The 55,499-nt window shown below is 61.8% G+C and carries 58 protein-coding genes and 1 tRNA gene (1 of these 59 only partly in view); 22 read left to right on the top strand and 37 right to left on the bottom strand.

All coding sequences use genetic code 11. From position 1 onward, the window contains the following. Nucleotides 1-540 precede the first annotated feature (540 nt). Nucleotides 541-777 (bottom strand): hypothetical protein, encoded by a 237-nt coding sequence (locus JG739_RS19820; RefSeq protein ID WP_202363031.1) that lies wholly within the window; start codon nt 775-777, stop codon nt 541-543. 193 nt (nt 778-970) lie between these two features. Continuing rightward, nucleotides 971-1,222, bottom strand: coding sequence for a hypothetical protein (locus JG739_RS19815; protein WP_202363030.1), 252 nt, complete (start codon nt 1,220-1,222; stop codon nt 971-973). A gap of 349 nt (nt 1,223-1,571) precedes the next feature. On the opposite strand from JG739_RS19815, the gene JG739_RS19810 reads away from it, so the two are divergent. Next, entirely contained in the window at nt 1,572-1,748 is a 177-nt protein-coding gene (locus JG739_RS19810) for a hypothetical protein (RefSeq protein ID WP_202363029.1), read from the top strand. Nucleotides 1,749-1,917: 169 nt separating this feature from the next. Here the strand turns inward: JG739_RS19810 and JG739_RS19805 are convergent, their stop codons facing one another. Continuing rightward, nucleotides 1,918-2,226, bottom strand: coding sequence for a hypothetical protein (locus tag JG739_RS19805; RefSeq protein WP_244749485.1), 309 nt, complete (start codon nt 2,224-2,226; stop codon nt 1,918-1,920). 418 nt (nt 2,227-2,644) lie between these two features. On the opposite strand from JG739_RS19805, the gene JG739_RS19800 reads away from it, so the two are divergent. Beyond that, on the top strand, nt 2,645-3,205 hold the full coding sequence (locus JG739_RS19800) for a DUF1003 domain-containing protein (RefSeq protein ID WP_202363028.1): 561 nt from the start codon (nt 2,645-2,647) through the stop codon (nt 3,203-3,205). A gap of 333 nt (nt 3,206-3,538) precedes the next feature. On the opposite strand, the gene JG739_RS19795 is transcribed toward JG739_RS19800, so the two are convergent. After that, the gene (locus JG739_RS19795; protein WP_202363027.1) at nt 3,539-4,342 is read right to left on the bottom strand and encodes a hypothetical protein; all 804 of its coding nucleotides are present in this window, start codon (nt 4,340-4,342) and stop codon (nt 3,539-3,541) included. A 413-nt stretch (nt 4,343-4,755) separates the two neighbouring features. Here JG739_RS19795 and JG739_RS19790 point away from each other — a divergent pair, with 413 nt between their 5' ends. The 3 genes from JG739_RS19790 to JG739_RS19780 all read left to right on the top strand — a co-directional run bounded on the left by JG739_RS19790 (nt 4,756) and on the right by JG739_RS19780 (nt 5,599). Continuing rightward, on the top strand, nt 4,756-4,944 hold the full coding sequence (locus tag JG739_RS19790; protein WP_202363026.1) for a hypothetical protein: 189 nt from the start codon (nt 4,756-4,758) through the stop codon (nt 4,942-4,944). Nucleotides 4,945-5,080: 136 nt separating this feature from the next. Next, complete coding sequence (locus tag JG739_RS19785) at nt 5,081-5,260, top strand: hypothetical protein (protein WP_202363025.1); 180 nt, start codon at nt 5,081-5,083, stop codon at nt 5,258-5,260. Nucleotides 5,261-5,389: 129 nt separating this feature from the next. Next, entirely contained in the window at nt 5,390-5,599 is a 210-nt protein-coding gene (locus JG739_RS19780) for a hypothetical protein (protein WP_202363024.1), read from the top strand. 691 nt (nt 5,600-6,290) lie between these two features. On the opposite strand, the gene JG739_RS19775 is transcribed toward JG739_RS19780, so the two are convergent. Then, nucleotides 6,291-6,815, bottom strand: a complete 525-nt coding sequence (locus JG739_RS19775; protein WP_202363023.1) for a hypothetical protein — start codon at nt 6,813-6,815, stop codon at nt 6,291-6,293. 850 nt (nt 6,816-7,665) lie between these two features. Then, nucleotides 7,666-7,755: transfer RNA gene (locus JG739_RS19770), tRNA-Ser, on the bottom strand. Between the two features lie 409 nt (nt 7,756-8,164). Here JG739_RS19770 and JG739_RS19765 point away from each other — a divergent pair. From JG739_RS19765 to JG739_RS19730, 8 genes are all read left to right on the top strand, one after another. Then, on the top strand, nt 8,165-9,394 hold the full coding sequence (locus tag JG739_RS19765; RefSeq protein WP_202363022.1) for a septal ring lytic transglycosylase RlpA family protein: 1,230 nt from the start codon (nt 8,165-8,167) through the stop codon (nt 9,392-9,394). 113 nt (nt 9,395-9,507) lie between these two features. Beyond that, the gene (locus JG739_RS19760) at nt 9,508-10,674 is read left to right on the top strand and encodes a D-alanyl-D-alanine carboxypeptidase family protein (protein ID WP_202363021.1); all 1,167 of its coding nucleotides are present in this window, start codon (nt 9,508-9,510) and stop codon (nt 10,672-10,674) included. A 64-nt stretch (nt 10,675-10,738) separates the two neighbouring features. Beyond that, entirely contained in the window at nt 10,739-11,410 is a 672-nt protein-coding gene (tmk, locus tag JG739_RS19755; protein ID WP_202363020.1) for a dTMP kinase, read from the top strand. Next, a complete protein-coding gene (locus JG739_RS19750) occupies nt 11,407-12,462 on the top strand; it encodes a DNA polymerase III subunit delta' (protein WP_202363019.1) in 1,056 nt (351 codons plus the stop codon). The genes tmk and JG739_RS19750 overlap by 4 nt, the downstream gene beginning before the upstream one ends. Before the next feature lie 81 nt (nt 12,463-12,543). Further along, entirely contained in the window at nt 12,544-14,097 is a 1,554-nt protein-coding gene (gene metG / locus JG739_RS19745; protein WP_202363018.1) for a methionine--tRNA ligase, read from the top strand. After that, on the top strand, nt 14,097-14,891 hold the full coding sequence (locus JG739_RS19740) for a TatD family hydrolase (protein WP_202363017.1): 795 nt from the start codon (nt 14,097-14,099) through the stop codon (nt 14,889-14,891). The genes metG and JG739_RS19740 overlap by 1 nt, the downstream gene beginning before the upstream one ends. A 3-nt stretch (nt 14,892-14,894) precedes the next feature. After that, nucleotides 14,895-15,716 (top strand): MBL fold metallo-hydrolase, encoded by an 822-nt coding sequence (locus JG739_RS19735; RefSeq protein ID WP_202363016.1) that lies wholly within the window; start codon nt 14,895-14,897, stop codon nt 15,714-15,716. Nucleotides 15,717-15,728: 12 nt separating this feature from the next. Continuing rightward, nucleotides 15,729-16,199: a YbaK/EbsC family protein gene (locus tag JG739_RS19730; RefSeq protein ID WP_202363015.1), complete on the top strand. Its 471-nt coding sequence runs from the start codon at nt 15,729-15,731 to the stop codon at nt 16,197-16,199. Between the two features lie 53 nt (nt 16,200-16,252). On the opposite strand, the gene JG739_RS19725 is transcribed toward JG739_RS19730, so the two are convergent. Continuing rightward, on the bottom strand, nt 16,253-16,912 hold the full coding sequence (locus tag JG739_RS19725) for a TetR/AcrR family transcriptional regulator (RefSeq protein WP_202363014.1): 660 nt from the start codon (nt 16,910-16,912) through the stop codon (nt 16,253-16,255). A 243-nt stretch (nt 16,913-17,155) separates the two neighbouring features. Between JG739_RS19725 and JG739_RS19720 the strand changes: the two genes are divergently transcribed. Next, complete coding sequence (locus tag JG739_RS19720; protein ID WP_202363013.1) at nt 17,156-18,103, top strand: homocysteine S-methyltransferase family protein; 948 nt, start codon at nt 17,156-17,158, stop codon at nt 18,101-18,103. 325 nt (nt 18,104-18,428) lie between these two features. Here the strand turns inward: JG739_RS19720 and JG739_RS19715 are convergent, their stop codons facing one another. The 3 genes from JG739_RS19715 to JG739_RS19705 are packed head-to-tail and all read right to left on the bottom strand — an operon-like array spanning nt 18,429 to nt 20,467. Then, entirely contained in the window at nt 18,429-19,145 is a 717-nt protein-coding gene (locus tag JG739_RS19715; protein WP_077377724.1) for a Bax inhibitor-1/YccA family protein, read from the bottom strand. A gap of 21 nt (nt 19,146-19,166) precedes the next feature. After that, on the bottom strand, nt 19,167-19,940 hold the full coding sequence (locus tag JG739_RS19710; RefSeq protein ID WP_202367531.1) for an anti-sigma factor family protein: 774 nt from the start codon (nt 19,938-19,940) through the stop codon (nt 19,167-19,169). Between the two features lie 8 nt (nt 19,941-19,948). Then, nucleotides 19,949-20,467, bottom strand: a complete 519-nt coding sequence (locus JG739_RS19705) for a sigma-70 family RNA polymerase sigma factor (RefSeq protein WP_244749484.1) — start codon at nt 20,465-20,467, stop codon at nt 19,949-19,951. Between the two features lie 337 nt (nt 20,468-20,804). Here JG739_RS19705 and JG739_RS19700 point away from each other — a divergent pair, with 337 nt between their 5' ends. From JG739_RS19700 to mazG, 3 genes are all read left to right on the top strand, one after another. After that, the gene (locus tag JG739_RS19700) at nt 20,805-21,971 is read left to right on the top strand and encodes an OpgC family protein (RefSeq protein WP_244749483.1); all 1,167 of its coding nucleotides are present in this window, start codon (nt 20,805-20,807) and stop codon (nt 21,969-21,971) included. Nucleotides 21,972-22,155: 184 nt separating this feature from the next. Further along, a complete protein-coding gene (locus JG739_RS19695; RefSeq protein ID WP_202363011.1) occupies nt 22,156-23,340 on the top strand; it encodes an amino acid aminotransferase in 1,185 nt (394 codons plus the stop codon). A 188-nt stretch (nt 23,341-23,528) separates the two neighbouring features. Then, a complete protein-coding gene (gene mazG / locus JG739_RS19690) occupies nt 23,529-24,353 on the top strand; it encodes a nucleoside triphosphate pyrophosphohydrolase (RefSeq protein WP_202363010.1) in 825 nt (274 codons plus the stop codon). A 6-nt stretch (nt 24,354-24,359) separates the two neighbouring features. Here mazG and hflX read toward each other — a convergent pair whose 3' ends face one another. From hflX to dusB, 8 genes are all read right to left on the bottom strand, one after another. Beyond that, complete coding sequence (gene hflX, locus JG739_RS19685) at nt 24,360-25,751, bottom strand: GTPase HflX (protein WP_202363009.1); 1,392 nt, start codon at nt 25,749-25,751, stop codon at nt 24,360-24,362. Next, a complete protein-coding gene (hfq, locus tag JG739_RS19680) occupies nt 25,752-25,997 on the bottom strand; it encodes an RNA chaperone Hfq (protein WP_006202172.1) in 246 nt (81 codons plus the stop codon). It abuts the gene before it with no gap. A gap of 145 nt (nt 25,998-26,142) precedes the next feature. After that, nucleotides 26,143-27,003: a D-amino-acid transaminase gene (locus JG739_RS19675; protein ID WP_202363008.1), complete on the bottom strand. Its 861-nt coding sequence runs from the start codon at nt 27,001-27,003 to the stop codon at nt 26,143-26,145. A gap of 190 nt (nt 27,004-27,193) precedes the next feature. Next, complete coding sequence (gene ntrX / locus JG739_RS19670; protein ID WP_202363007.1) at nt 27,194-28,555, bottom strand: nitrogen assimilation response regulator NtrX; 1,362 nt, start codon at nt 28,553-28,555, stop codon at nt 27,194-27,196. Further along, a complete protein-coding gene (locus JG739_RS19665) occupies nt 28,545-30,830 on the bottom strand; it encodes a sensor histidine kinase NtrY-like (RefSeq protein WP_202363006.1) in 2,286 nt (761 codons plus the stop codon). Before JG739_RS19665 ends, ntrX begins: the two co-directional genes overlap by 11 nt. A gap of 169 nt (nt 30,831-30,999) precedes the next feature. Then, entirely contained in the window at nt 31,000-32,460 is a 1,461-nt protein-coding gene (gene ntrC / locus JG739_RS19660) for a nitrogen regulation protein NR(I) (protein ID WP_023799224.1), read from the bottom strand. After that, complete coding sequence (locus JG739_RS19655; protein ID WP_202363005.1) at nt 32,457-33,599, bottom strand: two-component system sensor histidine kinase NtrB; 1,143 nt, start codon at nt 33,597-33,599, stop codon at nt 32,457-32,459. Before JG739_RS19655 ends, ntrC begins: the two co-directional genes overlap by 4 nt. After that, nucleotides 33,596-34,624, bottom strand: coding sequence for a tRNA dihydrouridine synthase DusB (gene dusB / locus JG739_RS19650; RefSeq protein ID WP_202363004.1), 1,029 nt, complete (start codon nt 34,622-34,624; stop codon nt 33,596-33,598). The genes JG739_RS19655 and dusB overlap by 4 nt, the downstream gene beginning before the upstream one ends. Nucleotides 34,625-34,839: 215 nt before the next feature. On the opposite strand from dusB, the gene JG739_RS19645 reads away from it, so the two are divergent. Further along, nucleotides 34,840-36,069 (top strand): bifunctional 2-C-methyl-D-erythritol 4-phosphate cytidylyltransferase/2-C-methyl-D-erythritol 2,4-cyclodiphosphate synthase, encoded by a 1,230-nt coding sequence (locus JG739_RS19645; RefSeq protein WP_202363003.1) that lies wholly within the window; start codon nt 34,840-34,842, stop codon nt 36,067-36,069. Further along, nucleotides 36,066-36,575 (top strand): CinA family protein, encoded by a 510-nt coding sequence (locus JG739_RS19640; RefSeq protein ID WP_202363002.1) that lies wholly within the window; start codon nt 36,066-36,068, stop codon nt 36,573-36,575. Before JG739_RS19645 ends, JG739_RS19640 begins: the two co-directional genes overlap by 4 nt. Here JG739_RS19640 and JG739_RS19635 read toward each other — a convergent pair. The 16 genes from JG739_RS19635 to JG739_RS36055 form a co-directional block, all read right to left on the bottom strand. Further along, complete coding sequence (locus JG739_RS19635; RefSeq protein WP_202363001.1) at nt 36,551-37,009, bottom strand: type II toxin-antitoxin system RatA family toxin; 459 nt, start codon at nt 37,007-37,009, stop codon at nt 36,551-36,553. The two genes, JG739_RS19640 and JG739_RS19635, sit on opposite strands and share 25 nt — an antisense overlap. 12 nt (nt 37,010-37,021) lie before the next feature. Further along, nucleotides 37,022-37,987, bottom strand: a complete 966-nt coding sequence (gene lipA, locus JG739_RS19630) for a lipoyl synthase (RefSeq protein ID WP_077377690.1) — start codon at nt 37,985-37,987, stop codon at nt 37,022-37,024. Nucleotides 37,988-38,118: 131 nt separating this feature from the next. Then, nucleotides 38,119-38,376 carry a GlsB/YeaQ/YmgE family stress response membrane protein gene (locus JG739_RS19625; protein ID WP_202363000.1) on the bottom strand — a complete coding sequence of 86 codons (258 nt, stop codon included), beginning with the start codon at nt 38,374-38,376 and terminating at the stop codon, nt 38,119-38,121. A gap of 96 nt (nt 38,377-38,472) precedes the next feature. Beyond that, on the bottom strand, nt 38,473-39,933 hold the full coding sequence (gene lpdA / locus JG739_RS19620; RefSeq protein WP_202362999.1) for a dihydrolipoyl dehydrogenase: 1,461 nt from the start codon (nt 39,931-39,933) through the stop codon (nt 38,473-38,475). An 18-nt stretch (nt 39,934-39,951) separates the two neighbouring features. Beyond that, nucleotides 39,952-40,590 carry an SGNH/GDSL hydrolase family protein gene (locus JG739_RS19615; RefSeq protein ID WP_202362998.1) on the bottom strand — a complete coding sequence of 213 codons (639 nt, stop codon included), beginning with the start codon at nt 40,588-40,590 and terminating at the stop codon, nt 39,952-39,954. A 143-nt stretch (nt 40,591-40,733) separates the two neighbouring features. Further along, nucleotides 40,734-42,149, bottom strand: a complete 1,416-nt coding sequence (locus tag JG739_RS19610) for a pyruvate dehydrogenase complex dihydrolipoamide acetyltransferase (protein ID WP_202362997.1) — start codon at nt 42,147-42,149, stop codon at nt 40,734-40,736. An 18-nt stretch (nt 42,150-42,167) separates the two neighbouring features. Beyond that, the gene (locus JG739_RS19605; protein ID WP_202362996.1) at nt 42,168-43,553 is read right to left on the bottom strand and encodes a pyruvate dehydrogenase complex E1 component subunit beta; all 1,386 of its coding nucleotides are present in this window, start codon (nt 43,551-43,553) and stop codon (nt 42,168-42,170) included. A 15-nt stretch (nt 43,554-43,568) separates the two neighbouring features. After that, nucleotides 43,569-44,615: a pyruvate dehydrogenase (acetyl-transferring) E1 component subunit alpha gene (pdhA, locus tag JG739_RS19600; protein WP_202362995.1), complete on the bottom strand. Its 1,047-nt coding sequence runs from the start codon at nt 44,613-44,615 to the stop codon at nt 43,569-43,571. 172 nt (nt 44,616-44,787) lie between these two features. Then, nucleotides 44,788-45,111 carry an FtsB family cell division protein gene (locus JG739_RS19595; RefSeq protein ID WP_202362994.1) on the bottom strand — a complete coding sequence of 108 codons (324 nt, stop codon included), beginning with the start codon at nt 45,109-45,111 and terminating at the stop codon, nt 44,788-44,790. A 183-nt stretch (nt 45,112-45,294) separates the two neighbouring features. Beyond that, on the bottom strand, nt 45,295-46,569 hold the full coding sequence (eno, locus tag JG739_RS19590) for a phosphopyruvate hydratase (protein WP_202362993.1): 1,275 nt from the start codon (nt 46,567-46,569) through the stop codon (nt 45,295-45,297). Between the two features lie 404 nt (nt 46,570-46,973). After that, complete coding sequence (locus JG739_RS19585; protein ID WP_029352317.1) at nt 46,974-47,339, bottom strand: PRC-barrel domain-containing protein; 366 nt, start codon at nt 47,337-47,339, stop codon at nt 46,974-46,976. Between the two features lie 203 nt (nt 47,340-47,542). After that, nucleotides 47,543-47,746 carry a dodecin family protein gene (locus tag JG739_RS19580; protein WP_202362992.1) on the bottom strand — a complete coding sequence of 68 codons (204 nt, stop codon included), beginning with the start codon at nt 47,744-47,746 and terminating at the stop codon, nt 47,543-47,545. Nucleotides 47,747-47,846: 100 nt separating this feature from the next. After that, a complete protein-coding gene (gene kdsA, locus JG739_RS19575) occupies nt 47,847-48,677 on the bottom strand; it encodes a 3-deoxy-8-phosphooctulonate synthase (protein WP_202362991.1) in 831 nt (276 codons plus the stop codon). Further along, nucleotides 48,674-49,585, bottom strand: a complete 912-nt coding sequence (locus JG739_RS19570) for a VOC family protein (RefSeq protein WP_202362990.1) — start codon at nt 49,583-49,585, stop codon at nt 48,674-48,676. Before JG739_RS19570 ends, kdsA begins: the two co-directional genes overlap by 4 nt. Nucleotides 49,586-49,785: 200 nt before the next feature. After that, complete coding sequence (locus tag JG739_RS19565) at nt 49,786-50,076, bottom strand: Dabb family protein (RefSeq protein ID WP_202362989.1); 291 nt, start codon at nt 50,074-50,076, stop codon at nt 49,786-49,788. A gap of 125 nt (nt 50,077-50,201) precedes the next feature. Next, nucleotides 50,202-50,336, bottom strand: a complete 135-nt coding sequence (locus JG739_RS36055) for a hypothetical protein (protein WP_274609392.1) — start codon at nt 50,334-50,336, stop codon at nt 50,202-50,204. A 176-nt stretch (nt 50,337-50,512) separates the two neighbouring features. On the opposite strand from JG739_RS36055, the gene JG739_RS19555 reads away from it, so the two are divergent. Next, nucleotides 50,513-51,172, top strand: a complete 660-nt coding sequence (locus JG739_RS19555; RefSeq protein ID WP_202362988.1) for a 5-formyltetrahydrofolate cyclo-ligase — start codon at nt 50,513-50,515, stop codon at nt 51,170-51,172. Here JG739_RS19555 and JG739_RS19550 read toward each other — a convergent pair. After that, nucleotides 51,169-51,642 carry an Lrp/AsnC family transcriptional regulator gene (locus JG739_RS19550; protein ID WP_023799250.1) on the bottom strand — a complete coding sequence of 158 codons (474 nt, stop codon included), beginning with the start codon at nt 51,640-51,642 and terminating at the stop codon, nt 51,169-51,171. The genes JG739_RS19555 and JG739_RS19550 overlap by 4 nt on opposite strands. A 157-nt stretch (nt 51,643-51,799) precedes the next feature. On the opposite strand from JG739_RS19550, the gene ald reads away from it, so the two are divergent. Further along, nucleotides 51,800-52,915 carry an alanine dehydrogenase gene (gene ald / locus JG739_RS19545; RefSeq protein ID WP_202362987.1) on the top strand — a complete coding sequence of 372 codons (1,116 nt, stop codon included), beginning with the start codon at nt 51,800-51,802 and terminating at the stop codon, nt 52,913-52,915. Between the two features lie 201 nt (nt 52,916-53,116). Beyond that, complete coding sequence (locus JG739_RS19540) at nt 53,117-54,418, top strand: outer membrane protein (protein WP_202362986.1); 1,302 nt, start codon at nt 53,117-53,119, stop codon at nt 54,416-54,418. 214 nt (nt 54,419-54,632) lie between these two features. Here JG739_RS19540 and JG739_RS19535 read toward each other — a convergent pair whose 3' ends face one another. Further along, nucleotides 54,633-55,100, bottom strand: a complete 468-nt coding sequence (locus JG739_RS19535; RefSeq protein ID WP_202362985.1) for a DUF1203 domain-containing protein — start codon at nt 55,098-55,100, stop codon at nt 54,633-54,635. Nucleotides 55,101-55,177: 77 nt separating this feature from the next. Further along, nucleotides 55,178-55,499, bottom strand: the 3' end of a protein-coding gene (gene dapB / locus JG739_RS19530; protein WP_202362984.1) for a 4-hydroxy-tetrahydrodipicolinate reductase. 485 nt of this gene lie beyond the right edge of the window; 322 of the gene's 807 nt are visible here — the last part of the coding sequence; its start codon lies off the right edge, out of view — the gene reads right to left on this strand; its stop codon occupies nt 55,178-55,180.

The following is a 55,499-nucleotide window of genomic DNA, read 5'->3' as shown; positions in this document are numbered from 1 at the left end:
CCCGCCGTGCTGGAAGGTGCGGCGGGAAGTCAAGCACGAGGAATGTGATCACCATGTCGAACCGTGAGATTGGAGCGTCCAACGCGCCGCGAATGCGTGTGGCTGACCTCAACGAGAGGATGCGCGGCACCCGGGTTACCGAGAGCGAACTGACTACCTTTCGAAAGCTAGCAGCCGTCCTGGGGACGGCAAGGGCAGAATCGATGCCGACGACTTGATTGCCGCATCCTCCGTCGTCGAGACGCTGGACTAAGAAGCTGCTTTTAAAACTCTCCAGAATGCGAAGTGCTGCAATGTCCCTGTCTCCCAGCCTGTTCTCTGTTGGCCTGACTTTCCAATGCCCGCAGTGCAACTACAACCGTCATCAAGAACGGCGGCTGGTTTCAGGTCGTTTCCCATTACAAGTGCGAGGGATGCGGACGAGATCCGGATTACCTATCCCGACAAGATTGCGATCTTTCAGAAGTACGCGCACTTGGCGATGCCGCGACCGGGAATTAGCGCGTAATAATTGGGAGTTACCGGCGCTAATCGGGACCTCTAGATCCCATACATCAGGGCAATGAAGACTACCGGTGCAAAGATCAGGAAGATCGCCATTACTATAATCACGGCGAGGGCCAGGCGCTCTATTCGCCTGACGATTGCAACGACGTCGTCGTCGCTCGACGAAACAAGATCAACCGCCGAGAAATCTGTTGGGTCAGGAGTTTGATTGTCATTGGCGGGTCGGCTTGCGACCTCATCGACATTCTGTCTGCTCTGGATAAGGGTCACAGTTCTTTCCACCGTTAGGGTGCCACTTCGGGTGCCTGCCGCTGCGTATACAGCGAGGCACCCGGAACCACCGATGAAGGGACTTTGCTCGGCGGCCAAATACCAATCTTTTGCCAAGATCTTGGTTGCCAGCCTCAGCCCTCTGTCTTTAACGCACAGACTTCAGTCTTACTGCCTCTTGGACCATAGCCGATCAGGATGCTTCCTGCACTTCCTCGACTTGTGGAGTCACTGGTGCAGAGTTAACGACGTAGGTGTTCGAGGTCAGGTCGCTCGTAGATCGGATGATGATGCCGTCATCTCTTAACCGGGCAAATGTCGCCCTCGCGATACGCAGGGGCTTGCCTTTGGCATCTGAGGCGGTGACTTTGTTCGACCAGGGAACGTGAGTGATGGTGTCTACGCGCTTGAGAAAGCGCTTTTCCTTCTCAGTCAACTCGATCACGCCCGTTCCTCCATACCATTTGCTGCGTTTGGTTGGCCGGTAACGCCGATGATACGACTCCGTTCCAGTACCCACGGCACGAAGCCATGGTGGGGACCCAGCGGGTCCGCCGGGCTTGCTTATCCGCTGAAGCACCCTCCAACGGGGACGAGGAATTTACCATTTGCCCGCCAGGCACCTCTTCACCTTATGAGCCTCAGCGCCAGCTGCCGCCGGCAGCGGGATGCGCAAAGGCGGAAGCAGCTTGAAGATTTCGCGGGCATGTCCCGGAACCGCCTTCAACTGACGCATCTGGCACGGCAGAACGTCCTGCTGCATAGTCCCTCGATCGAAACCAGGACCCATCGAAATGAACTGGGGTATTGAGGATTTTACGGCTGCGGCCACGTTATTTGCCGCTGCATGGATCGGGATTGCGCTGGTTCGACGCAACGTCCATGGCAGGGTACTTCGCCCCATTTTGCTAGTCGGCGTGGTGCTTGTTGTGCTGATGATCTGGGCTCACTTGGCCGTGGGAATCGTCTGACCCGCAACCGCCAACGCTTGCCTCCTGTAAGGTCGTCGAGCCGGCCCATGGTTCATCACCTTCAGCCTGACTGGAGGGGTTTGAAACAGACGATCATCGGACTGGGCAAAGCGGCCCAATCCCATTTCGCCCGGTATTCGTCGGGATGCTTCCCAACGGGCCGAAAGGCTCAGCCCTCGTTGTCCGTGCTGTTCGGATCGATCTTCATCAGTCGCTCTCTGGCATCGATCACGCGCCTTTGCTCGGCCCTTATCCGGCCGCACAACGCAAGATTGAGGGCGACGCCACCGTCCTGGTCCAGCAACTCATTCGCGCGCTTCAGAGAGTTCTCGGCTCGTTTTACTCGCTGTCTCGCCTTGGCCAACTCGAGGCGATCAATTTCAAACATTTTTCCGCGTCCTTTGCGGTTGCGGTCCCTTCGATAGTAGTTAACCGGCGCCGATCCCGTTTGTTCCGGCAACTCCTGGAGGATGATCATGCCCTCGGCCTCGGCAAAGCGGCGACCGCGTCACGCTGGGCCTCGATGCCCAAGCCCGAGCGACCTTGCCGCTGTGTGGATACTCGATAGCAGGCGACCGCGCTAGTCATGCTGCTGTTTCCGGGGGACCCTAAATAGGCAAGTTATCTCAACACCCTAGACCCTGAAGTGACATTTTGGTTTTGCGGTGCGGCATCAACCAGGCTCCTCGACCATAACGAAGACGCTCAGCTGCCGGATCGCCCCGCCCCATCCTCAGCGGGAAACTCTGGCGGCGCCAAGCCTCAAGGCCCCGAAATGGCCCCGGTAAAATAGCGGAGCCAATGATTAGACGGCTCTAGTCGGGAACAAAGTCGAATACCCATGATTTGTACGTTGCCCAGAGTGGCAGGACCGATAGCTATCCAACGGGTGTTCCATGGATTCTCCAACGTTGCCTCCGCCGCCTCCGACTGAACTCAGCCAAGCACTGAAACGCAATATCCAAGCGATTGAGGAGCGCCGGGCGAAGGAAGCAAGCGAGGCAACTTTGGAAGAGAAAATCGCTGAGGCGATTACTTCTTTTACGGGCAGTATGCGTTTCGTGTACCTTCACTTGGCCGTGTATGGCGGCTGGATCGTCTCGAACTTAGGCTGGATACCGATCACTCCGCCATTTGATCCGACATTCGTGATATTGGCTATGGTAGCTTCCGTCGAGGCCATATTCCTCTCGACCTTTGTACTGATCAGCCAAAACCGGATGTCAGCTGCCGCAGACAAACGGGCGGATCTGGACCTTCAAGTGAGCCTGCTGACGGAGCACGAACTCACAAAGCTTACTGAACTTGTGGATGCGATGGCGGATCGGTTGAATGTAAAACCAGCCTTAAGCGATGTAGAAGTCGGCGAGATTAAGAGGGACATTGCGCCAGAAGCAGTGCTGGACGAGATCGAATCGAAGCAGCGGGAGGCTGCGGAGAAGCTAGACCCGCGCTGAATGGCGGCCTCGGAACCCTTCCGCTTGGGCTTGCACTCGGCAATGCTTCGGAACCCATCTTGAGATGGTGTTGTGGGTTACGCGCTCTTACGCAATCAGCGAAGTGCTCAACGAAGCGAATGCCTGCTATTTGCTTCTCGGCCGCCAAATTTGCCAGTCCGCTTTCGACCCCATAGATACCGGACAGCAATGCGCCCCGTGTGAGCCATAGACATCACCCTTGCAGCTACCTGAAAGAAGACGTCGGAAACGACCACGCAGTAGGTTGTGGTTTTCGCCAGAAGCGGACCCGCGATCGCTTGTTCTCCTACGCCGGCCCGTTCGGATTGGTCCTCATTCGAACCGGTTGTTACGTGCACGGTCTGCTTCTTGCTCGCTCCGCCGTTCAGCGTCGATTTTCGCTTGAAACCTCTTTCTTGCCTCGGCTAGCGGTTCGGCAAGGGCGGGAGCATCGGCCTCGGCCAGGCTGTTCAAGAGCTTTAGGCGGCCCTCGAGCTTGGACGCAAGTGAGCCGCTCCACCTTAACGGATAGAGACGATGAACGATTTCGTTCAGAACGAGGAGTGGTTCCGGTGCTTTCCCCAAGAGTCTCTTCGCGAGTGGTGCCCATTCGTGCGGTTCGCCCTTCTTCGGTCGGTTGAAGAGCAAGACCACGGATGCGGCGAGGGGATAGCGCATCGTGGGATCGCGGTCGCACCAAGTGATTGCGGTTACGTCCGGCAGCACATTCAGGACGTTTTTGTGGAAGTGTGCGAGATCGTTGAGAAGGCGCACGCTCGTCCGTTGCCACTTCAGATCGCCGGAAAACAGTTCATCAAGTGTGGCGAGGGACTGGACCTTCAGCAAGGCTTGCACAAGGTCATCGTAGTCGTACGTGCTGATATGATGGCTCTCGGCCGCAATCATGAGCTCGCGGCAAAGCGCTTTCGCGATCGGAACGCCTTCCTCTCCGGTTGGACAGGAAGTGACCACAATCCCTAGCTCGTGGTCCTCGCGCGGCGCGCGGTGGCGCGCGCGCGATCTGAATACTGAGGTGCGGGACGCGTCCTCACTCGTCTCTATTGCGGCAAACCAGTTCACGCCAACTGTAAACGGCTGGGTCGAGTGGTCAGCTCCAGCAAGCAAATAGGCATTCACCAGTCACGCCTTTACAACGTCACCGACAGCACGGTGGCGGACACCGGGACGGTTGAACGTTGCTCCGGCGCGGTGACACGTCGACCCGATCGTTTGGCGGGGCTGCCGTTGTTGGCGGGAAAGCATACCGCGTGGAACACCAATGCGTGACCACCCAAGCCGCCGGGTTCGGACTGGCTGGCAGCTATGATGCTGAGGTCTACACCCGCATCAATTTCTGGAGGACGGCATGAAATACGCCCGCATCATCGATGGCGTGGTGGATTCGATTTCGTACGATCTGCCCTATTTCGAAGGCCGCGGGATGGACAGAGGTTCCCGACGATGTTTTCGCCGGTTTTTCATTCGATGGTGAGAATTTCACCGGCCCAGAGCCAGCGCCGCCACCTCGTCAGACAGTTCGGAAATCGGTCGTGCAGGTAAGGATAATCGACGCCGGCATGATGGCTTCCGACTACGCCGCCTTGACGCAAAACCCGGTCTATTTCGCTCGCTGGTTTGCTCCCGATCGCCCCGAGGTCTACTGCGACGATCCGGACGCCATCCTGCTAGTCACGGCTCTTGGCCTCGACCCTGACGCGATCCTCGCGCCTATCGTTTGAGAGACGCGAAGACCTGCCGGTGGCTGCATGAACGTGCATCATCGCGAATTCAGAGCCCCACTGCTTCTCGTGCTTTCGGTCTGCCCCAACGAAACATTCGGCCTCGTTCGGAGTTCGACTCAGAAGGAGCTGCTCTATGGGCGAGGACAATAGCAAGGGAAGGTCGGGGTGCGGGTCGGTCGTCGAGCTTCTTGTCCGGCGACTGGCCGAGCAAACAGGCATCTCTGAGTCTGATGCTCGGCTGCTGATCGACCTGATCGGCACCAACTGGAATTCATTGGTGCGTGAGGCTCGGTTGCTGAAATCGCGGCGTTGACTCGCTGAGCCGATCGCGACAGAAATTCAGCGCGCGGCCCAGGTCAACGAACCCGCTCTCGTTCGCCTTGGGGGGCGGGTTTTTTCTGATTCTTGGGTTAGCTGGCGCGATCTGGTGAGGGTGGGTTGCATGCCAATTTATCAAAAAGCAAAAGAAGCCGGTGTCTTCAGTTCGTCCGAAGTCACCTTGCTAGGCCGTGTGTTCGACAGGCTGAAGGTTGAAGGTCAATCCTCGCTCGATCGTGAAGAGCTCGCGTCCCGCATCATCGCAAACTACGAGGCCGGGATCACAGACGAGGAAGAACTGGTTTTGGTCTCCAAACTGCCGCTCGGGGGCTAGGTGGCCGGCGGGGCATGCCTAGGCGTCCATTTCCAGCCGCTCATGCACCGGCTTGTCGTGCCACATCACTTGCCTGCGGTCCCGCATGTCGACCGGCTGCTCACAGATCGGGCAGATGTAAAATTGTCGCTTTCGTCCTTTGGCGGGGCCCCCTGGAGCCTGCCTGTGATCGGCGGGCCGAGGTCGGACAGTTTCGTCATGACCCATCCAACATTCAATTTAGCTAAAATGTTCCGGAACTGAATCGCCTTTCGTGATTTGAGTCGCGTTCGTGGGCGTGGCCCAGACATCTTCCCTGATATTCGCGTGGAGAGATTCCTTGGGCACACGTCGCGCGCCATGAGCAGTCTGGTTTGCCGGTTCTGCTGCCAGCTTTTTGGCCCGTCGGCTCAGTGTCATTATTGATTCGTTGTAACCGGCATGAGGAACCAACAGAGCGGCTCCGACCAACCAAGCCCAGCTTCGCGAAGTGCCTCCTCGATCGCGGGTTTGAACGCTCTGGGATACGTGCCTTCGCCGACTGGAGTCTGCGCCGGGGCTTGCGGATGGCCATTCACCAGAATCAGCAGTGTGCTGAGCTGCTTATGTTCGTGCCTTGGCCACCTGGCCAAAAACGGGAGAAGACGCAAGCCGAGCTCGTCAGCCTCAAAGGCGATAAGCGCTTCAGGGTCAGGGATGATTTCCGACAGCTTTAAAATGGGAGCATCCCCAGCGTCTCGCGAACCGATAGTCGCAGGAAGGCACAGGATTGCAAGGAACTCATTGAGATCAACCGGTTGCGTTGTCCGGCATTCTGAAACCCCACCGGAAGTGCGGTGTCGCGTGCGTTGTAAATACCCTTGCATTTAGGGCAAAGATTATGCCCTCCGAGGCCGTGCGAAATCTGGATTTGAAGCCCTTGGGTCTGTTCGCAAGTTGGACAGAAGGGTAGTGAAGACGGCTTGCCGTCCGGGGTAATCCCATAATTGTACTGGCCAACCCGGACCGTTCTCACCTTGCTATCCGCGAGCACCTTCAGGCGCTTTATCTCTGAGTCCCTTTCCTGGATGGCTTCACGTGCATCAGCCAACGCCATCTTGGTGTCGCTTAAGGCCGAATACAACTCGGTGATCTTCAGTTTGAACTCAGCGTCAGAGAACGATTTCTCAAACTCTCGAAGCTGCCTGGCGATATCGAACGCCTGTCCGACCGCAGCCAACCGGACGACGATATCCATTCACGCACCCCTTCTCTCCCACTGAAACGAGGCGCCAACGCGCCCCGAAAGTCCCCTGTCGCGTTCATGTCGCGTGGACCTGCCGATAGTCGCAGGAAGGCGCGGAAATGAAAGAAGGCTGCCTAAGTGAGGCCCTCCACGGTCGGTGGGTCCTCGTGCTAATTTCAGGACTCCACATTCTTACAGCTCTACGTATGCTCTGTGGATGGCGAGGGGACTTCGTTGGCTATTGCTATTCTGCGTAGCGCTGGTGCTTACGGCGCTTTTTCAGCCATTCCTCGACCACGCCTTAGAAAAGATAGGATTGTTCACTGCCCCAGGGGCGGCCGTCACAACAGCATTAAACTGGTTGGAACTGCTGGTCGGTGTTACTGCTTTCCCTTGGATCGCAGGCGGCGTTTTGGGGCGAGCAGCCGGTGCCTGGTTCGACGCGATCATGCGCCGACTAGATGGCCGCTATCCCGTGGGAAAGAAGGCCAGGGCAAAGGCACTGTTTGAGGATCTGGAGACCTTAGCGCTTCGTATAGACCATGCGACCCGAGAGCCATATTTGGACAGGCGAGTCTTCCCTAGCCTTTTCTCAGAGGTCGAGATCGCAACCACCACGCTTGACAGGCTGGGTTTTGAGCAACTGGTGGACCCGGAGCGGCTAACACACCCGTTTCAGCGCTCTTCAAGTTCATCGCGCCTCAGTTGCGGGTAGGAGATATCGAAAAGGCCAAGAAGCTTGCACAGCATGTGAAAGCAGGGCCGAGATTAAAACCAAATTAGGTATGCCCAACCGGGATATACGTTATTTTGTACGCAATTCATTGAAATAGAAAGATTCTATAAGTAAATCAACGGCATCTGGCGGAGGGAGTGGGATTCGAACCCACGGTGGGCTTGCACCCACGCCGGTTTTCAAGACCGGTGCCTTAAACCGCTCGGCCATCCCTCCATCGTGATTTTTCAACCACTTGGATGCTCGTCCTGATCGCAACGCGTACCCTGTGGGCACGCCTCGGAGATCGTTCGCGCTTCATTGCTCTAGTGCGGCCAACGAAGTCCTGTCAACCGGCTGTTGCCGGTTCCTGCCAGGGGCAGGGCACGGGCGCTTGACGGCGGGGCTTGAGCAGGACGTGCGAGCGCTGCGCCGAAGCTCGAAACGCCGTGATTTTTCACAGCGATCGGCCGGACGGCTTGTGCCACAATCTCGCCCGGTTCCGACCATAATCGGTTAATACGGTGATAAACAATTCCTGTGCACAAGGGATTGCGAATCAAGGTGGCGCTGGCATTGTCGGGTGGGTTTTGGCCCTGCCGACGGTCAAGTTGCGGTGCCTTTGTTGAGAGGGGACAATCGAAAAATGCCAGGCACGACGCGCCCGCGTCTTCGTCGCGCTTCCGCTTTCGCGTTGTGTGCCCTGTCGGCTGCCCTGTTGGCGGCTTGCGCGGCGCCGCCACAGCCGAAGGCAATGGTCAACAAGAAGCCTCGCCCCAAGGAATATTTTGCCGAATCCGAATATGGCGTAAAAGCCAGCCCGCGCGTTAGCTTCAAAATGTCGGGCCTGCAGCGTGGCGGCGGACGCGATCAGCTCGGCAAACCCTATCAAGTGCGCGGCAAGTGGTATTATCCGAAGGAAGACAAGCGCTACGCCAAGAAGGGTCTCGCCTCGTGGTATGGCGAAGCCTTCCACGGCAGGCTGACCGCCAACGGCGAAGTCTACGACATGACGCATCTGACCGGCGCGCATCCGACAATGCCGCTGCCGAGCTATGCGCGCGTCACCAATCTGAAGACCGGCAGCTCGGTCATCGTGCGCGTCAACGATCGCGGTCCTTATCATGACGGGCGCATCATCGACGTGTCGAAGCGCGCCGCCGAAATGCTCGACTATGCCAATATCGGCACGGCCAAGGTGAAGGTCGAATATGTCGGACGGGCGCCGCTTCACGGTAATGACGAACACTATCTGATGGCCTCTTACCATCCCGGCAACAGGGCGCCGGATCCGTCGGACGGCCTCCCCACCGGCGTCATGATCGCCATGAACGGACCATCGCCGAGCACGGCGTTGGCCGCTGCCGCTCCGTTTCCCGGTCAGTTGACGAATTCGCCATCAGCACAGCCTGTCATGGCGGCGCAGACTTCGGCCGCTGGCAGTGTGACGCTGCCCGATTTCGGGCCGATCGTGCCGGAACGGCCGCAGATCAATCTGCCGCCGCAATCGCCGTTCGCCGTAGCGACGCTGTCCTACGCCAGCGAACCCGTGCAACACGCCTCCACTGTCTTTGCCGCGCTGGATGGCGCCGGCATGTCGCCCGCCGAAATCCTTCAATCGTGGAAGCGGCAAGTTCCTTCGGCCGCTTCGCCCACGGACTATATCGCGGCGGGCTCGTTCGAGGATGCCGCCGAGGCGCAGCAGGTGGCAACCCAGCTTTCCGGCTTCGGCAAGACCGAAATCCAGCGCTCCGAATTCGAGGGCAAGGACTGGTATTCGGTCGATCTCTATCCGGATGGCCATGGCAGCCTGGACGAGATGCTGCTGGCGGCATGGGCGCATGGCGCGCCGGACGCACTCGTGGTTCGGAATTGACCGGCAAATCCTGAAGTTTTGCCGAGTTGTCCATCGCGCGGTTGCTCGGCCGGGACAAAGCCTGATAGCCTAGAGCTTGCCCCAAAAATGCCGGCTGACAGGTCGATCCTCTCATGAAATTTCGCTTCGCCGCGCCTCTCGCCGGGCTCCTGGGTTTTGGCTTCCTGCTGCTTTCGCTGGCTCCAGCCGCGGCGCAGCTTTTCGAAACCAAGGCCGCGCAGGCCTTCATGATCGATGCCGAAACCGGAACGGTGCTGTTTTCCAAAGATGCCGACAGGCCTATACAGCCGGCGTCGCTGGCCAAGCTGATGACGATGGAGGTGGTGTTCCACGCCATCAAATCGGGGCGCGTGACGCTCGACGATACATTCGTGGTGAGTGAGAACGCATGGCGCACCGGCGGCGCGCCATCCGGAACGTCGACGATGTTTGCCCAGCTCAAGTCGACGATCCGGCTTCAAGACCTGATCCAGGGCGTGACAGTCCAGGCAGCCAATGACGGCTGCATCATCATCGCCGAAGGGTTTGCCGGATCGGAGGCGAATTTCGCGACTGAGATGACCGAGCGCGCAAGGCAGATTGGCCTGGAGAAATCGACATTCGTCAATGCAACCGGTCTGCCGGCCGACGGCCAGCAGACGACGGTTCGCGAGCTTGCGCTCCTGGCCCTGCATATCTGGCGCGAGTATCCGGACCTCTATCGCTATTACGGCCAGAAGGATTTCACCTGGAACAAGATCACCCAGAGGAACCGCAACCCGCTGCTGGCGATGGATATCGGCGCCGACGGCCTGGCGATCGGCAGGAGCGACGCATCCGGCTTCGGCATCGTCGGTTCGGTCAGCCACAGTGGCAGGCGGGTCATTGCGGCGATGAGCGGCCTGGCAAGCGACCGCGAGCGCGCCGAAGAAGCGCGAAAACTCCTCGACTGGGGCCTTCGTTCCTTTGAGAAAACCGAGATTTTCGCCAAGGACGAGGTGGTCGGCGAGGCCCAGGTTTTCGGCGGTGCGAAATCCGGTGTGGCGCTGAAGGCAAAAGCGCCCGTGGTCATTTTCCTGCCGATCGCCAACCGCGACAAGCTGACCGCCAGGATCGTCTATGAGGGACCGGTTGCAGCGCCCGTCGAAGAGGGGCAGCCGGTGGGCGCGCTGCGGGTCTGGATCGGTGACACGCTGAGCCAGGAGACGCCGCTTTTCGCCGCCGAAACGGTTGGCGTCGGCTCGCTGCCGCAACGCGCGCTCGATGCCGCCAAGGAACTGGCGGTCGGCTGGCTGCGTTAGCAGCGACAGCGTGGACCTTTTCTCAAGTCAGGACTATTACGGTCCCGCAGCATGGTAAAAGGCTTTGGTGAGCGGATTCTTCATCACCTTCGAAGGCGGAGAAGGGGCAGGCAAGTCGACGCAGATCGAGCGGCTGGCCAGCAAGATGCGCGCCAAAAAATACGATGTCCTTGTCACGCGCGAGCCGGGCGGCTCGCCAGGCGCAGAGGCGGTCCGGCATGTCCTGCTGTCCGGTGCTGCCGAGCCATTCGGCCCCGGGATGGAGGCGCTGCTGTTCGCCGCCGCGCGTTCCGACCATGTCGAGCAGGTCATCCGGCCGGCGGTCGAGCGCGGCTCGATCGTGCTTTGTGATCGCTTCATGGACTCCTCGCGCGTCTACCAGGGTGTCACCGGCGGCCTCGACCCAGCCTTCATGGGCGCGCTGGAAAAGGTCGCCATCAACGGCATGGTGCCCGACATGACGCTGATCTTCGATATCGACCCGGCCGAAGGACTGCGGCGCGCCACGGTACGGCGGGGCACCGATGCCGGCGCCGACCGCTTCGAAAAGGAAACGCTTGATATCCACCAGCGCCGCCGCGAAGCCTTTCTGGCGATCGCCGCGGCAGAACCCGAGCGCTGCATCGTCATCGACGCGTCCGCCGACCCCGACACGGTGGAGAATGTCGTCGCCGGCGCCGTGTTCACGGCGCTGGAGACGATGACGCCGAGGCAGAGGAAGCAGGCGCCGGGATGATTTTCGAACGGATCGCACCAGAACAGCACGACACGCTTGACGGCGTACCGGAGCCATCCGAGACGCCGCGCCTGGTCGGACATGACCAGGCAGCGAACATGCTGGCGTCAGCCTATCGTTCCGGGAAGCTGCCGCATGCGCTGATCTTTGTCGGGCCGGTCGGCATCGGCAAGGCGACGCTGGCCTTTCATCTGGCGCATCATCTGTTGAAGCATCCGGCGTCCGAACAAGCGCCGGAGGTGCTTGCCGTTCCCGATCCGGCGTCATCGCTGTTTCGCCAGATCGCCACCGGCGCCCATCCTTCAGTGCTGCATCTGACCCGCCCGCCGAACGACAAGACCAAGAGTTTCAAGACGGTGGTCACTGTCGACGAGATCCGCAAGGTCAGCCGTTTCCTGTCGCTGACCTCGCATGACGGCAGCTACCGGGTGGTGATCGTCGACCCGGCCGACGACATGAATACCAATGCTGCCAACGCCTTGCTGAAGAATCTTGAAGAACCACCGGCACGCACCTTGTTCATCCTCATCGTCCACGCGCCGGGCAGCCTGTTGCCGACGATCCGCTCGCGCTGCCAGATGGTGCGGTTGACGCCGCTCGATGCCGAGAGCCTGATGACGGTCCTGGAAAGCGTCGAACCTCCGCCACCGGACGATCCCGCGGCGCGCGCGGCACTGGCCAAGCGGGCAGGGGGCAGCGCGCGCACCGCAATCCTGCTGACGCAGTATGGCGGGCTGGAAATCGCCGAGGCGCTCGACGCCCTGGCGACAGCGGCAAAGAGCGATGTTGCCGGCGCCTATCGCCTGGCGGAGGCGGTGGCCGGACGCGACCGGGCGATCCAGTTCGATATTTTCAACCGCCGTGCGCTCGACCTGCTCTCGACCGGTGCAGGCCAGGCCGCGCTGGCGGGCGATCTGGCTCGGGCCAAAACCCTGTCCGACACTTGGCACGAGGCTTTGAACGCTATATCTGAAACCGACACCTACAATCTCGACAAGAAGCAGCACGCCTTGATCATGATCGACCGCCTGAATTCTGCAATGCGAATGTGACGGCCCATCGGGATGGCAATCGCCGTTTCGATGCGATATCTCACCGGCATCTTTCATTCAGACATTCATGACGGCTCATCCATGGCACGCGAAAAATACTACCTCACGACGCCGATTTTCTATCCGAACGGCAAGCCGCATATCGGCCATGCCTACAATGTCATCGCCAGCGACACGCTGGCCCGCTTTCAGCGGCTCGACGGCAAGGACGTCTTCTTCGTCTCGGGAACCGATGAGCACGGTTTGAAGATGCAGCAGACGGCGGACGCCGAAGGCCTGACGCCGAAAGCGCTTGCCGATCGCAATTCGGCGATCTTCCGCTCGATGCTTGAAGCGACCGGCTGTTCGAATGATGTTTTCATCCGCACCACCGAGGAGCGCCACTACAAGGCCTGCCAGGCGATCTGGACACGCATGGCGGAAAATGGCGACATTTACCTCGACCGCTATAGCGGCTGGTATTCGGTGCGGCAGGAAGCCTATTTCGACGAGGCCGAAACCAAGGTCGGCGACGACGGCGTGCGTCGCGAACCGCTCGGCTCGCCCGTCGAATGGACCGAGGAAGAGAGCTATTTCTTCCGCCTGTCGGCCTATCAGGACAGGTTGCTCGCGCTCTATGAGAACAGCCCCGAATTTGTCGGACCGGCGGAGCGGCGCAACGAAATCGTCAGCTTCGTCAAATCCGGACTGAAGGACCTGTCGATCTCGCGCACCACGTTCAAATGGGGCGTGCCGGTGCCAGGCGACGACAAGCATGTGATGTATGTCTGGGTCGATGCACTGACCAACTACATCACGGCTGCCGGTTATCCGGATGCGGCCGATGACAGATGGTCCTTCTGGCCGGCGAACGTCCACGTCATCGGCAAGGACATCGTCCGCTTCCATGCCGTCTACTGGCCGGCCTTCCTGCTGTCGGCAGGGATCGAACTGCCGAAGCGCGTATTCGCGCATGGCTTTCTGTTCAACCGCGGCGAGAAGATGTCGAAGTCGGTCGGCAATGTCGTCGATCCGTTTGCGATGATCGAGCATTACGGTCTCGACCAGGTGCGTTATTTCTTTATGCGCGAGGTGCCGTTCGGCCAGGACGGCAGCTACAGCCACGAGGCCATCGTCAACCGCACCAATGCCGACCTCGCCAACGGCCTCGGCAATCTGGCGCAGCGCTCGCTGTCGATGATCGCAAAGAACTGCGGCGGCATGGTGCCGAAACGCAGCGAACTGGCGGAGGCCGACAGGGCGATTCTCGACCAGACGGTGGAGGCGCTTGCTACTGCACGCAAGATGATGGCGGAGCAGGGCATCCACCTGGCGCTGGCGGCGATTTTTGGCGTCGTGGCGGAGGCCGATCGCTACTTCGCCTCGCAGCAACCGTGGGCGCTCAGAAAGACCGATCCGGCGCGCATGGAAACGGTGCTGTGGACGACCGCGGAAGTCGTCCGACGCGTGGCGCTGCTGTGCCAGCCGTTCATTCCGGGATCGGCCGCCAAGCTGCTCGACCTGCTGGCTGTGTCACAGGACAGCCGCGATTTCGTCCATGTCCACGCGGACCATGCGCTGGTGTCAGGGGTTGCTTTGCCCGCGCCGGAAGGCGTGTTTCCGCGTTACGTCGAGCAGCCGGACGCGAACAGCTGATGTTGGTCGACAGTCACTGCCATCTCGACTTTCCGGATTTCGCAGAGGAGCGGGCGGCCATCGTCGCCCGCGCCTTGGCCGCCGGAATCGGTCGCATGGTGACGATCTCGGCGCGTGTGAAGAGATTCCAGCAAGTGCTTGAGATCGCTGAATCTTTCGACGAAGTCTATTGCTCGGTCGGCACCCATCCGCACAACGCCGCCGAGGAGCCGGACGTGACTGTTGAGGCGCTTGTCCGGCTGTCCGCTCATCGCAAGGTGGTGGCGATTGGCGAGGCCGGGCTCGACTATTTCTACGATCATGCGCCGCGCGATGCGCAGGCGCAGGGCTTTCGCACGCATATCGCCGCAGCGCGCGAGACAGGCCTGCCGCTGGTCATCCATGCGCGTGATGCCGACAGCGACATGGCTGATATCCTCGAGGACGAAACAGGGAAGGGCGCCTTCCCCTTCGTCCTGCACTGTTTTTCGTCCGGGCGCAGGCTGGCCGAGATCGGCGTGGCGCTCGGCGGCTATGTTTCCTTTTCCGGCATCGTGACCTTCAAGAATTCGGCCGAGCTGCGCGCCATCGCCGCCGATGTGCCACGCGACCGCCTGCTGGTCGAAACCGACGCGCCATATCTCGCGCCGGTGCCGTTTCGCGGCAAGCGCAACGAGCCTGCCTATGTCGCGCACACGGCCAAGGTGCTTGCCGAAACGATCGGCGTCAGCGAGGCCGAAATCGCCGCCATCACCACCGACAATTTCTTCCGGCTGTTCAGCAAGATGCCGCGCCCGACCGCGCTGAGCGCCTGACGCATGAGCAGCCGGCTGCGCCTCACCATTCTTGGCTGCGGCTCATCGCCGGGCACGCCGCGCATCACCGGCGACTGGGGCAATTGCGATCCGGCCAATCCGAGGAACCGGCGCATGCGCACCGCTGCGCTCATCGAGCGGATCGCGGCAAACGGCGACAGGACCACAGTCGTCATCGACACCGGGCCGGATTTCCGCGAGCAGATGCTGCTGGCAGCGGTCAAGCGCATCGATGCGGTCGTCTATACGCATCCGCATGCCGACCATATCCACGGTATCGACGATTTGCGCGGCTTCGTGCTCGAGCAGCGTCATCGGATCGATATCCACGCCGACCAACCCACCATGCTGCGGTTACGGGAAGCGTTCGGCTATTGTTTCGAAACACCGTTAGGCAGTTCCTATCCGCCCATTGTCGAGCCTCATATCATCGACCATGCCAGGCCGATCGTGATCGAAGGCGAGGGGGGTGCCCTCACCCTCGAGCCGCTGCCGCAGATCCATGGCGACATCATATCGCTTGGTTTTCGCATCGGCGGCCTCGCCTATTGCCCCGATGTCAGCGATTTCCCCGACGCCACCGCCGAACGGCTGCGCGATCTGGATGTGCTGGTCATCGACGCGCTGCAATACAGGCCACATCCGAGCCATCTGTCGCTCGCCCAGGCACTCGGCTGGATCGAGAAACTGGCGCCGAAAAAGGCCGTTCTGACGCACATGCATGTGCCGCTCGACTACGCTGCGGTGATGGCCGAGACGCCGGCCGACGTCGACCCGGCCTATGACGGCATGACGATCGAAATCCCTTTTGAATCTGCATGTTAGGTTCGGTTCTTCATGGCTGGAAGCATTGATCGTGTGACCAGGGCAGCAGCCGATGCCGGCCTCGACATCGAAATCAGGCGCATGGGCGCCTCGACACGCACCGCCGAGCAAGCCGCCGCGCAATGCGGCTGCACAGTCGCCCAAATCGTCAAATCCCTGGTGTTCCAGGGAGAATCCAGCGGAAAGCTGTTTCTCTTCCTGGTTTCCGGCTCCAATCAGCTCGATCCAGACAGGGCTGCCGCACTGACCGGCGAGCCGCTGAAGCGCGCCGACCCGCGGCAGATCCGCGATCAGACCGGCTTTGCCATCGGCGGCGTAGCGCCGATCGGCCATCTGATTGCAATCCCGGCGTTCGCCGACGAAACGCTGCTCGGTTTCGATCGCGTTTGGGCTGCGGCCGGCGCGCACGACGCGGTGTTCGCCGCCGAGCCACAGGCAATGATCAGGGCAGCGCAAGCTGTCGTAGCGACGCTGGCAGTCTGAAGCGAACGCGCCGGATATCGCAGCCTCGGGCTGCAGCGTGCGACCGGCGCACGCTACTCGGCGGCGACAGCGGTAGGCTCCGGCGGCAGCATGATTTCGGGCGCCGCCGGCGCGAACAACATCTTTACGACGTTGCGGAAGGCGAGGATCTGGCGTTCGAGGACACGCGGGTCGCCGAGCCCCCGCGACATGATGATGCCACCATCGATCACACAGGAGAACATCATGGCGACGTCTTCGAGGTCCATGCCCTTGCGGGCCGGATAAACGGCCGCGATCTCGTTCAGCGCATCGCGAAACCGCCCGTTCCAGGAACGGACGGCGGCGGCGGCGATGTCGCGAACGCTGCGGTCGAAGAGGCGCTCCTGATAGGTGAACGTCGCGATCAGGCAGCCGGGATGGCCGTTCGGCAGATCACCCATCAGTTCGGCAAGCAACTTGAGCGTGATCAGGAACGACTGCAAAGGATCATCGGACAATTGCCGGCCGCGGTGAAACACATCGTCGAAGATGCGATCGTTCTCCTCGACGTAGCGCTGCATCAAGGCGCGGGCGAGTTCGTTCTTGTCCTTGAAATGATAAAAGAAGCCGCTCTTGGTTATGCCGGCTTCGGCGATCACCTCCTCGATGGACGTCGCGCCGAACCCCTTGGCGAGCACCGAGGCCTCGGCGATCTCCAAAATGCGTTCGCGCGTTTCCGCATCCTTGCGCATGACCGAATGCCCTCAAATCTACTGTACCGGCGGTATGGTTTTCACACACGCCAACGTCGGCACCGGTAGCAATACGACCGACCCAGCGCGGCTATCCGTCTGTAATTGCTGCGGTTTCCGCTTCGGTTGAGTACCGGACCACAAGCCTTCTACCGCACCGGCGGCACGTGCTGCTAAAACTTGGCCATTGCGAACCGGCCGCCACCAGGGCGGCACAGTGTCATCTTACCACTGGAGACAAACATGGCCAAGTACCGCCAGAATCTGCCGCAACTCGCCAACAGAACATTCCTGAGCGATGGCGGCATGGAAACGACTTTCATCTTTCACGACGGCCTCGAGCTTCCGCATTTTGCTTCATTCACGCTGATGGCAACGCCTGAAGGCCGGCAGAAGCTGAGGGATTATTACGTCCGTTATCTGACCATCGCGCGCACAAGCGGGACCGGCTTCATCCTCGACACGCCGACGTGGCGGGCAAACCCGGATTGGGGAACCTTGCTCGGCTACGGGCCGGAAGCGCTACGCGCCGTCAACGAGGCCTCGATCGAGCTTCTTCTCGACCTGCGCAATGAATTCGAGACCGCCGAAACGCCTTGCGTCGTCAGCGGCACGATCGGGCCGCGCGGCGACGGCTACAAGGCCGGCAAGATGGACGCCAACGAGGCGGAGGCCTACCACGCAGCGCAGATCGAGAGCTTTGCGCGGACCGAGGCCGACATGGTGGCCGCCTATACGCTCACCAATTTCCACGAGGCAATTGGTATCGCGCGGGCGGCCAAGGCGCATGCCATGCCGTGCATGATCTCGTTCACGGTGGAGACGGACGGCAAGCTGGTGACCGGCATGACGCTCGGCGAGGCGATCGACAGGGTCGATGACGCGACCGACGGTGCGCCGGCCTACTATATGATCAACTGCGCCCATCCGACGCATTTCATGCAGGCGCTGAACAAGGGCGAGCGCTGGCTCGATCGCGTCTATGGCGTGAAGGCGAATGCCTCAGTCAAAAGCCATGCCGAACTGGACGAATCGGAAACGCTGGACGCGGGCGACCCGGACGATCTCGGGCGGCGCTACAGCAGGCTGACAGCCTCGTTTCCGACGATGCGCATCCTGGGCGGCTGCTGCGGCACCGACCACCGGCACATCGCGGCGATCTGCGAGGCCTGCGTGCCGCAGGCGGCGTAGGAAGCTGTGGGCGTCGCAGGAGCCGCAACGCAAACAACCGCAGTTCCGCTGCTTCCAAGGAAACAAGGAGCTGCGGTTGGGCCGCGATCCAAACGCGTGCCAGTTCCATAACCTATCTTATGCGACTTTCGGACGGGTGGAAATCCCAGCATGATTTTTGCATCGATTGGCTTGCCCTCGCCTGCGACGGGCCTCGATCCTGGCATCATGGCCAGGCGGCGCGTACAATCCAGGCGCGCCGCGATTTCGCGAGGCGCTTCAAGTCTCTGTTCATGCATGTCGCAGCTCCAAAAACGTTGCCGCGACATGCACGGATTTGACGCGGCTATTCGCGCTCGCCGGTGAAGTTCAACAGCAGCTGGAAGATGTTGATGAAGTTCAGATAGAGCGAGAATGCACCAAAGACGGCGAGCTTCTGCTGCGATTCCGCACCGAAGTTTTCAGCAAACTGCTCCTTGATCGTCTGGGTATCCCAGGCGGTGAGACCGATGAAGACGGCGATACCGATCACCGAGATGGCGAACTGGAGCGCAGTCGAGCCGAGGAAGATGTTGACGATGCTGGCGATCACCACGCCGATCAGACCCATGATCAGGAAGGACGAGAACTGGGTCAGGTCGCGTTTGGTCGTGTAGCCGTAAAGGCTGGTCGCGCCGAACATGGTTGCGGCGATGAAGAAGGTGCGCGCGATGCTGGTCCCGGTGAACACCAGGAACACGGACGCCAGCGACAGGCCCATGACCGCACAGAATGCCCAGAACATCGCCTGAGCGCCGGCCGCGGACATGGTCTGTATCCGGAACGAGAACAACAGCACGAAGGCGAGCGGCGCCAGCATCACCACCCACTTCAACGGAGTGGAAAAGATCGGCACGTAGAGGGCTGGCGTCGAAGCCACGACGAAGGCGATCACGCCGGTGACGACGAGGCCAACGCCCATGTAGTTGTAGACGCGCAGCATGTGTTGGCGCAGGCCTTCGTCATAGACGGCGCCGGTCTGGGCTCCGACGCCGGTCCGGTATCCTAGATTGGGGGTGTTCATGCGAGTTCTCCTTTGTGAAGGTCAGTAAAGCGTGTTGGCGAGCGTTTCTGCGGTGCGATCGAGATCGCGGACACCGCTTCGGGCGACGACTGCGTAAGCAACTTCGCCGATCTGGAAATAGGCCGAGGAAATTTCGCCCGACGGGGCGACGGTCGGCTGGACCACGTTGAACGTTCCGGGCCTGATCGCGAACAGCGAGACCAGTCCCAGGTCTCTTGTTTCGACAGCCATCTCGACGCTCGGGCCGAACTGCGATGGATAGATCTGGACGTCACGGACCTTCCAGTCCTTCGGCAGCGACGGCATGACGATCGCCGTGGCGGCGCGGATTTCGTCCGCATCGTAATCCGGCGCTTCGGGCTGGGATGACATGGCCTCGCGGAGGATCGTCGTCCTGTGTGCCCGGATCGCCTCCTCCAGATAGACGGGCGGCTGGGTCGAGGCGACGACTTTCGTCACCGATATCGGCCCGATGATGCCGTTGGCCAACCAGCCCGCAGCCACCAGGACTGCGACCGCCGCAGCCCGCTGCAACGTGCGCAAGGCGCGCCCTCGGGCCAGTCCCCGTTCGAGCCGCCGTGCCGCGTCAGCCGTCGCCGGCCGCGCCATGCCCTTGCATCCGGCAAGCGCCACGCGCAGTTCGTCGCGTGTCCTGAGGTCGGACATCACGCGGGCGGCAGCCTCGGGACGGGCGGAAAGAAACGCCTCGACCTCGATGCGGCGGGCAACGTCCAACTGGTCGTCGACATAGGCGTCGAGGTCGGCGTCGGTCACCGGGTCGCGCAGTTCGCTCATCATCGACATCACGGACCTCCCACGATCCTGAGGTGGCTTTTCGCATGTGCCGGCAATTTGTCCTCCATCTCGCGGAGCGCTGCGCGCGCCCTGCCGATGCGCGACATCAATGTTCCCAGCGGTACGCCGCTGGCCTCGGCCGCCTGGCTGTAGGTAAGTCCCTCGATGGCGACGAGATGCAGCGCCGAACGCTGCTCATCCGGCAATTTGAAAAAAGCTTCGCGCAGCTGTGCCAGGCGGACGGAATGCTCCTGGGGTGCCTGCATGCTGGCGTCGGCAAGATATCCCGCCTGCTCGATGCGCACCGCTTCGGATCTGCGCGACCGCAAGCCGTCAATGAAAGCGTTGTGGACGATCGACAGCAGCCATGCGCGCAGGTTTCCGCCGGATCGAAAGGTGCCGCGCCGCTCATAGGCACGCACCAGCGCGTCATGCACCAGATCCTCTGCTTCTGCGCTGTCGCGCGTCAGCGAACGCGCGTAGCGGCGCAAAGAACCAAGCTGTCCTATGATATCGAAGCGTGGCATCGACCCTCTCACGTCCTGTTTACGGAGCATGGCAGGCTTTTAATCCCGCTCGTTGAATTTTTTGCGATCCGGGATGTCCGGCGGTACAACGCCACCATCGCGTGTCCGCGAACGATCCCTCACCCGCCACAATTCGCCGCGCGGTTGTAGCGCCACGGCGATATCGATGTTTACAGCTGAATTAATTTGTGACGCGAAAAATCGCGTGGGTGTCATCATTTACGGGACACTTGCGAGTTATAGGCGGGAAACATTCACCGTCGAATCTTCCCTTCGCCGAGGCCCTGTGGGCCCGCTTTGTTCAACGAATTATCGACCCGACATGACAAGCCCCAACATGACTGGCCCCGACATGACAGGCAACGTGCCAGCCCAGCGGGATACCCGCATCGATGTCTTCCGCGCGCTAGCGCTGCTGACGATCTTCGTCAACCACGTGCCGGGGACGATCTTCGAGTATGTCACGCACAAGAATCTCGGCTTTTCCGATTCGGCCGAAGCCTTCGTGCTGATCTCGGGCATTGCCGTTGGGCTCGCCTACGGACTGAAGTTCCAGCCGGGGAATCGGTTGCTCATCAGCCTGAAGGCCTGGCGGCGCGCCGGTGTCCTCTATATCACCCACGTCATGACCACTGTCGCGACGCTGGCGATCTTCTCGGCGGCTGCGTTGCATTTTTCGCGGCCGGACCTTTTGAAGCTGATCAACATCCAGCTGATCATCGAGGACACGCCGGAGGCGCTGCTCGGCATCGCGGCGCTCGGGCATCAGATCGGCTATAACAACATCCTTTCCATGTATGCCGTCGTACTTCTGATGATGCCGCTTTTCCTGTGGCTCGGCACTTTCAGCCTGCGCCTGATGCTTGCTGCGTCCGCTCTTCTTTGGCTCATCGCCGGCATTTTTCAGATCGCGCCTTCGAATTTTCCCGGCGACGGCTTCTGGTTCCTGAACCCGCTCTCCTGGCAGTTCCTTTTCGTCATCGGCATCGCCGGCATGCTGCATATCAAGCGCGGCGGCGAAATCCGCTTCAACTGGATGATGGCGAGCGCGGCCGTCCTGTATCTGGTCGGCGCGCTGATTTGGGTGCGGCTGCCGCTGTGGGGCATCGAGACGGCCTCCGGCCTGCCTACCGTGCTGACCGGCTTCGACAAGACGTTCCTGTCGCTGTCGCGCCTCATGCACATTCTGGCGATCGCCTATCTGATCGTGGCAATCCCGGCGCTTTCCAACCTGGCGAGGACGAGGCCCGGACATCCGCTCGCGGTTCTCGGCAAGCATTCGCTGCCGATCTTCGTCGCCGGAACGATCCTCGCCATGATCGCGCAGGTCATGAAGGTCGTCAGCCCGGGCGGCCTCCTCTACGACGCGATCCTGATCTCGACAGGCATCGCGCTGCAGTTCGGCTTCGCCTATTACCTCGAATGGTTGCCGCGGATCGGTTGGGGCGGCAAGAAGCGGCAATCTGGAGCCGCCTTGCCATCTGCTGCTCTCAAGCCGGCATGATCGAACGGCGCGACGCGCCGTGCGATCAAGGCCTTTCGCCGGGTGCGAGCCTCGCCTCCAGGCGACGCCATGGATTTCTGTGTCCAGTCTCCCGGTTGGCGGTTTTCAGCCTGGCGCAACTGAAAACCGCTGGCGCAGCACAGCCGATTTGCGTATCACTCCGCCGCCAACGGAAACCGCGCCGATGTTTGAAAACCTCCAGCCTGCCCCAGCCGACAAGATCCTCGCCTTGATCGGCCTCTATCGTGCCGATCCCCGCCCCGGCAAGGTCGACCTCGGCGTTGGCGTCTACAAGGATCGCGATGGCAAGACGCCGGTGATGCGCGCCGTGCGCGAAGCCGAACAACGATTGCTGCAGAGCCAGGACACCAAGACCTATCTCGGCCTTGCCGGCGATACCGGCTTCAACTCAGCAATGGCGGGGCTGGCCTTTGGCCCTGCGGCCGAGTTTTCGCGCATCCGTGCGGCGCAGGCGCCCGGCGGTTCGGGCGCGCTGCGGCTGGCGGCCGAGCTGCTCAAGAGGACGCGATCCGACGCGACGATCTGGCTGTCGGACCCGACCTGGCCGAACCACATGCCGGTGATGCGCGCCGCCGGCCTGCAGATCCGCGAATATCCCTACTTCGACGCAGCCTCAGGTGCTGTTCGCTTCGCCGACATGATGAGCGCGCTGGCGACCGCAAGGAGCGGCGACGTGGTGCTGCTGCATGGTTGTTGCCACAATCCGACAGGCGCCAATCTGGACACCGCGCAATGGGCTGAAATAGCAGACCTCGTCGTCGAGCGCGGCCTGCTGCCCTTCGTCGACATTGCCTATCAGGGGTTTGGCGAAGGTCTTGACGCTGACGCCGCCGGCTTGCGCCTGCTGGCGGCAAAAGTCCCGGAAATGGTCGTTGCCTCGAGCTGCTCGAAGAACTTTGCCGTGTATCGTGACCGCGTCGGCGCGGCGATGATCCTGGCCAAAGACAGCGCCCAGGCGGATGTCGCAATGAGCCAGATGCTGTCGGCGGCACGCGCCATGTACTCGATGCCGCCGGACCACGGCGCGGCGGCGGTGCGCATCGTGCTTGAAGACGCCACGCTGCGCGCCGCCTGGGAAGCGGAGCTCGAGGAGATGCGCCTGCGCATGCTGCGGCTTCGGGTGCAGTTCGCCGAAGCGCTGCGGCGACAGTCCAATTCCGATCGCTTCGATTTCGTCGCCAGCCATCGCGGCATGTTTTCCCGGCTTGGCCTGTCCGAAGCGCAGGTCGAGCGGCTGCGCGCCGAGCACGGCGTCTATATGGTCGGCGACAGCCGCATCAACGTCGCCGGCCTGCCGGAGGACGGCATGGACGCGCTCGCCAAGGCGATCGTCTCCGTGCTCGACTGAGGCTTTGAGCAGCGCTGTGGACAATCGCCCCTCGCCTGCCGACGGCGTTGGCTGCACCGTCGGACGCAGGCTAAAGCGCGTCGCGTTCGACCAGCCTCATGCGACGCGCTTTAGGCTCTTGTTTTCATGCATGTCGGTATCGCAAAACCGCTGCACACTTTTGCGCGACATGCATTAGCATTCGAGCGATGAAACCCTCGAAAGATATTTCCCGGCTGATCGAGATCATGGCTGCGCTGCGGGCGCCGGAAACCGGCTGCCCGTGGGACATCGAGCAGGATTTCTCGACCATCGCGCCCTACACGATCGAGGAAGCCTACGAGGTGGCGGACGCCATCGCGCGTGGCAACCTGGACGATCTGCGCGACGAGCTCGGCGACCTGCTGCTGCAGGTCGTCTACCATGCGCAGATGGCCGAGGAGGCCGGTGAATTCGCCTTTGGCGACGTGGTCCAGGCCATCACCACAAAAATGATCCGCCGCCATCCGCATGTCTTCGGCGACGATGAGGCGCGCAGCGCCGGCATGGCCAAGGGCATGTGGGAGAAGATCAAGGCCGAGGAAAAAGCGGAAAAGCGAAATGCCCGCCTCGCCCGCGGGCACGATCCGGAGGATCATGGCAAGGGCTTTCTGGACAGCGTACCGGTTGCCCTGCCGGCTTTGACCCGGGCGCTCAAGCTGCAGGAAAAGGCGGCCCGCGTCGGCTTCGACTGGAGCGAGGCCACGCCGATCCTCGACAAGATCGACGAAGAGATCGGCGAGTTGCGCCACGCCCTTGCCAAGGGTGATACGGCTTCGATCAAGGACGAGTTCGGCGACATGCTGTTTGCCGTCGTCAATCTCGGGCGTCATCTCAAGGTCGATTCCGAAGCGGCGCTCAGCGGCACCAACGAGAAATTCCGCTCGCGGTTCCACTATGTCGAGCAAGCGCTGGAAAGGTCCGGAAACACGCTGGAAACGGCGACGCTCGACGAGATGGAGGCGCTTTGGCAGCAAGCCAAGAGCGCGAAGTAACAGAAATTACCCGTTGTTTTTACGTTGCAATCTGGTTTCTATCTCTTCGTGTGCGCTTCGCGTCGCTTTGAGCGACACGGTTATGCCGCCATCTTCATTGTCGGTGCGCGAGACGACGTCGCCATTGCGGTAGAGCCAGTCGACGAGCCCAAGCTGGTCAGGCTTGAGCCTGACGGTCAACGTTTCCAGTTCGCCTGACACTCGTGTCTCGATGATCGCCTTCAGCACGTCGATGCCCTCGCCGGTGGCCGCCGATATGGCAATCGGCGGTGCCTTGCTGCCGTCGATGCCGTCGGCGAGCAACCGCTCCCGGTTGCCCGCATCGAGCCGGTCGATCTTGTTCCACACTTCGATGACGCGCCTGCTGTCGCCGGCATCGACGCCGAGATCGGCGAGGATGCGCTCGACATCCTCGGCCTGGGCGGCCGTATCGGGGTCAGAAATGTCGCGCAAATGGATGACGAGATCGGCCTCGACCACCTCTTCGAGCGTTGCCCGGAAGGCCGCGATCAGATGCGTCGGCAGGTCCGAAATGAAACCGACCGTGTCCGAGAGGATGACCGGCGTGCCGTGCGGCAGCCGTACCCGACGCAGTGTCGGGTCGAGCGTGGCGAACAGCATGTCCTCGGCCAGCACCCCTGCTCCGGTCAGCCTGTTGAACAGCGTCGACTTGCCGGCGTTGGTATAGCCGACAATGGCCACGACCGGGAACGGTACCTTCTTGCGCTTGGCGCGGTGCAGGTCACGGGTGCGCCGCACTGTTTCCAGCTCGTGTTTCAGCTTCTTGATCTTGTCCTGCAGGGCACGGCGGTCCGATTCGATCTGCGTTTCGCCAGGGCCGCCGAGGAAACCGGCACCGCCGCGCTGGCGCTCGAGGTGAGTCCAGCTTCGCACCAGCCGGCCCTTCTGATAGTTGAGGTGCGCCAAATCGACCTGCAGCGTCCCTTCCTTGGTCCGAGCACGCTCGCCGAAAATTTCCAGGATCAAGCCGGTGCGATCCAGCACCTTGGCGTTCAATTCCTTTTCCAGGTTGCGCTGCTGCACCGGCGTCAGCGGATGGTCGACAATGACCAGTTCGGCACCGCCCTCTTTGACGATCTCGGCGAACTCCGCGACCTTGCCGCTGCCGAGCAGGGTTGCAGGCCGGGGATCGTTGACGGTCACAACAGCGGTATGGATCGGGTCGAGATTTATGGCTTGGGCAAGGCCAACCGCCTCGTCGTGGCGGGCCTCGGCAGATCGCGTCAGGCGCGGGCGATTCGTGTCTTCGTCGCCGCGCGGCTGGCGGGTAAGCACCGGCACGATGACCACGGCCCGGGTCGGGCCTTCGGCTTCCGTCCCCGGCTGATATGCTGGTTTTTCGCGAACGCTGCGGTCCGCATCTTTCTTACGTGCCAATCAGGCGCCCTGGCTTTCCTCGCCATCGAACATCTGAACCGGCTGGCTCGGCATGATCGTGGAAATGGCGTGCTTGTAGACGAGCTGGGAATGGCCGTCTCGGCGCAGCAGAACACAGAAATTGTCGAAGGAAGTGACCACGCCGGTCAGCTTCACGCCGTTGATGAGAAATATGGTGAGCGGGTTTTTGCTTTTGCGAACTGAATTCAGGAACAGGTCCTGAAGATTTTGCGATCGTTCCGCCATTGTTCTTGTCTTTCGCCGATCCCCTTCGGTTTGCAGGCCAATGCGCCAAATTACCTGGCACATGTCAAGCGCGCAAACACCGTCTTGCCATCAATAACGACAAGCAGAACGAGATATATTGATGTTCATTCCACCTGTGCGGTTATCAGGCTGGACTTTTTTCCGCAACGTCAAAAAAGGCGTGCCGCAAGGAAAGTGTTAACGAGCCCGGATGGCCGTTGGCGACCGGAGCACCGTCGATCGCCACGATCGGCATGGCGATTGTGGTCGCGGAGCTGATGAAAACCTCGCGCGCGGCCTTGGCTTCGGCGACCGAAAAGCCCCGCTCCTCGATCTTCAGGCCGAGTTTGGCGGCCACGTCGAACAGCGTGGTGCGGGTGATGCCGCGCAGGATGCCGTGCTCGGCCGGACGCGTCACCAGCACGCCGTCCCTGGTGATGATCCAGGCGTTCGATGATCCACCTTCCTTGACGATGCCGTCGGCATCGATGAACCAGGCTTCGTGGGCGCCGGCTTCCTTGGCCTTCTGCTTGGCGAGCACATTTGGCAGCAGGCCGATCGACTTGATATCGACCCGGTCCCAACGGTTCTCGGGCACGGTGATCACCTTGATTCCGCTTTCGGCCCTCCTGGCGGCAGCAGCGGCATCGGCTTTCCTGGCGGTAACCACCAGCGACGGCTTCGTGCTCGCCGGGAAAACAAAATCACGGCTGGCGACGCCACGCGTCACCTGAAGATAGACCAGGCCATCGGCGACATGGTTGCGGCGGACCACCTCGCGCAGGATGATCGGCAACACGCCCGGCGTGACCGGCCAGTCGATCGACAATTCGGTCAGCGAGCGGTTCAGCCGTCCGAGATGGCGAGGCATATCGACGATGAAGCCGCGCGCCACCTCGCAGACCTCGTAGACACCGTCGGCGAATTGATAGCCACGGTCCTCGATATGCACGAAGGCGGCGGCGTGAGCGACATAGCGCCCGTTCACATACGCAATGCGCGGCATGGGTCCCCCCTGAAGAAGTCAGCGCATGACCCCGAAAAATGAATCTATTTTCGGGAAGGATCATGCGAAAAAAAACAAAATGCTACAGCGTCCGTTGCGCGTCCCGAAAGACGCGCGGCGCTGCAGCGCTTCTATGCGATTCCGCCGCTGCCGTAACCGATAATTGCGTAGGCCACGACTGGATTGGCTGTCAGACGCCCAGCGACTTCAGCTTTCGGTGAAGCGCCGAGCGCTCCATGCCGATGAACTCGGCCGTCTTCGAGATGTTGCCGCCAAAACGGTTGATCTGGGCGATCAGATAGTCCTTCTCGAATTGTTCACGCGCTTCACGCAACGGCAGCGCCATGATGTGCTGATCGGATTGGTTCGGCGTGCGCGGCATGACATCGCCGATCTCGGCGGGCAAGAGATCGGCGGTGATCGGTGCGTCGATATCGTCGCCGCGCGCCAGGATCATCAGCCGCTCGACATTGTTGCGCAACTGGCGGACGTTGCCTGGCCAGTTGTGCGCCTGCAGCACCGCCAGCGCGTCGTCGCCGATGCGCCGCGGCCGGATGCCGGCCTGGCGGGCGATCTGCTTCATGAAATTGTCGACAAGATAGGGGATGTCCTCCCGCCGCTCGGCCAATCCCGGCACCATGACCGGAACCACCGCCAGGCGGTGATAGAGATCCTCGCGGAAACGACCGTCGGCGATCATCGCCTCCAGGTTCTGCGCCGTCGACGAAATGATGCGGACATCGACCTTGACCCGTTTGGTGCCCCCTACCCGCTCGAACTGCTGTTCGACCAGCACGCGCAAGATCTTGTTTTGCGTTTCGCGCGGCATGTCGGCCACTTCATCGATGTAGAGAATGCCGCGATGGGCTTCCTCAAGCGCGCCGACCTTGCGTTCGACACCGTTTGATTCGGTGCCGAACAGCTCGACCTCCATGCGTTCGGGCGTGATGTTGGCGGCGCTCAGCGTGACAAACGGTGCGTTCTTGCGCGCCGACAGCGTGTGGATGGCGCGTGCCGCGAGTTCCTTGCCCGAGCCGGACGGGCCGATGATCATGACGCGGCTGTTGGTCGGCGCGACGCGCTCGATGGTCTGGCGCAACTGGCTCATCGCCGACGACATGCCGATCAGGTCGAAGGTTTCGCCGCTGCGCAGCTTGAGATCCGAAACCTCGCGTCTCAGCTTCGAGGTTTCGATGGCACGTTCGGCGATGAGGATCAGCCTGTCGGCCTTGAACGGTTTTTCGATGAAGTCATAGGCGCCGCGGCGGATGGCCGAGACCGCCGTCTCGATGTTGCCGTGGCCCGAAATCATCACCACCGGCAGGCTCGGGTGCATCGTCTTGATCTCGTCCAGCAGCGCCAGTCCGTCCAGACGTGAGCCTTGCAGCCAGATGTCGAGGAAAATCAGCCTCGGCGCCCGGTCGGCGATCGCCGCCAGGGCGCTGTCGGCATCGAATGCCGTGCGGGTTTCGTGACCTTCGTCGCTCAGGATACCGGCGACAAGTTCGCGGATGTCTTCCTCGTCATCGACGATGAGAATGTCAGACGCCATTACCGACCTTTTCAGTTTCTCTTTCGGGTTCCGTCCTACCTTCGCCGGGCGACGGCACGGTGGCGGCGAGCGGCAGGATGATGCTGATCATCGCGCCTCGCCCGTGGTGGAAATCCGCCGGCGCGTCATGCAATTCAAGCCGGCCGCCATGATCCTCCACTATCTTCTTGACGATAGCGAGGCCGAGCCCGGTGCCCTTCTCGCGTGTCGTCATGTAAGGCTCGAGCAAGCGCTGGCGATTTTCGCGTGGCAAGCCCTTGCCATTGTCGATGACATCGATGCGAACCGCACCATTCTCGCGCCCGGCTTGAATTCGGATTATGCCGTGCGAGCGGTCGTTCTGATCAAGTCCGTCAATCGCCTCGGCTGCGTTCTTGATGACATTGCCAAAGGCCTGCGCCATCAGGCGGCTATCGAAAGTGCCTTTGAGCGGTTCGTTGCCGAATACGCGCTCGAAGGTGATATCGGAGCGGCTCACCTCGACGAGGAACGAGGCTTCGCGCAACGATTCGCGCAAATCGAGGGCCTTCATTTCGGGCTTGGGCATGCGTGCGAAAGCGGAGAACTCGTCGACCATGCGGCCGATGTCCTCCACTTGCCTGATGATCGTATCGGTGCACTGATCGAAAACCTCGCGGTCTTCGGTGATGACCTTGCCGTAGCGGCGCTTGATGCGCTCGGCGGAAAGCTGGATCGGTGTCAGCGGGTTCTTGATCTCATGGGCGATGCGCCGCGCCACATCCGCCCAGGCCGAGGAACGCTGCGCCTGGACCAGATCGGTGATGTCGTCCACCGTCACGACATAGGATTTCTCCTCCGAACCGTCGTCGCCCGCCTCGACCGTGATCTGCACGTTGAAGGTGCGCTCCGCACCGGCGCGATAGAAGGTCACCTGCTCGCGATGGACGGGCTTGCCCGACTTGCGGCCGATCTCGAAGACGCGGCCGACATGCGGCAGCACGGCGGAGAGATTTTGCCCGAGTGCGGCGGTGGCGGATATGGCCAGCATCGTTTCGGCCGACCGGTTGACGATGGTGACGATGCCATACGGATCGACGCCGATGACGCCGGCGGTGACACCGGCAAGCACGGCTTCCGAAAAACGCCGCCGCTCGTCGATCAAATCCTTGGCGGACAGAATCTCGTTACGCTGCGATTTCAGTTCCAGCAGCATCTTGTTGAAGGTGTCGCCGAGCGAAGCGACGTCGCCGTCGGAGGGCCGAACCGGCACGGCAACGTCGAGATTGCCGGTCGCGACCTCGTCGGCGGCGCCGATGAGCTGGCGGATCGGCCGCACCAGGCGGTCGGCCACGGCGATGCCGGTCCAGATGGCGGACAGGACGATGATCAGCGTCAGCGACAGATAGGGAAGTGCAAAGGCCACCTGCGAGGTGCGGCGACTGTCTTCGAGGCCGCGATATTCGTCGGTGTTGGACCTGACGATCTGCCGCGCCTTGATCACCTCGGGATCGACGAGCCGGATGGTGTAGAGATAGAGCCCTTCGATCTCGCGCAGTTTGACGATGGCGCCCATGATGTTGCGCGTCTTCGGCTCGATCAGCACCGGCCTGCCGTCAGCGGCACTGCTCATGGCGCCTTCCGGCGGCTCCGGCATGGCAAAATCGGCGTCGGTCTTGGCGCTCATGACGAACGAACCGTCGGACCTGATCAGTGCGGCATGGGCCAGCGAGCGTCCGACGGCTTCCTTGTTCATCAGATCGAGGAAGCCGGTTCGATCGAGGCCGTAGAGCGTGCGAGAGGCGTCGAGATCGTAAGCCATCGACAGGGTCGTTCCCTGGAGGTTGCGCGCGTTCTCCTGCACATAGGCATCGGCTATCGACAGCGACGAATTGACGATCGTCTTGGTGCGGATTTCGAACCAGCGATCAAGACCGATATCGAGCGTGATCGAGGCGATGATCGCCACCATGATGGCGGGAATCGCGGCGACCAGCGCGAACATCGCGACGATCCGCACATGCAGCCGCGACGCCGCCTTGCCGCGCCGGCGCGCCATCACGATACGATGTACTTCGCGGCCGACCAGCGCGATCAGGAACAGGATGAACGCCGCATTGACGGCGATAAGCGCCAGCGTTGTCCTCTCGTCCGGCGCGATCGGGGTGGCGCCGACGAGGATGGCGAAGGAGATCGCCGCCGTGACCAGCGCACCGACAATCGCCACCACGCCCGGCAGCGCAAGCAGCCGGCGCCCGTCGCGGGTGCCGGATTTGCTGAAAAGCGTTTCGATCAGTGTCGGTGCCCGTGGAGCCATGTCGCCGTCTAGAGCCAGTGATTGCGTCGGATGTATGCAACGCATTGTGGCGATTATGCAACAAGTGTGACCTGGACGGAACTGTTTCGGCGGTCGATCCCCGGAAAACGCTTCGCTCTGTCACACCGACGCGAAAATCGGGATCGATTTGTTGAAAGAAAACGGCGTTCTAAGCTTGTCTGGTCGATTTGTAGACGTTGACGCCGAGTTCGCGAATCTTCTTGCGCAGCGTGTTGCGGTTGAGCCCCAGGAGTTCCGCAGCCTTGATCTGGTTGCCGCGGGTTGCCGTCATCGACGCGAGCACCAGCGGATATTCGACCTCGGAAAGAATGCGCTGATAGAGGCCGGCGGGCGGCAAGTCGCCGGCGAAGGACGCAAAATAGCGCTGCAGAAAATGTTCCACCGCCTGGCCGATGGACAGATCGTCGGGAATGAGATTGCCGCCGCCGGGGACGACCGGCCTCTCGCCGGTCTTCAGTTCCGCCTCGATGACTTCGGCGGAAATCTCGTCCTGCGAATAGAGCGCGGCAAGTCTGCGAACAAGATTTTCGAGCTCGCGCACGTTGCCTGGCCACGGATAGCGCTTCATCAGCTCGATGCCGCCTGTGGAAATGCGCTTGGTCTGCAGGCCTTCGCTGGCGCCAAGCTTGAAGAAGTGCCGGACGAGATCCGGAACGTCCTCGGATCGCTCGCGCAGTGCCGGCAGCCTTAGCGGCACGACATTCAGGCGATAGAACAGATCCTCGCGGAAAAGCCCTTGATTGATCAGCGTGCGCAGATCCTTGTTGGTGGCGGCGACAATGCGCACGTCGGTCTTGATCGGCGTGCGGCCGCCGACGGTGGTGTATTCGCCCTGTTGCAGGACGCGCAGCAGGCGGGTCTGCGCCTCCATCGGCATGTCGCCGATCTCGTCAAGGAAGAGCGTGCCGCCTTCGGCCTGCTCGAAACGGCCGGTGGAGCGGTTCTGCGCGCCGGTGAAGGCGCCCTTCTCGTGCCCGAACAGTTCCGATTCGATCAGGTCGCGCGGGATCGCAGCCATGTTGATCGCGACGAAGGGGCCGCCGCGGCGGCGGCCATACTCGTGCAGCGCGCGCGCCACCAGTTCCTTGCCGGTGCCCGATTCGCCTGAAATCATCACTGTCAGGTCGGTCTGCATCATGCGCGCCAGCATGCGGTAGATATCCTGCATGGCGGCCGAGCGGCCGACCAGCGGCATCGTTTCCGGCGGCTCGTCCGCCCGCGCATCGATCTTCGGCCGTCGGGGCTCGGAAAGCGCCCGGTTGACGATGTTGAGAAGCTCGGTCAGGTCGAACGGTTTCGGCAGATATTCGTAGGCGCCGGTTTCGGAGGCGCGAATCGCGGTCATGAACGTGTTCTGGGCGCTCATGACGATGACCGGCAGTTCCGGCCGCGCCTTCTTGATGCGCGGCAGCATGTCGAAGGCGTTCTCGTCCGGCATGACCACGTCGGTAATGACGAGATCGCCCTCGCCCGCCGCCACCCAGCGCCACAGCGTCGAGGCGTTGGATGTCACGCGCACCTCATGGCCGACGCGCGAAAGCGCCTGATTGAGGACGGTGCGGATGGCCGCATCGTCGTCGGCGACGAGAATATTGCCGCGAACCGTCATTTGCGGTCTCCTTCGGCATCGTCGTCTGTGCCGAACGGCGTCTCTTTCCAGGCTGGCATCAGGATGCGGAAGGTGGTTGCGCGCGGCGTCGAATCGCATTCGATGATGCCGCCATGCTCGCCGACGATTTTCGCGACCAGCGCCAGACCAAGCCCCGACCCGTTAGGCTTGGTGGTGATGAAGGGATCAAACAAGATCGGCAGGATATCTTCGGAGACGCCAGAACCGTTGTCGCGCACGCAGAATTCCAGCGGCAGCGACACGCGGCCCTGCGATCCCGGAACGGAAACACGGATGCCCGGCCGGAACGCGGTCGACAGGGTGATCTCGCCTTGCGGATCGGCGCCAATGGCCTCGGCCGCATTCTTGACCAGGTTGAGGAACACCTGGATCAGCTGGTCGCGGTTGGCGAAAACCGGAGGCAATGATGGATCATAATCCTCCAATATCTTGATCCGCTTGGCAAAACCGTTCTTGGCAATCGCTTTCACATGGTCGAGGACGACATGGATGTTGACCGGATAACGGTCGACGGGCCGCTCGTCGGAAAACACCTCCATGCGATCGACCAGCGAGACAATGCGGTCGGTCTCGTCGGTGATCAGCCGGGTCAGCGCGCGATCCTCGTCGGAAGCCGACAGTTCAAGCAGCTGGGCGGCGCCGCGGATGCCGGAGAGCGGGTTCTTGATCTCGTGGGCGAGCATTGCGGCAAGGCCGGTCACCGAGCGTGCCGCACCGCGGTGCGTCATCTGACGATCGATCTTGTCGGCCATCGACCGTTCCTGGAACATCACCACGACGGAGCCCGGGAATTCCGACACCGGCGCGACATAGAGGTCGACGACCTTCTCGATGCCGAGGCGCGGCGACGATACGTCGACCCGATATTCGTTGACGGGTGCCCGGCGTTCGCGCACCTGGTCGACAAGCGTCAGCAACGGGCTGCCGAAGGGAATGAGCTTGGGCAGGGTATTGCGGGCGAGCATGGTCGCGCTCGAGCGGAAGAAATCCTCGGCATCGGCATTGGCGAAGGTGATGAAGCCTTCCGCATCGAGCATGATCACCGGGCGGCGGATGGTGTTGAGCACGATGTGTGCGGCGTCCGCCATGTCCATGGTCTGTGCAACGGGGGCATTCATGCTGCGCTCCGCAGGTTCATCGCCTCGGCAGCGCTTGAAAACACCTCGCGCAACGCGGCGATGACGCGGACGGGCTCGAAGCAGGTGAGGATGGCCTTTCGCTGCTCATCAACGACGCCAGCGGCGTGGCGGTCGAGATACCAGCCAAGATGCTTGCGCGCCTGGCGCACGCCGCTTTCGCTGCCGTAGAGCGATAGCATGTCCTGGTAGTGAGCAACGATGTAGTCGGCCAGCGCTTGCGGGCTTTCCGGCAAACCAGGCATCGCCGCTTTTGCCGCGGCTGCCGCGATGCTGCCTGCCGTCCAGGGTGCGCCGTAGTGCGCGCGGCCGATCATCACCGCGTCGGCGCCCGACTGGTCGAGGATCAATGCTGCCTCCGCCGGCGAGCCGACATCGCCATTGGCAACGACCGGGATCGAAACAGCCTGCTTAATGCGTGCGATGGCGCGCCAGTCGGCCCTGCCCTGGTAGAACTGGCAGCGCGTGCGGCCATGCACAGTCACCATCTGAACCCCCGCCTGCTCGGCGCGGCGCGCCAGAACAGGCGCATTGAGCGCGCTTTCGTCCCAGCCGAGCCGCATCTTGACCGTGACCGGCACCTCGACGGCGCCGACCACCGCCTCGATCAGCGACAAAGCGTGATCGAGATCGCGCATCAGCGCCGAACCGGCATAGCCGCCCGTCACCTTCTTGGCCGGGCAACCCATGTTGATGTCGATGATGTCGGCGCCCTCGCCCGCAGCGATACGGGCGCCCTCTGCCATATGCGCCGCCTCACGGCCGGCAAGCTGGACCATGTGCACCGGCAGCCCGGAATGGCGGATGCGCAGGCCGCAACCGGCCCTGCCCCTGGCAAGTTCGCCGCTCGCCACCATCTCGGAGACCACCAACCCGGCGCCATGCGCATAGGCACGCTGCCGGAACGGCTCATCCGTTATGCCCGACATGGGCGCGAGAAAAGCGCGATTGCGGATTCTCACACGACCCACGTCCAGCGGCGACGCCAATTTGGTCAGGTCAAGCATGCACAAAAACCAAGCATTTCTAATAGCTGCACATTCTCTAGCCAGAATGGCAGCAATGTGCAACGCGCAATGACGTCACATTAAGGCGCATTTGGGAAAAATGCTGGCACCAGCCAAAGCGCCGTGCGTGCTTGGGGGCGCTTTGGCACTTTGCATGTATGATCTGTTCCGAAAAGCGATTCCACTTTTCGGGATGATGCGCTAAGCGTCTCGGCATGACAGACGCAAGCGAAAAGCCGGCTTTGGCTGCGGACGACAAGGTTGCCGTGGTTATCGTCGCCGCCGGCCGCGGCGCGCGCGCCGGTCAGGCCGACGGACCGAAGCAATACCAAAGGATCGGCGGTCGCGCCGTCATCGCGCGGACATTGGACGTGTTTTTGGCGCATCCGAGAATCGGTCCTGTCGTCGTCGCCATTCATGCCGACGACAGCGGGCTTTTTCGCAGCGCCGCCGGCGCCAACGCCGATCGGGTCGTCACGGTGACGGGTGGCGCGTCCAGGCAGGACTCCGTCCGGCTCGGATTGCTTGCGCTGAGAGGCCATGCGCCGCGTCGGGTTCTGGTCCATGACGCCGTCCGCCCGTTCGTCGACGCGGAATTGATAGACCGCACGGTTGCCGCCATCGGCGAGCGCCAGGCAGCGCTGCCTGCCCTGCCCGTCGCCGATACGCTGAAGCGTGAATCGGCCGCCGGCATGATCGGCGAGACGGTTTCCAGGAACGGACTTCATGCCGCCCAGACGCCGCAGGGCTTTCCGTTCTGGCCGATCCTGGCTGCCCATGAAAAGGCCCATCATCTGGGCAAGGCGGACTTCACCGACGACGCCGCGATTGCCGAATGGGCGAACATTCCGGTGAAAATCGTTCCGGGCTCGCCGGACAATGTCAAACTCACCTGGGCAAGGGATATCTCGATGGCGGATCAGCGGCTTTCCAGCGAACGGTCGCGTTTTCCGGACGTCCGCACCGGCAATGGCTACGACGTCCATGCCTTCGAGCCCGGCGACCATGTCGTCCTGTGCGGCGTCACCATCGCGCACGACAAGAAACTGTCCGGCCATTCGGATGCCGATGTCGGCCTGCACGCCTTGACCGACGCGCTGCTCGCCACTTGCGGCGCCGGCGACATCGGCACGCATTTCCCGCCATCGGACCCGCAGTGGAAAGGCGTGGCCTCGCGGATCTTCGTCGAGCATGCGGCAGGACTGGTGCGCACGCGCGGCGGGCGCATCGCCAATGCCGACATCACGCTGATCTGCGAGGCGCCGCGCGTCGGCCCGCATCGCGAAGCGATGACCGAAATCCTTTCGGCAATGCTGGCGATTTCCCGGGACCGCATCTCGATCAAGGCGACAACCAACGAAAAGCTCGGCTTTGTCGGACGCGAGGAAGGCATAGCCGCCATCGCGACCGCCAGCGTCGTGTTTCCAGGCGATGTCCCCGAATGAGCAACAGCGATCTCGCAGATGCCCTGCTTCAAGCCTGCCAACAGCGCGGCATCATGCTGGCGACGGCCGAGAGCTGCACCGGCGGCATGATCATCGCCGCCCTGACCGACATCGCCGGCTCTTCGACGGTGGTCGACCGGGGTTTCATCACCTATTCCAACGAGGCTAAGACTGAGATGCTCGGCGTTTCCGCTGCCACGCTCGAGGCGCACGGCGCGGTCTCACGGGAAACGGCGGTCGAGATGGCGGCCGGCGCCCTGGACCATTCGCGCGCCGGGCTAACCCTTGCCGTCACCGGCATTGCCGGTCCGGGCGGCGGCTCGACGGAAAAGCCCGTCGGCCTGGTCTGGTTCGGTATCGCCTTGACCGGCCGGCCGGTCGTCAGCGAATGTCAGCTGTTTGCCGACAAGGGCCGTAATTTCATCCGCCGGGAGACGGTCAGGCACGCGCTTGAACTGGGCTTGCGCGCGCTCGCTGCGGATCAGGCTGCCGGCGCTACGCCATAGATGACGTCGGCGCGCTTCTCGAACGCCTCGGAGAACATGCGGAAGGCGCGATCGAACATCGCTCCCATCACCGCACCCAGAATACGACTCTTGAATTCGTAGTCGATGAAGAAGCAGACATTGCAACCGCCGTCGGCCGGCTCGAAACGCCAGGCATTGCTCAGATATTTGAACGGACCGTCGATATATTTGACGTCGATGGCCTTCTCGTCAGGCTTTAGCAGCACCTGCGTGGTAAAGGTCTCGCGGATCGCCTTGTAGCCGATGCTCATGTCGGCGACGAGGAGGGTGCGTCCGTCGCGCTCCTTGCGCGAGCGAACCGTCAGCGCCTCGCAAAGCGGCAGGAATTGCGGATAGGATTCGACATCGGCGACCAGAGCGAACATCTGTTCCGGCGTATGCGCAACGCGGCGATGGGCTTCGAATTGTGGCATGAAACCAGTGTGTTAGGCGGACTTCCTGAGAAACGCTTCCCGCGCCGCGCGAAGCTTGGCGAAATCGTCGCCGGCGTGGTGCGACGAACGCGTCAGCGGGCTCGATGCCACCAGCAGGAAGCCCTTGGTCTTGCCGATCGTCTCGAAGGACTTGAATTCCTCCGGCGTGACGAAACGGATCACCGGATGGTGCTTTTTCGATGGCTGCAGATACTGACCGATGGTCATGAAGTCGACATTGGCCGAACGCAGATCGTCCATCAATTGCAGGATCTCGTTCCGCTCCTCGCCAAGGCCAACCATGATGCCGGATTTGGTGAAGATCGAGGGATCGAGTTCCTTGACCCGCTGCAGCAGCCTGATCGAATGGAAATAGCGGGCGCCCGGCCGGACTGTCAGATAGTTCGACGGAACGGTCTCCAGATTGTGGTTGAACACATCCGGCTTGGCCGCCACCACGATCTCCAGCGCACCTTCCTTGCGCAGGAAGTCGGGCGTCAGGATTTCAATCGTCGTCGAAGGCGTTGCCGCCCTGATGGCGCCGATGACCTCGGCAAAGTGCTGAGCTCCGCCATCGGCGAGATCGTCGCGGTCGACCGAGGTGATGACGACATGGGTCAGACCCATTTGCTTGACGGCGTGGGCGATGCGCGCCGGTTCATCGGGATCGAGCGCCGTCGGAATGCCGGTGGCGACGTTGCAGAAGGCGCAGGCGCGCGTGCAGATCTCGCCCATGATCATGAACGTGGCGTGCTTCTTCTCCCAGCACTCACCGATATTGGGGCACCCGGCCTCTTCGCACACCGTCACCAGTCGGTGCGACTTCACGATGTCGCGCGTCTCGGCATAGCCTTTCGACATCGGCGCCTTGACGCGGATCCAGTCGGGCTTGCGCAGCACATCCTGGTCAGGCTTGTGCGCCTTTTCAGGATGCCGCAGGCGCGGCGCATTGGCGATCGTGTCGAGGACGGTGACCATCAGAAATCCAGTTCATTCGCGATCGCCTTCCGGCGTTCGCTCACAAGTCATCTAGGACTTTTCGCGGTAAAGAAAAAGGCCGCGGCGGCGCATGCCGCCACAGCCGTTTTCGCATGGCAACAGTTCAGCAACTAACGGCGCACCAGGCGCCCTACCCAGATCAGCAGGCAGGCGCCAATGAAACCGGTGATCAAATAGGCGATCCAGCCGGCGCCGAAGGCGCCGATGTTGAGCGCCTGCAGGATGGCATTCAGCACGATCGCGCCGACGATGCCCAGAACGATGTTCATCAGGATGCCCATGTTGCTTTTCATGAACATCTCGGCAAGCCAGCCCGCCAGCCCGCCGATGATGATGGCTGCGATCCAGCCCACGCCATTCACGTCCATATGCCCTCTCCTCTGGTGACGAATGCATTCGGAAACGAATTACCTTGCCGTTGAGTTCCTTGGCTCTCACGTGCCGAGTCTCACGCGGTCAATTTATCATGCGTTGAGCGCGCGGCCATAGGCGTCGAGCACGCTTTCCTTCATCATCTCCGACAGCGTCGGATGCGGGAAGATCGTGTGCATCAGTTCTTCCTCGGTGGTCTCCAGGTTCATCGCCACGACAAAGCCCTGGATCAGCTCGGTCACTTCGGCGCCGACCATATGCGCGCCGAGCAACTGCCCGGTCTTCCTGTCGAAGATGGTCTTGACGAAACCCTGGTCCTCGCCGAGCGCGATGGCTTTGCCGTTGGCGGCGAACTGAAAGCGGCCGACGCGGATGTCCTTGCCTTCGGCCTTGGCTTTCGCTTCAGTCAACCCAACGGAGGCAACCTGCGGGTTGCAATAGGTGCAGCCCGGAATTTTCAGTTTGTCAGTGGCGTGCACGCCGGGGACGTTGGCGATCTTTTCCACGCAGACCACGCCTTCATGCTCGGCCTTGTGGGCGAGCATAGGCGGGCCGGCAACGTCGCCGATGGCATAGATGCCGGGCACATTGGTGCTGCCGTAGCCGTCGACGACGACGCAGCCGCGATCGGTCTTCACGCCGAGCGCTTCGAGGCCGAGATTCTCGATATTGCCCTGCACGCCGACGGCCGAGATCATCCGGTCGGCGGTGATCTTCTCGACCTTGCCGTTCATCTCGACATGCGCGGTCACCGAGTTCGCAGCTTTTTCGACCTTGGTGACCTTGGCATCGAGGATGATCTTCATGCCTTGCTTCTCGAACTGCTTTTGCGCGAATTTCGAGACCTCTGCGTCCTCGACCGGCATCACCGCCGGCAACAACTCGACCACCGTCACCTCCGCGCCCATGGTGCGGTAGAATGAGGCGAATTCGATGCCGATTGCGCCCGAACCCATCACCAGCAGTGATTTCGGCATCTCCTTCGGCACCATTGCTTCGAAATAGGTCCAGATCAGCTTGCCGTCGGGCTCGATGCCGGGCAACGCCCGCGGCCTGGCGCCGGTCGCCAGGATGATGTGCCTGGCAGTGTATGTGCCCTCGCCCTTGACGCCCTTGGGCGCCGGCGGCTGTGGCTCCATCGGCTTCTTCGACGATTTCGACACGACGATCTCGCCCGGTTTATCGCCGGAAGCCGCCTTGGACAGCTTGGCCTCGCCCCAGATGACATCGACCTTGTTCTTCTTCATCAGGAAGGCGACGCCGCCGTTCAGCCGCAGCGAAACCTTTCGCGAGCGGTCGACCACGGCAGCGGTATCGACGCTGACCTTGCCGTCGATCTTCAAGCCGTAGTCCTTCAAATGATCCGAATAGTGCATGATCTCGGCCGAACGCAGCAGCGCCTTGGTCGGAATGCAACCCCAGTTGAGGCAGATGCCGCCGAGATGCTCGCGCTCGACGATCGCTGTCTTGAATCCGAGTTGGGCGGAACGCACCGCCGTGACATAGCCGCCGGGGCCGGAGCCGATGATGATGACGTCGTAGTTCTCAGCCACGGATTTCTCCCCTGTTCTCTAGAGTTCCAGCATGACGCGCACGATTGGCGCCAATGCCTGCCCGATTTTGCGCGTGTTCTCTGCGTCGAGATGGACGCCGTCGAGTGGCGTGGTCTCGGCCACCGAGCCCGCATCGAAGAAGCCGCAGCCGACCTCGTCGGCAAGGACGGCATATTGCGGCGCCAGCCGCTTCGACGCTTCGTCACCGCCGGCGAACATTTCTTTGAATTCGGCGTTTTCCGTGCGGCTGACGGCGGGCGGCGCGACGATCAGGATTTGCGGCGACGGCCAATCGAACGGGTAGTCGTGACCGCGCACGATATCGATCAGGCGCTGCATGCCTTGCTTGGCGGCGACCGGATTGCCGTGGATCCACGGCTTCATGTCGTTGGCGCCGAGCAGGATGATGACCAGGTCGATCGGCGCATGCGTCATCAGGATCGTCGGCAGCACTCTTGCGCCGTTACGGTCGGCGCCGGCCAGATGGTCGTCGAAAGCCGTTGTGCGACCGTTCAAGCCTTCAGCGATGACCTCGACGCTGGCTCCCAACGTCGCCTGCAGCACACTCGGCCAGCGGTCCTTGAGCGGGTGGCGATCCAGACTTGCCGCATCATAGCCCCAGGTCAGCGAATCGCCGTAGCAAAGGACTGTTTTCATGCGCTTGCCCCACTCCGATCGAAATCCGCCTGCGCGCGCCTCATCCGCCAGCCCACGAACAGCCAATGCACGACGATCGTTGCGACGCTGGCAAGGCTGAAGGCAAAAAGGCTGGTGAATTTCCGCACCGCCTTGTTTCCGTTCTAGACCAGCATGCCCATCGGGTTTTCGATCATGCGTTTGAAGGCGCCGAGCAGTTCGGCGCCGAGCGCGCCGTCGACGGCGCGGTGATCGGTCGACAGCGTCACCGACATGATGGTGGCTGTTCTGATCTCACCGTTCTTGACCACCGCGCGCTCCTCGCCGGCGCCGACCGCCAGGATCGTCGCATGCGGCGGGTTGATGACGGCGGCAAAGTCCTTGATGCCGAACATGCCGAGATTGGACACCGCCGTGGTGCCGCCCTGGTATTCTTCCGGCTTCAGCTTGCGGCTGCGCGCGCGGCCGGCAAGATCCTTCATCTCGTTGGAGATGACCGACAGCGTCTTTTCGTCGGCACGCCGGATGATCGGCGTGATCAGCCCGCCGGGGATCGACACGGCGACACCGACGTCGGCATGCTTGTGCTTGACCATGGCGCTCTCGGTCCATGACGCATTGGCATCCGGCACAGCCATCAGCGCCATTGCCATCGCTTTGATGACCATGTCGTTGACCGACAGCTTGTAGGCCGGCACCTCACCCTTGTCGGTCTTCTTCACCGGGGCGGCCGCATTGACCTGCGCGCGCAGCGCCAGAAGCGCATCAAGCTCGCAGTCGAGCGTCAGGTAGAAATGCGGGATGGTGGTCGTGGCCTCGACCAGCCGGCGCGCAATGGTCTTGCGCATGTTGTCATGCGGGACAAGCTCGTAAGAGCCGTCGGCAAACAGTTTCAGCACCTGGTCGTCCGACATTGGCTTGGCTGCGACAGCCGGAGCCGGAGCGCCGGCAGGTGCCGCTTTCGCGGCCGGTGCCGCCTTGGCGCCGCCGCCGGAAATCGCTGCGTCGACATCGGCCTTGACCACGCGGCCATGCGGGCCAGAGCCAGTCACCGCGGAGACATCGACACCGGCTTCCCGGGCGATGCGACGGGCCAGCGGCGAGGCGAAGGTGCGGCCGTCCGGCGATTGGCTGATCTCCCCCCTTGTGGGGGAGATGGCCGGCAGGCCAGAGGGGGGCGCCTCGCTCCTTGCGGCTGGCGGGACAGCGCCCCCCTCTGTCGACTTCGTCGACATCTCCCCCACGGGTGGGGAGATTGGGGCCTTGTCCTGCTTCGCCTCGGCTTTTGCCGGCGCGGCAGCGCCGTCACCGCTTTTGGCGGCAGCCGCCGTATCCTCGCCTTCGGCGGCAAGCACGGCGATCAGCGCGTTGACCTTGACGCCTTCGCTACCGGCCGGAACCACGAGCTTGGCGACCGTGCCCTCATCGACGGCCTCGACTTCCATCGTCGCCTTGTCGGTCTCGATCTCGGCGATCACATCGCCCGGCGAAACCTTGTCGCCCTCCTTGACCAGCCACTTGGCGAGATTGCCCTCTTCCATCGTGGGCGACAGGGCGGGCATTGTGATGTTGATCGGCATTTTGTCCTCCCGCCCTGCTCAGCGATATGTGACGGCTTTGACCGCCCCGACGACCTCGCCGATAGTGGGCAGCGCCAGCTTTTCGAGGTTTGCCGCGTAGGGCATCGGCACGTCCTTGCCGGCAATGGTGATGACCGGCGCGTCGAGGAAATCGAAGGCGCGCTGCGACACCTGGTTGGCGATATGGTCGCCGACCGAGCTCTGCGGAAATCCTTCCTCCACCACCACCAGCCGATTGGTCTTCTTGACCGAGGCGATAATGGTGTCGAGATCGAGAGGCCGGATGGTCCTGAGGTCGATGATCTCGGCATCGATGCCCATGCCGCGCAATTCAGCCTCGGCCTTCACCGTGTAGCTCATGCCGATGCCGAAGGAGACGATGGTGACATCCTTGCCCGACTTGTGGATGCGGGCCTTGCCGATCGGCAGCACGAAATCGTCGATCTTCGGCACATCGAAGGACTGGCCGTAGAGGATTTCGTTCTCGAGGAAGATGACCGGGTTCGGGTCGCGGATCGCGGCCTTCAGCAGTCCCTTGGCGTCGGCGGCGGTGTAGGGCATCACCACTTTCAGGCCTGGAATGTGGCTGTACCAGGCGGCATAGCACTGCGAATGCTGGGCGGCGACGCGGGCGGCCGCGCCGTTTGGCCCGCGGAAGACGATCGGCGCGCCCATCTGGCCACCGGACATGTAGAGCGTCTTGGCGGCGGAGTTGATGATATGGTCGATCGCCTGCATGGCGAAGTTGAAGGTCATGAACTCGACGATCGGCCTCAGGCCGGCCATCGCCGCGCCAACGCCGACGCCGGCAAAACCGTGCTCGGTGATCGGTGTGTCGACGACGCGACGCGGCCCGAATTCCTGCAGCAGCCCTTGCGTGATCTTGTAAGCGCCCTGGTACTCGGCGACCTCCTCGCCCATCACGAAGACGTCCCCGTCACGGCGCATTTCCTCGGCCATCGCGTCACGCAGCGCTTCGCGCACCGTGGTCGAGACCATTTCCGTGCCGGCCGGGATGTCGGGATCGGCGGCGATTTCGGTTCTCGGCGCCGCGGCGACAGGTGCCGTGCCCTCGCTTTTGGCCGCAGCAGGCGCTGGCGCTGCTGTTTCAGCCTTGGCAGGTTCCTCGCCGATGCCTTCGCCTGCCTTGTCGATGTCTTCACCATCGACGGCGAGCACGGCGATCAGCGTGTTGACCTTGACACCTTCGGTGCCGGCAGGAACCACGATCTTGGCTAGCGTGCCTTCGTCGACGGCCTCGACTTCCATCGTGGCCTTGTCGGTTTCGATCTCGGCGATGACATCACCGGCGACAACCTTGTCGCCCTCTTTCTTCAACCATTTGGAAACATTGCCCTCTTCCATGGTCGGCGAGAGAGCGGGCATGAGAATTTCGATCGGCATGGCCTTGCCCTCTCGTTACAGTACGATATCAGTCCAGAGCTCGGACGGATCCGGCTCTGCGTCGTTCTGGGCAAATTCGGCGGCGTCGGCGACAATGTCGCGGACCTCCTTGTCGACGGCCTTGAGCTCGTCCTCATCAGCCCACTTCTTGTCGAGCAGGCGCGCCTTGACCTGCTCGATCGGGTCGCGCTCGGAGCGCATCTTCTGCACTTCTTCCTTTGAGCGGTATTTGGCCGGATCGGACATCGAATGGCCGCGGTAGCGGTAGGTCTGCATTTCGAGAATCAGCGGCCCCTTGCCGTCACGGCACCATTCGGTGGCGAGATCGCCGGCTGCCTTGACTGCACGAACGTCCATGCCATCGACCTGGATGCCGGGAATCCTGAAGGAGGCGCCGCGCTGCGAAAAATCCGTCTCGGCCGACGAACGCGTTACCGACGTGCCCATGGCGTAGCGGTTGTTCTCGATGATGTAGATCACCGGCAGCTTCCACAGCGAGGCCATGTTGAAGCTCTCATAGACCTGGCCCTGATTGGCGGCGCCGTCGCCAAAATAGGTCAGTGTCACATTGTTGTTGCCACGATAGCGATTGGCGAAGGCGAGGCCGGTGCCGAGCGAAACCTGCGCGCCGACAATGCCGTGGCCGCCGTAAAAATGCTTCTCCTTGGAGAACATGTGCATGGAGCCGCCCTTGCCCCTGGACAAGCCGCCGCGGCGCCCGGTCAATTCGGCCATGACGCCGCGCGGCGACAGTTCCATCGCCAGCATGTGACCATGATCGCGGTAGGCGGTGATCATCTGGTCGCCGTCGATCAGCGCCATCTTCATGCCGGTGACAACTGCTTCCTGGCCGATATAGAGATGGCAGAAGCCGCCGATGAAGCCCATGCCGTAGAGCTGGCCGGCCTTTTCCTCGAAGCGGCGGATAAGCAGCATGCGCCGGTAGGCGTCAAGCTCCTCGTCCTTGGTGAAATCGACAGGTTTGGGGGCTGAAAGCCCTGTCGATTTGCCGTCGGATTTGGGTTTGGTTTTGGCAGGCGCTTTTCTGGCGGCGGTGGCCATGCATCACTCCCTGTTGGCGTCTCTTGCGGACACTGAGGGAGATCAGTTCTCCCCACCGATTTGGCAAAGGCTAACACGCGGGAAAGCGTTTCGCCATGCTGAAAAATGCATGGCTGACATGCGTCTAAGCGATTAAAATCGTTGAAAATATCGGCGATTAACTTGAATTTGGTTATCTTGCCGTGGCCGGTAGCATGATGGTGATTTCGTCGGCGTGGGACACATTGAGCGCCTTGCGCGCCTGCTCGTCGAGCATGTCCTTCTCCAGCGTGCCCTGATGCATCAGCTGAACACGCCGCTGCAGATCGAGCCGGCGCGCCTTGACGGCATCGAGCTTACCTTGCAGGTCGACGGCTTCGGCTTTCAACCGGTATTTGGAATAGATGCCGAATTCGCCGTGATAGGCGTGAAAGCCGAAATAGGCGAGGAACGCCACGCAGAGCGAGGGAATGATCAGCCGACCGGTATTTCGCTGCTTGTGCTGACGTGTCCACATGATCCAAATCCCTAGCGCCGCGTGCCCGCTTGGACGCGCAAAGGGGCGCTCTAACACTCCGCGACCTCGCCCTTTCTCGCCCGATTGTGCTTAATGGACGGTTACGGACGACCTGATCTGGCGGTGCTGAAACAAAAAAGGGCGAGAATGTCCCGCCCTTCGTTTCCGGATATTTCTGTGGGGTCAGCCTTTCACGATCGACTTGCCGGCGTAGAGCGCCTGCTTGCCGAGTTCTTCCTCGATGCGGATGAGCTGGTTGTACTTGGCCATGCGATCCGAGCGCGACAGCGAACCCGTCTTGATCTGCCCGCAATTGGTGGCGACGGCGAGATCGGCGATGGTCGAATCCTCGGTTTCGCCCGAGCGGTGCGACATGACCGCGGTGTAGCCGGCCTTGTGCGCGGTCTCGACGGCGTCGAGCGTTTCGGTCAGTGAGCCGATCTGGTTGACCTTGACCAGGATAGAATTGGCGACGCCCATGCGGATGCCGTCGCGCAGCCGCGCTGTATTGGTGACGAACAGATCGTCGCCGACCAGCTGGGTCTTGTTGCCGATGAGTTCGGTCAGCGTTTTCCAGCCGTCCCAGTCGTCCTCGGCCAGCCCATCCTCGATGGTGATGATCGGATAATCCGCGGCGAGCCTGGCCAGATACTTGGCCTGGGACTTCGGATCGCGGGTCTTCTTCTCGCCTTCATAGACATAGTTGCCGTCCTTGAAGAATTCCGTCGCGGCGCAGTCGAGGCCGAGCGCAACCTCTTCGCCCGGCTTGAAGCCGGCCTTCTCGATTGATTCCATGATGAAATCGAGTGCGGCGGGCGCGCTTTTCAAGTTGGGAGCGAAGCCACCCTCGTCACCGACATTGGTGTTGTGGCCGGCGTCCTTCAGCCGCTTCCTCAGCGTATGGAAGATTTCCGAACCCCAGCGCACGCCGTCACGCAGTGTCGGCGCACCGATCGGCAGGATCATGAATTCCTGGAAATCGATCGGGTTGTCGGCATGGGCGCCACCGTTGATGATGTTCATCATCGGCACCGGAAGCACATGCGCCCTGGTGCCGCCGACATAGCGGTAGAGCGGCAGGCCAGCTGCTTCCGCCGCAGCCTTGGCCACCGCTAGCGACACGCCAAGGATCGCGTTGGCGCCGAGGCGGCTCTTGTTGGGCGTGCCGTCGAGCTCGATCATGGTCTGGTCGATGTGGATCTGGTTCTCGGCTTCCATGCCGCCGATCGCTTCGAACAGCTCGCCATTGACGGCCTCTACCGCCCGCAGGACTCCCTTGCCGAGGTAGCGGGCGCCGCCGTCGCGCAGTTCGACCGCCTCATGCGCGCCGGTCGAGGCGCCGGAAGGCACCGCAGCGCGGCCCATCGAGCCGTCTTCGAGCACGACGTCGACCTCGACGGTCGGGTTTCCGCGGCTGTCCAGGATTTCACGCCCGACAATGTCGATGATGGCAGTCACTGCGATGTCCCCGATTGATCTGACGAAGCGTCGCGCACGTCTTAGCCAAAGTGCTGCAAAACGCAATCGTGGCGCCCGCAAATATTGGCGCCACGCACGTCATGCCGGTTCACGACAGACAAACTTCTGTCATCAAAAGTCATCTCTGTCACAGGTCTTGGCGGCGTGCGGCTTTCTGGTTATGCTCACAGCTGCGCGGGGCGAAACAGGAGGAGTTTCGCCATGTCTCAGTTGAGCGGTATTGTGAGTTTGTTCCTGATCGCAGCGGCGTTTTTGACGTCGTGTGACACTCAGCAGCCTCAACAGGGCGCGGTAGAGTTGTCGACCCTTGCAGCGGAGTAGATATCCCGCAGAAAAGGCCCCCGGTTCAACCCGGGGGCCTTTTTGATTCCGGTTGAGCAAGATCAATGCCAGTAAGGCTCGACCTTGTAGTAACTGTATGAAGCATCCCGCGCGGCCTCGCCGTCGGCGCCGGTCAATTCGTTGATCGAATAGGCGGGAGCTGCCTTCAGTTGCTCCTTGGTGAACGGCACGACGTAGCCACCCTTGTCCTCGTCATAGTCGAGGCTCGCCCACGGAATGGCGTGGTACTTCTCGCCGATGCCGAGAAAGCCGCCAAAGCCGATCACGGCAAACATGATGCCATTCGACAATTTGTCGAGCATGACGTCCTCGATATCGCCGATATGCGTGCCTTCCGTGTTGTAGACGGATGTGCCGATGACCCGCGAGGCAGCGATAGCTTCAGTGTGTCCTGTCTGGGTTGTCATGATGTGCTCCTCGTTATCGTTGGCGTTATGCTTGACAATGAGAGGCGCGGATGAAGGTTCCAGACTTTTCGACGCTAGAGCGGCATGCGTTCAATTTGAGGTGGGATGTGTTCAAATTGAACTGGGCATCCCGCTCTATCTATTCGTTCTTGCCGCATTTCTGCGACACCAAGTGGTCCCACCTGGTTGTGCTCTGGTCTCGATCAGTCCGCGAGGATGAAAGTGACCTTCATGTTGACGCGGTAGTCGGAGATCTTGCCGTTCTCGACAACGACTTTCTGATCCTGGATCCAAGCGCCTTCGACGTTCTTCAAGGTCTTTACGGCGCGCGCAATTCCCAGTTCGATGGCGTCCTGAAAGCTCTTGTTCGACGATGATGTGATTTCGGTGACGCGGGCGACGGACATGGCTTCCTCCCTGCCAAGGTACTCTGTTGCCCGGGCAGCGTACAACCGGCAGCTGTTGACCACAAGTTCAGGGGGCCTTGGGGCCTGGCCCCGGACATGTTCAACCCTTGGCGACGCGATCGAATGCCATCAGCCTTTCGAGCAATGCCGGAAGATCCTTCAGCGGCACCATGTTGGGACCGTCCGAGGGTGCGTTGTCGGGATCCTGATGCGTCTCGATGAACACGCCGGCGACACCGACCGCAACTGCCGCGCGCGCCAACGTCTCGACGAAGCGCCGATCGCCACCTGACGATCCGCCCTGCCCGCCCGGCTGCTGCACCGAATGCGTGGCGTCGAAGATCACCGGCGCGCCGATCTCGGCCATGATCGGCAGGGCGCGCATATCGGACACCAGCGTGTTGTAGCCGAAGGACGCGCCGCGCTCGGTGACCAGCACATTGGCGTTGCCGGAACCGGTGACCTTGGCGACGACGTTCTTCATGTCCCACGGTGCGAGGAACTGGCCCTTCTTGACATTGACGACCTTGCCGGTTCTTGCCGCCGCGATCAGCAGATCGGTCTGGCGGCTGAGGAAAGCCGGAATCTGCAGGATATCGACATGCGGCGCCACCAGCGCGCACTGTTCCTCGGTGTGGATATCGGTCAGGATCGGAAGCGAAAACGCCGTGCGCAGATCGTCGAAGACGGGCAGCGCCGCATCGAGCCCGGCGCCGCGCGTGCCGCCAAGCGAGGTGCGGTTGGCCTTGTCGTAACTGGTCTTGTAGACGAGGCCCAGCCCGAGCTTCTCAGTCAGTTCCTTCAGCGCGCCAGCCATGTCGAAGGCGTGCTGGCGCGATTCTAGCTGGCACGGGCCGGCAATCAGCGACAGCGGCTCGGTGTTGCCGAAGACGACATTGCCGACGGTTACGGACGAATTGGGCTTGCTCATGCTTTCTCCTGGAAAACGAAGGCCGCACCCTGCCCGGATGCCGGCCGCACGACAATATCATCGGCGCGTATGTCATATTCGACGGAACTTGCTGCAAGCAGCCTGGCGACCGCGTCGACCGAACGAACCGAAAAGACGATTCCCGCGAAGCGGAGCTCCGATGGCGCGCCGGCAGGCATGCCGAAGCGCGTTTCGAAAGCGAAGGGGTCAAGCAGGGTCAAGGTTGCGTTCGGCAGGTCAAACGCAGTGCTGCTCCCCTGCCCGGTCGCCGGACTGCGCGTCGCGATCGAAATCAATCGACGCTGTTTTGATGGCTCGGTGCTGACCGCCACGACTTCGATAATGCCGGTTGCGCCATTGGCGTGAACCTGCAACGCGCCGCGGTCCACTTTCGGCGCATTGATCCGCTCGCAGGCAAACAGGAAAGCGTCAGTCATCCCGGTGCCGGAAGCGAAGGCCAGTTTGAATGATGCCGTGTCGCTGTTTCCCGCCGCGTCGGTGAAGGCGCGCGAAAAGCTCAGCATGTCTCCAGCCGACAGGCCGGCTTCGACATAGCGTGCGTGGTCGGCATCGGCATTTTGGGTGCCCAGGACAAGAGCGGAAAATCCCTCATTGCCGCAGCAGTCGCGATAGGCACGATTGCGCGCGACGAAGACGTTGCCGTCGGCAATCGCTTTCGCCGCCGCTTGCACATTGCCCACTGCCAGCGGCTCGAGATACGAGCCGTCTTCAAAGAAGACGCAGCAGTTTTCCGTGCCGAAAGGATGGATGCCGTTCGGCGCCACGACAAAGCCAAGCGAAACCAGCCGCGCCCGCGCCACGTCGAGGCTCGCGGTCGGCAGCACAAGATGGTCAAGCGAATATGCGCCGGGCGGATAAGCGCCGGGCGCATGAGGGCGTGCTGGCATCGTCTCGATCATGCCGGCGCGGTGTGCATCATTCCGGAAGTCGGTTCAAGAGCCCTCGCCTGACGCGCAGGGATTTCATGGCGGCAGCGGTCGTCGCGATGGCTGTTCTTGGCCATGCTGACGCGCCAAAGCGGCCGGGCGCCGATCCGACCGAACCAACCGCCGCAGACGGGTGCGCTGCTGCTTCGGTCAGTTTCACTTCAAGTCGCAGCCACAATGTCCGCCGAATAGCGCAATTCGCGCAGCGGTTTGACCTGGCTGGTCGTCTCGGCATAGAGCGGATGCGCCTTGTAGGCGGCCAGAGCGGCGTCATCCTCGAACTCGGCATAAACGACCACGTCGATCTCGTCCGAAAGCGGGTCGACCTTGCTGTTGAGCGTCACCTCGAACCGACGGGAATGGGGGATGTTGCCCAGCGCCAGCAAGCCCATCCGTACGGCCTCGACGTCCTCTTTGTGCCGTGCGCTGAAGAAAACGATATGCCGGATCAACCCCAGCCTCCTCGACCGATGTGCAAACGTGTTTTGTGTGGGCGACCGTGTTTTGTGTGGGCAACACTGGCGCGTCAACCGGCAATGATGTCGCGGCGACGGACGCGTTGGGTGGGGAGAGGAAACTACATCATACTGGTGATGTAGCGCACGATGCGCGTTATCTCCCTGACCGTGGTGTCGAGATAGCTGCCCTGATTGTAGAGTCCGTCCCAGATCAGGAAGAACGTGACGGCGCAGATGACGATGACATAACGCATGGCTAAAACTACTGCATCCCAGTGGCTGCAACCATAGCGATTCCGCTGTTGATCAGCGCCCTCCCCGAAAATCTTTCCATGATCTGCCGACTGCCCGCCAAGAGATGTCGCTGTTGTACTCGCCCCCATCGGGCCGCCGGATATAATTTCATCGAAACAGACGACAGGAGTGAAAGTTGGCTAGTGATCATGACGCCGACGGTCCGGGGCAATATTCCTCGCCGCCTTGCTTCCTGCACGAGTTCGACCCGGAATTCCGGGCGCCGCTAGCCGATTGGAACGACGTGAAACGATGGCGCAAGGCCGAGCGCGAGCGGCTGATTGCGGCGCGCCTCACTGTCTCGGCTGACGTGCGGACGGCAATGTCGCAGCGCATCGGCGAAAGCCTCGACGCGGTGATCGGCGACTTTGCCGGCCGCATGGTCAGCCTCTACTGGCCGTTCCGCGGCGAGCCGGATTTGCGGGCCTGGATGGCTTCCGTCTATGAGCGCGGCGGCCGTACCGCGCTGCCCGTTGTCGTCGAAAAAGCCCGCCCGCTCATCTTTCGCGCCTATGCTCCGGGCGACCGGCTTGAGAAGGGCGTCTGGAACATCCCGATCCCGGCTGGAGGCGATCCGGTGCTGCCCGACATCGTCATTTCGCCTGTCGTCGGCATCGATCCGAGACAGTATCGGCTCGGCTATGGCGGCGGCTTCTTCGACCGCACGCTGGCGGCGATGCCGTTCAAGCCGCTGGTCATCGGTGTCGGCTACGAACTGCAGCGCATCGCCACCATCTATCCGCAGCCACATGATATCCCGATGGACCGGGTGGTAACGGAGGCTTTCAGAGCCTAGGCCAGTTCGGGCTTCATCCCGACCGCCGTCCGGTCGACGATCTCGCGCAAGGCAAACGACGAGTTGATCTTCGTCACATGCGGCATCGCCGACAGCCATTCCTTGTGGATGCGCTCATAGTCGACGAGGTCCTTCGCCGCGATGCGCAGGATATAATCGTATTCGCCCGACATCAGGTGGCAGGACAACACATTCGGGCAGCGCTTTATCGCCGCCTCGAAATCCGACAGTGTCTTCTCGAATTGCCCCGATAGCGATATATGGACGATCGCCGTCATCTGGTGGCCAAGAGCGGCGTTGGAAAGCCGGGCGTGGTAGCCGCGGATGGTTCCGGATTTCTCCAGATTGTCGAGCCGCCGCGAGCAGGCCGACTGCGACAGGCCGACCTTCTCGGCAAGCGCCGCGTTGGGTATCCGCCCATCCCGTTGCAACGTTTCGAGGATGGCGATATCAATCCTGTCGAGCGGCATTTTTCGGGATTCCTGCGACGATCCAGCTGTTTTACGCAACGATTATCGAACCGTACCGTCTTGCGCAAGCGCATTCGCAAACACCTGCGCGACGATTCGTGGTTTACTGTCCCTCTACAGCGAACATGCCCCAAAGGCTGGATCAGGAGGAGAAAAGATGCGCGTCGGCTGCCCCCGGGAAATCAAGAACCACGAATACCGCGTCGGCCTGACGCCGGGATCGGTCCGCGAATATGTCGCGCATGGCCACGAAGTGCTGGTCGAGACCGGCGCCGGCGCCGGCATCGGCGCCGACGACAACGCCTATCGCGCCGCCGGCGCCACCATCGCCAAGACGGCCGCCGACGTGTTTGCCAAGTCCGACATGATCGTCAAGGTCAAGGAGCCGCAGCCCAACGAATGGGTCCAGCTCCGTGACGGCCAGATCCTCTACACCTATCTCCATCTCGCTCCGGATCCGGAGCAGACCAAGGGCCTGCTGGCCTCGGGGGTGACCGCCATCGCCTACGAGACGGTCACCGACGACCGCGGCGGCCTGCCGCTGCTGGCGCCGATGTCGGAAGTCGCGGGCCGCCTGTCGATCCAGGCCGGCGCCACCGCGCTGCAGAAGGCCAATGGCGGCCGCGGCGTTCTGCTCGGCGGCGTGCCCGGCGTGCTGCCCGGCAAGGTCACTGTGCTCGGCGGCGGCGTCGTCGGCCTGCATGCCGCTCGGATGGCGGCCGGCCTCGGCGCCGACGTCACCATCATCGACCGCTCGATCCCGCGGCTGCGCCAGCTCGACGATATCTTCGCCGGCCGCGTCCACACCCGCTACTCGACGGTCGAGGCGCTGGAAGAGGAATGTTTCTCGGCCGACATCGTCGTCGGCGCCGTGCTGATCCCGGGTGCCGCCGCGCCAAAACTCGTTTCGCGCGAAATGCTGTCGGGCATGAAGAAAGGCTCGGTGCTGGTCGATGTCGCCATCGACCAGGGCGGCTGCTTCGAGACCTCGCACGCCACAACTCATGCCGACCCGACCTATGAGGTCGACGGCGTCGTTCACTATTGCGTCGCCAACATGCCGGGCGCAGTGCCGGTCACCTCGGCCCAGGCGTTGAACAACGCGACGCTGCATTACGGCCTGCAGCTTGCCGACAAGGGCCTGAAGGCGCTGGTCGACGATCATCATTTGCGCAACGGCCTCAATGTCCACAAGGGCAAGATCACCAACCGCGCGGTGGCCGAAGCACTCGGCTATGAGCTGGTCGAACCGAAGGCCGTTCTCGCCGCCTGAACCCGCCGCTGATTCTCTCCCGACAGAGCCGCCGACGCCCCCGGCGGCTCTTTTTTTCCACAAGAAAATTTCACGGTTTGCGATCAGCCGGCCGGCTTTACCCGTTTTGCTTGCAATGTGTCTTTCCTGTGGCTTTTTTGTTACATCCGCCGGCATGGGCAGGTGCTAGACGGGTGCCGGGTTTTCAAAAGGCAGGGGCAAATGACCAGCAAACGATTCGCAAAATCTCTTCTTCTTGGCGCAGTTTCCGTACTGGCGCTTGGATCGGTTTCCCATGCCGCCGACGCGCTTGTGCCGGTGGTCGAGACGTCGGCCTTCAACTGGAGTGGCATCTATGTCGGCTTTGGCGTTGGCGCCGGCGCCAATGTCCACGAGCTCAGCAGCGATTTCCTTCCCGGCTTCTCGTTGAACGGCATTGGTGGTGAAGGCGTATATGGTGAACTGACCGTTGGCTACGACTATATGGTGTCGCCGCGCTTCCTGATCGGCGGACTGCTGGACGCCCATTTCGGCAACATTGAAACGACGCTCGATGTAGCCGGACTAGAGGCTTCGGTCCAAGAGACCTACGGTTTCGACGCTGGTCTGCGGGCCGGTTACCTGTTCACGCCCAACACGCTGGGCTATGTGCTCGGCGGCTATTCCTGGCAGAAATACGAACTCGACACCAACGCTGGTTTTGACCTGGATTGGGACCAGAGCGGCTATTTCGTCGGGGCCGGCGTTGAAACGGCCATCAACAGCAACTGGACCATCAAGACAGAATATCGCTATACCCGCTTCAGTACCAATGATGATCTGCTTTCCGATTTCGGTTTGCCGGATGGCGCCCTTAACATCGACACGTCGCGCCACACGTTCCAGGTCGGGGCCAACTATCGCTTTGGGGCCCAGAACGGCGGCGTCGCCGCTTTTGAAGCGCCTGCCTATAACTGGACCGGCTTCTACGTGGGCGGCGCCGCCGGCGCGGGTGCGTCGGTGCATCAGATCGAGGTTCCGCCGCTTGGCGGGCTCGAGTTCAACGGGCTCGGCGGCGAAGGTGTGTTCGGCGAATTGAACGTCGGCTATGACCATGATTTCGGCAGCTGGGTCGCAGGTGTCATGGTGGATGCCCGCTACTCCGGCATGACTTCCGAGTTGGAAGTTCCAGGCGGATCGATCAATCTGGATACCGATTACGGCTTCGATGTGCTTGCCCGCGTCGGCATGAAAGTCAACGAATCGACACTTGCCTATGTGCTCGGCGGTTACAGCTGGCAGCATTTCGATCTGAATGCGTCTTCGCCCATCGGCGACATCCTCGATTGGGACTCCAGCGGCTTCTCGGTGGGTGGTGGTCTGGAAACGGCCATGTCCAGCAACGTGACCGTCGGCCTCGAGTACCGCTACTCGCAGTTCTCCGAGGAGGATCTTTCGTCGGATCTTGGGCTGCCGGACGACAGTCTCACCTCCACGCCTTCGTTCCACACCGTTCGCATCGGTGCGAAGTACAAGTTCAACTAATTTTCGAGCCGTCCATGCAACAGTCAAAGTCCGTCGGTCATTCCGGCGGGCTTTTTCTTTGGGTGGAAGTGCAGGCAACAAAAAAGCGGAGCCAAAGCCCCGCTTCCTCTGAAATCGAGATCTCCCGCCGGTTCATCCGCGGTCGGCAAATCGATCGACAGTCATTCCATAACGCGACATTGCGACAGGCGTACGACAGCTGCGACCGATCCGATCACGCTCGCTCGATCCGGCACTGATAGCAATTGTTACGCGCCGAGCGGACATGCACATAGGCGATGTCGTCGCGCTCGAACAAACTCTCGGCCCGCGCCGCGATAGCGCCTGTCGGGATGACGCCGCCGCTGCCGTAGACGATGCGGTCGTCGCTGCCGTAGCCGCGCACGATGTAGTCGCTGCTTTCGAGAATTTCGGGAAGCGCCTCGGCTTCGGCAGCGCGCTCGCAGTGCTCGGCATGCAGGAAGATCGGACCGGTCTCGGCATAAGGCTGCAATTCCGGGAATGGCCGATAAGCCAGGACAAGGTAGGCCTCTCCGGCGGCGACGTTCTTCAGGCAATGGCGGCAAGGCACGCCGTCACCGTCGGATATTTTCCGCTCTGGGATCAGGCCATAGGCGTCCGGCCCGCCGCGCTGCAAGGCTCTGACACCTTCCGTAGGCAAGGCCTTGAACTGGATGGTCATGGTGAAATCTCCGATGTGGTCGACCGGAAATTACGTCGCTGCGCCAGCGCTTCCCACCCGATTCCTGCCAATTCGGATCAGTCCATCAGCGCGTCGAGACCGCGCACCAGCCCGGTGATCTCCTGTACCCGCCGGATCGCGAGCAGCGTGCCGGCCACGTATGGGGCAGCGGACGAGCCGGCGTCGTGGCGGATGGTCAGTCGCTCGTCGGGCAGGCCGAACAGCGCCTCGCAGGACAGGATGTAGGAAGGCAGGCGCAGCGCATGCACCTGCACTCCCTCGCCCGTGCCAACCGCCGCACCGCGCGTTCCCGGCACACCGGAGACCTCCGAAACCGGCCGCGCGGTGGAAGCCTTGCGGACATCGGCCAGCGCTTCGGCAAGCTCGCGCGCCGTGCCG

This window comes from Mesorhizobium sp. L-2-11 (genome assembly GCF_016756595.1).
Lineage (GTDB): Bacteria > Pseudomonadota > Alphaproteobacteria > Rhizobiales > Rhizobiaceae > Mesorhizobium.
This window is presented reverse-complemented; position numbering and strand designations above follow the sequence as displayed.

Excerpts from the sequence above, each read along its gene's own strand:
- JG739_RS19610 (WP_202362997.1), bottom strand. The coding sequence starts at position 42,149 with ATGCCGATCAACATCACAATGCCCGCCCTGTCGCCCACGATGGAAGAG.
- JG739_RS19595 (WP_202362994.1), bottom strand. The coding sequence starts at position 45,111 with ATGTGGACACGTCAGCACAAGCAGCGAAATACCGGTCGGCTGATCATT.
- kdsA (WP_202362991.1), bottom strand. The coding sequence starts at position 48,677 with ATGAGCAAGCCCAATTCGTCCGTAACCGTCGGCAATGTCGTCTTCGGC.
- lipA (WP_077377690.1), bottom strand. The coding sequence starts at position 37,987 with ATGGTCACCGTCCTCGACACGATCGCCAATGCGCCGCGCCTGCGGCAT.
- ald (WP_202362987.1), top strand. The coding sequence starts at position 51,800 with ATGCGCGTCGGCTGCCCCCGGGAAATCAAGAACCACGAATACCGCGTC.
- JG739_RS19805 (WP_244749485.1), bottom strand. The coding sequence starts at position 2,226 with ATGATCATCCTCCAGGAGTTGCCGGAACAAACGGGATCGGCGCCGGTT.
- JG739_RS19715 (WP_077377724.1), bottom strand. The coding sequence starts at position 19,145 with ATGAACACCCCCAATCTAGGATACCGGACCGGCGTCGGAGCCCAGACC.
- JG739_RS19720 (WP_202363013.1), top strand. The coding sequence starts at position 17,156 with ATGGCCAAGTACCGCCAGAATCTGCCGCAACTCGCCAACAGAACATTC.
- hfq (WP_006202172.1), bottom strand. The coding sequence starts at position 25,997 with ATGGCGGAACGATCGCAAAATCTTCAGGACCTGTTCCTGAATTCAGTT.
- dusB (WP_202363004.1), bottom strand. The coding sequence starts at position 34,624 with ATGCTTGACCTGACCAAATTGGCGTCGCCGCTGGACGTGGGTCGTGTG.
- JG739_RS19605 (WP_202362996.1), bottom strand. The coding sequence starts at position 43,553 with ATGCCGATCGAAATTCTCATGCCCGCTCTCTCGCCGACCATGGAAGAG.
- JG739_RS19665 (WP_202363006.1), bottom strand. The coding sequence starts at position 30,830 with ATGGCTCCACGGGCACCGACACTGATCGAAACGCTTTTCAGCAAATCC.
- ntrX (WP_202363007.1), bottom strand. The coding sequence starts at position 28,555 with ATGGCGTCTGACATTCTCATCGTCGATGACGAGGAAGACATCCGCGAA.
- JG739_RS19535 (WP_202362985.1), bottom strand. The coding sequence starts at position 55,100 with ATGACCATCCAGTTCAAGGCCTTGCCTACGGAAGGTGTCAGAGCCTTG.
- JG739_RS36055 (WP_274609392.1), bottom strand. The coding sequence starts at position 50,336 with ATGCGTTATGTCATCGTCATCTGCGCCGTCACGTTCTTCCTGATCTGG.
- JG739_RS19740 (WP_202363017.1), top strand. The coding sequence starts at position 14,097 with ATGTTGGTCGACAGTCACTGCCATCTCGACTTTCCGGATTTCGCAGAG.
- JG739_RS19785 (WP_202363025.1), top strand. The coding sequence starts at position 5,081 with ATGGGCGAGGACAATAGCAAGGGAAGGTCGGGGTGCGGGTCGGTCGTC.
- pdhA (WP_202362995.1), bottom strand. The coding sequence starts at position 44,615 with ATGGCCACCGCCGCCAGAAAAGCGCCTGCCAAAACCAAACCCAAATCC.
- JG739_RS19580 (WP_202362992.1), bottom strand. The coding sequence starts at position 47,746 with ATGTCCGTCGCCCGCGTCACCGAAATCACATCATCGTCGAACAAGAGC.
- JG739_RS19655 (WP_202363005.1), bottom strand. The coding sequence starts at position 33,599 with ATGAATGCCCCCGTTGCACAGACCATGGACATGGCGGACGCCGCACAC.
- JG739_RS19750 (WP_202363019.1), top strand. The coding sequence starts at position 11,407 with ATGATTTTCGAACGGATCGCACCAGAACAGCACGACACGCTTGACGGC.
- JG739_RS19645 (WP_202363003.1), top strand. The coding sequence starts at position 34,840 with ATGACAGACGCAAGCGAAAAGCCGGCTTTGGCTGCGGACGACAAGGTT.
- JG739_RS19735 (WP_202363016.1), top strand. The coding sequence starts at position 14,895 with ATGAGCAGCCGGCTGCGCCTCACCATTCTTGGCTGCGGCTCATCGCCG.
- JG739_RS19810 (WP_202363029.1), top strand. The coding sequence starts at position 1,572 with ATGAACTGGGGTATTGAGGATTTTACGGCTGCGGCCACGTTATTTGCC.
- JG739_RS19700 (WP_244749483.1), top strand. The coding sequence starts at position 20,805 with ATGACTGGCCCCGACATGACAGGCAACGTGCCAGCCCAGCGGGATACC.
- JG739_RS19800 (WP_202363028.1), top strand. The coding sequence starts at position 2,645 with ATGGATTCTCCAACGTTGCCTCCGCCGCCTCCGACTGAACTCAGCCAA.
- JG739_RS19635 (WP_202363001.1), bottom strand. The coding sequence starts at position 37,009 with ATGCCACAATTCGAAGCCCATCGCCGCGTTGCGCATACGCCGGAACAG.
- JG739_RS19540 (WP_202362986.1), top strand. The coding sequence starts at position 53,117 with ATGACCAGCAAACGATTCGCAAAATCTCTTCTTCTTGGCGCAGTTTCC.
- JG739_RS19695 (WP_202363011.1), top strand. The coding sequence starts at position 22,156 with ATGTTTGAAAACCTCCAGCCTGCCCCAGCCGACAAGATCCTCGCCTTG.
- JG739_RS19570 (WP_202362990.1), bottom strand. The coding sequence starts at position 49,585 with ATGCCAGCACGCCCTCATGCGCCCGGCGCTTATCCGCCCGGCGCATAT.
- JG739_RS19775 (WP_202363023.1), bottom strand. The coding sequence starts at position 6,815 with ATGGATATCGTCGTCCGGTTGGCTGCGGTCGGACAGGCGTTCGATATC.
- JG739_RS19675 (WP_202363008.1), bottom strand. The coding sequence starts at position 27,003 with ATGCCGCGCATTGCGTATGTGAACGGGCGCTATGTCGCTCACGCCGCC.
- JG739_RS19615 (WP_202362998.1), bottom strand. The coding sequence starts at position 40,590 with ATGAAAACAGTCCTTTGCTACGGCGATTCGCTGACCTGGGGCTATGAT.
- metG (WP_202363018.1), top strand. The coding sequence starts at position 12,544 with ATGGCACGCGAAAAATACTACCTCACGACGCCGATTTTCTATCCGAAC.
- JG739_RS19625 (WP_202363000.1), bottom strand. The coding sequence starts at position 38,376 with ATGGACGTGAATGGCGTGGGCTGGATCGCAGCCATCATCATCGGCGGG.
- mazG (WP_202363010.1), top strand. The coding sequence starts at position 23,529 with ATGAAACCCTCGAAAGATATTTCCCGGCTGATCGAGATCATGGCTGCG.
- JG739_RS19710 (WP_202367531.1), bottom strand. The coding sequence starts at position 19,940 with ATGAGCGAACTGCGCGACCCGGTGACCGACGCCGACCTCGACGCCTAT.
- JG739_RS19730 (WP_202363015.1), top strand. The coding sequence starts at position 15,729 with ATGGCTGGAAGCATTGATCGTGTGACCAGGGCAGCAGCCGATGCCGGC.
- JG739_RS19705 (WP_244749484.1), bottom strand. The coding sequence starts at position 20,467 with ATGCCACGCTTCGATATCATAGGACAGCTTGGTTCTTTGCGCCGCTAC.
- JG739_RS19780 (WP_202363024.1), top strand. The coding sequence starts at position 5,390 with ATGCCAATTTATCAAAAAGCAAAAGAAGCCGGTGTCTTCAGTTCGTCC.
- JG739_RS19585 (WP_029352317.1), bottom strand. The coding sequence starts at position 47,339 with ATGACAACCCAGACAGGACACACTGAAGCTATCGCTGCCTCGCGGGTC.
- JG739_RS19760 (WP_202363021.1), top strand. The coding sequence starts at position 9,508 with ATGAAATTTCGCTTCGCCGCGCCTCTCGCCGGGCTCCTGGGTTTTGGC.
- JG739_RS19725 (WP_202363014.1), bottom strand. The coding sequence starts at position 16,912 with ATGCGCAAGGATGCGGAAACGCGCGAACGCATTTTGGAGATCGCCGAG.
- JG739_RS19765 (WP_202363022.1), top strand. The coding sequence starts at position 8,165 with ATGCCAGGCACGACGCGCCCGCGTCTTCGTCGCGCTTCCGCTTTCGCG.
- JG739_RS19550 (WP_023799250.1), bottom strand. The coding sequence starts at position 51,642 with ATGCCGCTCGACAGGATTGATATCGCCATCCTCGAAACGTTGCAACGG.
- JG739_RS19640 (WP_202363002.1), top strand. The coding sequence starts at position 36,066 with ATGAGCAACAGCGATCTCGCAGATGCCCTGCTTCAAGCCTGCCAACAG.
- ntrC (WP_023799224.1), bottom strand. The coding sequence starts at position 32,460 with ATGACGGTTCGCGGCAATATTCTCGTCGCCGACGACGATGCGGCCATC.